Annotated in this window: 54 protein-coding genes (2 of these 54 cut by a window edge); 30 read left to right on the top strand and 24 right to left on the bottom strand. The window is 70.4% G+C overall.

Annotated elements, in window-relative coordinates:
- The 3 genes from ABGA98_RS35245 to ABGA98_RS35255 all read right to left on the bottom strand — a co-directional run.
- A protein-coding gene (locus tag ABGA98_RS35245) for a potassium transporter TrkG (RefSeq protein WP_347622756.1) crosses the window boundary here: on the bottom strand, nt 1-35 show its 5' portion. It extends 1,267 nt beyond the left edge of the window; 35 of the gene's 1,302 nt are visible here — the first part of the coding sequence; it begins with the start codon at nt 33-35; the stop codon falls past the left edge of the window.
- A 349-nt stretch (nt 36-384) separates the two neighbouring features.
- Nucleotides 385-1,524, bottom strand: coding sequence for an FAD-dependent monooxygenase (locus tag ABGA98_RS35250; RefSeq protein WP_347622757.1), 1,140 nt, complete (start codon nt 1,522-1,524; stop codon nt 385-387).
- A 16-nt stretch (nt 1,525-1,540) separates the two neighbouring features.
- A complete protein-coding gene (locus ABGA98_RS35255; protein ID WP_347622758.1) occupies nt 1,541-2,545 on the bottom strand; it encodes an NAD-dependent epimerase/dehydratase family protein in 1,005 nt (334 codons plus the stop codon).
- 419 nt (nt 2,546-2,964) lie between these two features.
- Here ABGA98_RS35255 and ABGA98_RS35260 point away from each other — a divergent pair, with 419 nt between their 5' ends.
- Entirely contained in the window at nt 2,965-3,423 is a 459-nt protein-coding gene (locus tag ABGA98_RS35260; protein WP_347622759.1) for a helix-turn-helix domain-containing protein, read from the top strand.
- A 75-nt stretch (nt 3,424-3,498) separates the two neighbouring features.
- Here ABGA98_RS35260 and ABGA98_RS35265 read toward each other — a convergent pair whose 3' ends face one another.
- Nucleotides 3,499-5,157: an ABC transporter ATP-binding protein gene (locus ABGA98_RS35265; RefSeq protein WP_347622760.1), complete on the bottom strand. Its 1,659-nt coding sequence runs from the start codon at nt 5,155-5,157 to the stop codon at nt 3,499-3,501.
- Nucleotides 5,154-6,782 (bottom strand): ABC transporter ATP-binding protein, encoded by a 1,629-nt coding sequence (locus tag ABGA98_RS35270; RefSeq protein WP_347622761.1) that lies wholly within the window; start codon nt 6,780-6,782, stop codon nt 5,154-5,156. The genes ABGA98_RS35265 and ABGA98_RS35270 overlap by 4 nt, the downstream gene beginning before the upstream one ends.
- Nucleotides 6,783-6,896: 114 nt before the next feature.
- On the opposite strand from ABGA98_RS35270, the gene ABGA98_RS35275 reads away from it, so the two are divergent.
- Genes ABGA98_RS35275 through ABGA98_RS35290 form a run of 4 tightly spaced genes read left to right on the top strand, consistent with a single transcriptional unit; the run spans nt 6,897 to nt 10,709 of the window.
- A complete protein-coding gene (locus tag ABGA98_RS35275) occupies nt 6,897-7,931 on the top strand; it encodes an ABC transporter substrate-binding protein (protein WP_347622762.1) in 1,035 nt (344 codons plus the stop codon).
- The gene (locus tag ABGA98_RS35280) at nt 7,928-8,941 is read left to right on the top strand and encodes an iron ABC transporter permease (RefSeq protein WP_347622763.1); all 1,014 of its coding nucleotides are present in this window, start codon (nt 7,928-7,930) and stop codon (nt 8,939-8,941) included. The genes ABGA98_RS35275 and ABGA98_RS35280 overlap by 4 nt, the downstream gene beginning before the upstream one ends.
- Nucleotides 8,938-9,939, top strand: a complete 1,002-nt coding sequence (locus tag ABGA98_RS35285) for an iron chelate uptake ABC transporter family permease subunit (RefSeq protein WP_347622764.1) — start codon at nt 8,938-8,940, stop codon at nt 9,937-9,939. The genes ABGA98_RS35280 and ABGA98_RS35285 overlap by 4 nt, the downstream gene beginning before the upstream one ends.
- Nucleotides 9,936-10,709, top strand: a complete 774-nt coding sequence (locus tag ABGA98_RS35290; RefSeq protein ID WP_347622765.1) for an ABC transporter ATP-binding protein — start codon at nt 9,936-9,938, stop codon at nt 10,707-10,709. Before ABGA98_RS35285 ends, ABGA98_RS35290 begins: the two co-directional genes overlap by 4 nt.
- A 189-nt stretch (nt 10,710-10,898) precedes the next feature.
- Here the strand turns inward: ABGA98_RS35290 and ABGA98_RS35295 are convergent, their stop codons facing one another.
- Both ABGA98_RS35295 and ABGA98_RS35300 read right to left on the bottom strand, forming a co-directional pair.
- The gene (locus ABGA98_RS35295) at nt 10,899-11,183 is read right to left on the bottom strand and encodes a DUF1540 domain-containing protein (RefSeq protein WP_347622766.1); all 285 of its coding nucleotides are present in this window, start codon (nt 11,181-11,183) and stop codon (nt 10,899-10,901) included.
- Nucleotides 11,184-11,571: 388 nt separating this feature from the next.
- Nucleotides 11,572-12,489 carry an SDR family NAD(P)-dependent oxidoreductase gene (locus ABGA98_RS35300; RefSeq protein ID WP_347622767.1) on the bottom strand — a complete coding sequence of 306 codons (918 nt, stop codon included), beginning with the start codon at nt 12,487-12,489 and terminating at the stop codon, nt 11,572-11,574.
- A gap of 147 nt (nt 12,490-12,636) precedes the next feature.
- Here ABGA98_RS35300 and ABGA98_RS35305 point away from each other — a divergent pair, with 147 nt between their 5' ends.
- The 6 genes from ABGA98_RS35305 to ABGA98_RS35330 all read left to right on the top strand — a co-directional run bounded on the left by ABGA98_RS35305 (nt 12,637) and on the right by ABGA98_RS35330 (nt 18,434).
- Nucleotides 12,637-14,292 carry a CocE/NonD family hydrolase gene (locus ABGA98_RS35305; protein ID WP_347622768.1) on the top strand — a complete coding sequence of 552 codons (1,656 nt, stop codon included), beginning with the start codon at nt 12,637-12,639 and terminating at the stop codon, nt 14,290-14,292.
- Nucleotides 14,293-14,424: 132 nt separating this feature from the next.
- Entirely contained in the window at nt 14,425-14,856 is a 432-nt protein-coding gene (locus ABGA98_RS35310; RefSeq protein WP_347622769.1) for a hypothetical protein, read from the top strand.
- Between the two features lie 23 nt (nt 14,857-14,879).
- A complete protein-coding gene (locus ABGA98_RS35315; protein ID WP_347622883.1) occupies nt 14,880-15,083 on the top strand; it encodes a helix-turn-helix transcriptional regulator in 204 nt (67 codons plus the stop codon).
- Nucleotides 15,080-16,033, top strand: a complete 954-nt coding sequence (locus ABGA98_RS35320; RefSeq protein WP_347622770.1) for an NAD(P)-dependent alcohol dehydrogenase — start codon at nt 15,080-15,082, stop codon at nt 16,031-16,033. The genes ABGA98_RS35315 and ABGA98_RS35320 overlap by 4 nt, the downstream gene beginning before the upstream one ends.
- A 469-nt stretch (nt 16,034-16,502) precedes the next feature.
- Nucleotides 16,503-17,453, top strand: a complete 951-nt coding sequence (locus tag ABGA98_RS35325) for a ribose-phosphate pyrophosphokinase (protein ID WP_347622771.1) — start codon at nt 16,503-16,505, stop codon at nt 17,451-17,453.
- A 186-nt stretch (nt 17,454-17,639) separates the two neighbouring features.
- Nucleotides 17,640-18,434, top strand: a complete 795-nt coding sequence (locus tag ABGA98_RS35330) for a universal stress protein (protein ID WP_347622772.1) — start codon at nt 17,640-17,642, stop codon at nt 18,432-18,434.
- 21 nt (nt 18,435-18,455) lie between these two features.
- Here the strand turns inward: ABGA98_RS35330 and ABGA98_RS35335 are convergent, their stop codons facing one another.
- Both ABGA98_RS35335 and fbp read right to left on the bottom strand, forming a co-directional pair.
- Complete coding sequence (locus ABGA98_RS35335) at nt 18,456-19,325, bottom strand: universal stress protein (protein WP_347622773.1); 870 nt, start codon at nt 19,323-19,325, stop codon at nt 18,456-18,458.
- A gap of 137 nt (nt 19,326-19,462) precedes the next feature.
- Nucleotides 19,463-20,590 (bottom strand): fructose-1,6-bisphosphate aldolase/phosphatase, encoded by a 1,128-nt coding sequence (gene fbp / locus ABGA98_RS35340; RefSeq protein ID WP_347622774.1) that lies wholly within the window; start codon nt 20,588-20,590, stop codon nt 19,463-19,465.
- Nucleotides 20,591-20,861: 271 nt separating this feature from the next.
- Between fbp and ABGA98_RS35345 the strand changes: the two genes are divergently transcribed.
- The 5 genes from ABGA98_RS35345 (at nt 20,862) to ABGA98_RS35365 (ending at nt 25,464) form a co-directional block, all read left to right on the top strand.
- On the top strand, nt 20,862-21,563 hold the full coding sequence (locus ABGA98_RS35345) for a CBS domain-containing protein (protein WP_347622775.1): 702 nt from the start codon (nt 20,862-20,864) through the stop codon (nt 21,561-21,563).
- A gap of 238 nt (nt 21,564-21,801) precedes the next feature.
- Nucleotides 21,802-22,827: a pyruvate dehydrogenase (acetyl-transferring) E1 component subunit alpha gene (gene pdhA, locus ABGA98_RS35350; RefSeq protein WP_347622776.1), complete on the top strand. Its 1,026-nt coding sequence runs from the start codon at nt 21,802-21,804 to the stop codon at nt 22,825-22,827.
- Nucleotides 22,824-23,801: a pyruvate dehydrogenase complex E1 component subunit beta gene (locus tag ABGA98_RS35355; RefSeq protein WP_347622777.1), complete on the top strand. Its 978-nt coding sequence runs from the start codon at nt 22,824-22,826 to the stop codon at nt 23,799-23,801. Before pdhA ends, ABGA98_RS35355 begins: the two co-directional genes overlap by 4 nt.
- Nucleotides 23,798-25,216, top strand: coding sequence for a dihydrolipoamide acetyltransferase family protein (locus ABGA98_RS35360; protein ID WP_347622778.1), 1,419 nt, complete (start codon nt 23,798-23,800; stop codon nt 25,214-25,216). Before ABGA98_RS35355 ends, ABGA98_RS35360 begins: the two co-directional genes overlap by 4 nt.
- Nucleotides 25,213-25,464, top strand: coding sequence for a hypothetical protein (locus tag ABGA98_RS35365; RefSeq protein WP_347622779.1), 252 nt, complete (start codon nt 25,213-25,215; stop codon nt 25,462-25,464). Before ABGA98_RS35360 ends, ABGA98_RS35365 begins: the two co-directional genes overlap by 4 nt.
- 8 nt (nt 25,465-25,472) lie before the next feature.
- Here the strand turns inward: ABGA98_RS35365 and acsA are convergent, their stop codons facing one another.
- Together acsA and ABGA98_RS35375 are read right to left on the bottom strand one after the other, a co-directional pair.
- Nucleotides 25,473-27,413, bottom strand: a complete 1,941-nt coding sequence (gene acsA, locus ABGA98_RS35370) for an acetate--CoA ligase (protein WP_347622780.1) — start codon at nt 27,411-27,413, stop codon at nt 25,473-25,475.
- Nucleotides 27,337-27,549, bottom strand: a complete 213-nt coding sequence (locus ABGA98_RS35375) for a DUF1918 domain-containing protein (RefSeq protein ID WP_347622781.1) — start codon at nt 27,547-27,549, stop codon at nt 27,337-27,339. The genes acsA and ABGA98_RS35375 overlap by 77 nt, the downstream gene beginning before the upstream one ends.
- A 360-nt stretch (nt 27,550-27,909) precedes the next feature.
- Here ABGA98_RS35375 and ABGA98_RS35380 point away from each other — a divergent pair, with 360 nt between their 5' ends.
- Nucleotides 27,910-28,344 (top strand): CBS domain-containing protein, encoded by a 435-nt coding sequence (locus tag ABGA98_RS35380; RefSeq protein ID WP_347622782.1) that lies wholly within the window; start codon nt 27,910-27,912, stop codon nt 28,342-28,344.
- A 146-nt stretch (nt 28,345-28,490) separates the two neighbouring features.
- On the opposite strand, the gene ABGA98_RS35385 is transcribed toward ABGA98_RS35380, so the two are convergent.
- Both ABGA98_RS35385 and ABGA98_RS35390 read right to left on the bottom strand, forming a co-directional pair.
- Nucleotides 28,491-29,696 carry an FAD-dependent oxidoreductase gene (locus tag ABGA98_RS35385; protein ID WP_347622783.1) on the bottom strand — a complete coding sequence of 402 codons (1,206 nt, stop codon included), beginning with the start codon at nt 29,694-29,696 and terminating at the stop codon, nt 28,491-28,493.
- A 50-nt stretch (nt 29,697-29,746) separates the two neighbouring features.
- Nucleotides 29,747-30,598 carry an SDR family NAD(P)-dependent oxidoreductase gene (locus ABGA98_RS35390; protein WP_347622784.1) on the bottom strand — a complete coding sequence of 284 codons (852 nt, stop codon included), beginning with the start codon at nt 30,596-30,598 and terminating at the stop codon, nt 29,747-29,749.
- Nucleotides 30,599-30,842: 244 nt separating this feature from the next.
- On the opposite strand from ABGA98_RS35390, the gene ABGA98_RS35395 reads away from it, so the two are divergent.
- Both ABGA98_RS35395 and ABGA98_RS35400 read left to right on the top strand, forming a co-directional pair.
- A complete protein-coding gene (locus ABGA98_RS35395) occupies nt 30,843-31,784 on the top strand; it encodes an RNA polymerase sigma-70 factor (RefSeq protein ID WP_347622785.1) in 942 nt (313 codons plus the stop codon).
- 155 nt (nt 31,785-31,939) lie between these two features.
- Nucleotides 31,940-32,767, top strand: coding sequence for a hypothetical protein (locus tag ABGA98_RS35400; RefSeq protein ID WP_347622786.1), 828 nt, complete (start codon nt 31,940-31,942; stop codon nt 32,765-32,767).
- A gap of 89 nt (nt 32,768-32,856) precedes the next feature.
- On the opposite strand, the gene ABGA98_RS35405 is transcribed toward ABGA98_RS35400, so the two are convergent.
- Nucleotides 32,857-34,092, bottom strand: a complete 1,236-nt coding sequence (locus tag ABGA98_RS35405) for an epoxide hydrolase (RefSeq protein ID WP_347622787.1) — start codon at nt 34,090-34,092, stop codon at nt 32,857-32,859.
- A gap of 119 nt (nt 34,093-34,211) precedes the next feature.
- A complete protein-coding gene (locus tag ABGA98_RS35410; protein ID WP_347622788.1) occupies nt 34,212-34,805 on the bottom strand; it encodes a DUF1707 domain-containing protein in 594 nt (197 codons plus the stop codon).
- 254 nt (nt 34,806-35,059) lie between these two features.
- On the opposite strand from ABGA98_RS35410, the gene ABGA98_RS35415 reads away from it, so the two are divergent.
- The 4 genes from ABGA98_RS35415 (at nt 35,060) to ABGA98_RS35430 (ending at nt 38,133) form a co-directional block, all read left to right on the top strand.
- On the top strand, nt 35,060-35,488 hold the full coding sequence (locus ABGA98_RS35415; RefSeq protein WP_347622789.1) for an Rrf2 family transcriptional regulator: 429 nt from the start codon (nt 35,060-35,062) through the stop codon (nt 35,486-35,488).
- Nucleotides 35,489-35,569: 81 nt separating this feature from the next.
- Nucleotides 35,570-36,307, top strand: a complete 738-nt coding sequence (locus tag ABGA98_RS35420; RefSeq protein WP_347622790.1) for an NIPSNAP family protein — start codon at nt 35,570-35,572, stop codon at nt 36,305-36,307.
- Nucleotides 36,308-36,403: 96 nt separating this feature from the next.
- Nucleotides 36,404-37,264 (top strand): alpha/beta hydrolase, encoded by an 861-nt coding sequence (locus ABGA98_RS35425; protein ID WP_347622791.1) that lies wholly within the window; start codon nt 36,404-36,406, stop codon nt 37,262-37,264.
- Complete coding sequence (locus ABGA98_RS35430) at nt 37,264-38,133, top strand: MerR family transcriptional regulator (protein ID WP_347622792.1); 870 nt, start codon at nt 37,264-37,266, stop codon at nt 38,131-38,133. The genes ABGA98_RS35425 and ABGA98_RS35430 overlap by 1 nt, the downstream gene beginning before the upstream one ends.
- 38 nt (nt 38,134-38,171) lie before the next feature.
- Here the strand turns inward: ABGA98_RS35430 and ABGA98_RS35435 are convergent, their stop codons facing one another.
- The 4 genes from ABGA98_RS35435 to ABGA98_RS35450 are packed head-to-tail and all read right to left on the bottom strand — an operon-like array spanning nt 38,172 to nt 43,822.
- Nucleotides 38,172-40,757: a glycoside hydrolase family 78 protein gene (locus ABGA98_RS35435; protein WP_347622793.1), complete on the bottom strand. Its 2,586-nt coding sequence runs from the start codon at nt 40,755-40,757 to the stop codon at nt 38,172-38,174.
- 1 nt (nt 40,758) lies between these two features.
- Complete coding sequence (locus tag ABGA98_RS35440) at nt 40,759-41,586, bottom strand: carbohydrate ABC transporter permease (protein WP_347622794.1); 828 nt, start codon at nt 41,584-41,586, stop codon at nt 40,759-40,761.
- The gene (locus ABGA98_RS35445) at nt 41,583-42,521 is read right to left on the bottom strand and encodes a sugar ABC transporter permease (RefSeq protein ID WP_347622795.1); all 939 of its coding nucleotides are present in this window, start codon (nt 42,519-42,521) and stop codon (nt 41,583-41,585) included. Before ABGA98_RS35445 ends, ABGA98_RS35440 begins: the two co-directional genes overlap by 4 nt.
- Nucleotides 42,515-43,822: an extracellular solute-binding protein gene (locus ABGA98_RS35450; RefSeq protein WP_347622796.1), complete on the bottom strand. Its 1,308-nt coding sequence runs from the start codon at nt 43,820-43,822 to the stop codon at nt 42,515-42,517. Before ABGA98_RS35450 ends, ABGA98_RS35445 begins: the two co-directional genes overlap by 7 nt.
- A 232-nt stretch (nt 43,823-44,054) precedes the next feature.
- Between ABGA98_RS35450 and ABGA98_RS35455 the strand changes: the two genes are divergently transcribed.
- The 3 genes from ABGA98_RS35455 (at nt 44,055) to ABGA98_RS35465 (ending at nt 47,670) form a co-directional block, all read left to right on the top strand.
- Nucleotides 44,055-45,095 carry a LacI family DNA-binding transcriptional regulator gene (locus ABGA98_RS35455; RefSeq protein ID WP_347622797.1) on the top strand — a complete coding sequence of 347 codons (1,041 nt, stop codon included), beginning with the start codon at nt 44,055-44,057 and terminating at the stop codon, nt 45,093-45,095.
- A 190-nt stretch (nt 45,096-45,285) separates the two neighbouring features.
- Nucleotides 45,286-46,710 carry a rifampin monooxygenase gene (rox, locus tag ABGA98_RS35460; RefSeq protein ID WP_347622798.1) on the top strand — a complete coding sequence of 475 codons (1,425 nt, stop codon included), beginning with the start codon at nt 45,286-45,288 and terminating at the stop codon, nt 46,708-46,710.
- Between the two features lie 453 nt (nt 46,711-47,163).
- Nucleotides 47,164-47,670, top strand: a complete 507-nt coding sequence (locus ABGA98_RS35465) for a universal stress protein (protein ID WP_347622799.1) — start codon at nt 47,164-47,166, stop codon at nt 47,668-47,670.
- Between the two features lie 40 nt (nt 47,671-47,710).
- Here the strand turns inward: ABGA98_RS35465 and ABGA98_RS35470 are convergent, their stop codons facing one another.
- Together ABGA98_RS35470 and ABGA98_RS35475 are read right to left on the bottom strand one after the other, a co-directional pair.
- Entirely contained in the window at nt 47,711-48,085 is a 375-nt protein-coding gene (locus ABGA98_RS35470; RefSeq protein ID WP_347622800.1) for a DUF6223 family protein, read from the bottom strand.
- Between the two features lie 169 nt (nt 48,086-48,254).
- Nucleotides 48,255-48,656 (bottom strand): DUF6223 family protein, encoded by a 402-nt coding sequence (locus ABGA98_RS35475; protein ID WP_347622801.1) that lies wholly within the window; start codon nt 48,654-48,656, stop codon nt 48,255-48,257.
- Nucleotides 48,657-48,930: 274 nt separating this feature from the next.
- Between ABGA98_RS35475 and ABGA98_RS35480 the strand changes: the two genes are divergently transcribed.
- Together ABGA98_RS35480 and ABGA98_RS35485 are read left to right on the top strand one after the other, a co-directional pair.
- Entirely contained in the window at nt 48,931-50,181 is a 1,251-nt protein-coding gene (locus ABGA98_RS35480) for a sensor histidine kinase (RefSeq protein WP_347622802.1), read from the top strand.
- Between the two features lie 35 nt (nt 50,182-50,216).
- Nucleotides 50,217-50,876 carry a response regulator transcription factor gene (locus ABGA98_RS35485; RefSeq protein WP_347622884.1) on the top strand — a complete coding sequence of 220 codons (660 nt, stop codon included), beginning with the start codon at nt 50,217-50,219 and terminating at the stop codon, nt 50,874-50,876.
- 86 nt (nt 50,877-50,962) lie between these two features.
- Here the strand turns inward: ABGA98_RS35485 and ABGA98_RS35490 are convergent, their stop codons facing one another.
- Genes ABGA98_RS35490 through ABGA98_RS35500 form a run of 3 tightly spaced genes read right to left on the bottom strand, consistent with a single transcriptional unit; the run spans nt 50,963 to nt 53,622 of the window.
- Nucleotides 50,963-51,445 carry a hypothetical protein gene (locus ABGA98_RS35490; RefSeq protein ID WP_347622803.1) on the bottom strand — a complete coding sequence of 161 codons (483 nt, stop codon included), beginning with the start codon at nt 51,443-51,445 and terminating at the stop codon, nt 50,963-50,965.
- Nucleotides 51,442-52,941, bottom strand: coding sequence for a HAMP domain-containing sensor histidine kinase (locus ABGA98_RS35495; RefSeq protein ID WP_347622804.1), 1,500 nt, complete (start codon nt 52,939-52,941; stop codon nt 51,442-51,444). The genes ABGA98_RS35490 and ABGA98_RS35495 overlap by 4 nt, the downstream gene beginning before the upstream one ends.
- Nucleotides 52,942-52,947: 6 nt before the next feature.
- The gene (locus ABGA98_RS35500; protein WP_347622805.1) at nt 52,948-53,622 is read right to left on the bottom strand and encodes a response regulator transcription factor; all 675 of its coding nucleotides are present in this window, start codon (nt 53,620-53,622) and stop codon (nt 52,948-52,950) included.
- Between the two features lie 190 nt (nt 53,623-53,812).
- Here ABGA98_RS35500 and vanY-N point away from each other — a divergent pair, with 190 nt between their 5' ends.
- Together vanY-N and ABGA98_RS35510 are read left to right on the top strand one after the other, a co-directional pair.
- On the top strand, nt 53,813-54,358 hold the full coding sequence (vanY-N, locus tag ABGA98_RS35505) for a D,D-peptidase/D,D-carboxypeptidase VanY-N (protein ID WP_347622806.1): 546 nt from the start codon (nt 53,813-53,815) through the stop codon (nt 54,356-54,358).
- A 96-nt stretch (nt 54,359-54,454) separates the two neighbouring features.
- Nucleotides 54,455-54,999, top strand: partial view of an AAA family ATPase gene (locus tag ABGA98_RS35510; RefSeq protein WP_347622807.1) — the beginning only. The gene runs 1,489 nt beyond the window's last position; only the first 545 of its 2,034 coding nucleotides appear in the window; the start codon lies at nt 54,455-54,457; its stop codon lies beyond the right edge, outside the window.

Below are 54,999 nucleotides of genomic sequence, written 5' to 3' on the forward strand. Positions count from 1 at the left end.
GCCAGCACCGCCAGCCCGAAACCGGCGGTGATCACCACGGCAGGGTGCCTGCCTCGACCGGGCAGGGCCGAGCGCCGCCGTATCATGCGGCCTCGTGCTCTCCCCGGTCGCTGCCGGTCTCTCTGTTGCTCATGAGTGCCTCCGTACGGCCACGTGATGAAATGCCGCCGACCAGGCTTCCCGGCACACCGCGCCACACCGTAGCGCAGGCAGCGACCTGCCCGCACGGGGAGAAGGTCAGCGCGCCAGGCTCGTCCACCCCGCCAGAACCGACGTCGCATCCACGGACCAGCGGCAACCGCCGGGCATCACGCGGGGCCGGGCCGAGCCGGCTCTGAGAGCAACGCCCGACCGACCCCGGCCAGGTCGCCGGCCGGCTCAGCCCTAGGTGAAGCGGCGGATTATGTAGCGGCGAACCGGGGGCAGGGAGGCCAGCCGCAGAGGTAGCAAGCTCAACCACAGCAGGAGGGGGCTGGTGGGAGCGTAGACGCCTTTGACGCGGCGGCCGAGTTTCTGCTTGCGCTCGGCTTCGGGTCGGATGGCCGCCTCCCACGCGGCCAGCGCGGCGGGGACGTCGCCGGGGTGGGCGGCCAGTTCTGTCCCGAGGCGGTCGGCGCCGCCGACGGCCAGGGACGAGCCGTACCCGGCGAAGAGGGTGACGCACCAGGCGGCGTCGCCGAGCAGCACCACCCGGCCTTTGCTCCAGGACGCTGCGACGACCTGGCTGATGGTGTCGAAGTAGACCGACTCGGCCCGCTGAAGTCCGGCCAGGGCTTCGGGGATGATCCAGCCGAGGTCGCCATAGACGCGCTGCAGTTCGGTGGTCACGTCCTCGCCCGGGCGGGCGTGGCTTGTGCGGTAGCCGAAGAACGCGACGTTGCGCCCGTCGGGGATGCTGATGACCGCGACGGTGCGGCCGCCGGATGACAGGGTGCCGGTCGCGCCGGTGGCGATGGTGGCAGGGCGCTTGTCGAGCATGTAGACGGCGACCTTGTGCTCCAGGTCGAGCAGGAAGTCCTCTTCCGGGCCGAACAGCAGGGCGCGGGTGGCCGAATGCAGGCCGTCGGCGCCGATCAGCAGATCGCCCTCCTGCGTGGTGCCGTCGGTCAAGGTCACGCGTACGGTGTGCGCGTCCTGGTCGACGGAGGTGAGGGTGGCGCCGAAGCGGATCTCGGTGTGGTCGCGCACCTTCTCGTACAGGACGGCTTCGAGGTCGCCGCGCAGGATGGTGATCGAGCGAGGGCCGGTGGTGGCGGCGATGGTGGCGCGGTCGAGGGAGAAGCGGCGTTCACCGTTCGGCTTGTGGTAGACGAGTTCGTCGGTGATGAAGCCCTTTTTGAGCAGGTCGGGCAGGATGCCCATACGTTCGGCGGCGTCGTAGCCGATGCCGCCGAAGGCGACGGCGTAGCCGCCGCCGCGCCGTTCTGGGGCGCGTTCCACGATGAGGGTCTCCCAGCCGATCTGGTGCAGACGCAGGGCAGTGGCCAGGCCGGCGATGCCGGCTCCGATGATGATGGCGCGCATGACAGGGTGTGCTTCCTTAGTGCGAGAGGTGGTCGAGTAGCCGCTGTTCGGCGGCGGCGTCCAGCCAGGTGTCCGGGGAGGGGGCGTCCGCGCGGGGTGCCGGGTCGCCTTCGGCCTGCAGCCACGTCCACGTGTCGGCGAGGGTCTCGCGCAGCGGGCGGGTGGTGAGGCCTTCGGCCAGGGCGGCGCTGACGTCGGCGTCGTGCATGCCGCTTGGCGCGCTGCCGTCGGGCAGCCGCAGCCCGAACTCCATGCCGAGCGGCAGGCCGTACCGCAGGAGCAGCTCCGGCTCGGCCCACACCAGTTCGGTGTCGCAACCGGTGACCTCAAGGGCCGTGGTGAGCAGGTCGCCGAGGGTGATCGCCCCCGGTGGGCCGGTCGTCGTGAAGGCTCCGCTCAGGCCGCGTTCGGCCGAGCGCAGCAGCCAGGTGGCCAGGTCCCGGACGTCGATGTATTGCAGGGGTGTCTGCGCGGGGGCGGGTGCCAGGACGCGCCCGCCCTTTTCCAGGCGGCGCAGCCACCACGGGATGCGGCCGACGTCCTCGTACGGGCCGAGAATCATCCCGGCTCTGGCCAGCAACGCCGCCTCGGGGAAGTACTCAAGGACGGCGAGTTCCCCGCCGCGCTTGGCCGCGGCGTAATCCGCGTCGTCGGTGCTCCCGGGGTCGCCGTCGACCAGGGGCGCCCGCTCGTCGGCGCCCGCGGGCCAGGGCCAGCGGTGCACGCCACGGCTGGAGACGTAGCCGTAGTGCCCGACCCTGCCGGACAGCAGGCGGGCGGTGTCGCGCACCACGCGGGGAGCCCAGGCCCAGGTGTCGATGACCGCGTCCCACTCCTGGCCGTCCAGCGCCCGCCGGACCGCCTCGGGGTCGGTGCGGTCGGCGATCAGCGGCCGCACGCCGGGCGCGGGGGCGCGGCTGAGACCGCGGTTGAGCGTGCTCACATCGTCGCCGCGCTCCAGTGCGCTTTCTACGACGGCGCGGCCCACGTGGTGGGTGCCGCCGAGGACAAGCAGTTTCATGACACTCCTGGGGTGAGGGGCAGCCAAAGGGCTGACGGGTGATAGTGGTCGTGGAAAATCTCGTGCTCGGACGCGCGCAGGCCCGTCCCGGTCGCGAGCGGCTCGCCGGTGCCGGGGTTCGGCCCGCCGGGGAGTTGGGCGCGGCCAGCAGCCGCACACACCATCGGCGGCCGGGATCTCCACATCTCGCCGCACGCGCACCTGGTGACGCAGGGCGGGCGCACGCCGTACAAACGGCTGAGCAGGGTCATAGCCGGTCAACTCCCTGTCGACGTGGAACTGGATGTCACATCGCCGACCAGGCTTCCCGGCACACCATCGAACCTCCCGCGAGAGGCCGATGCTCCAATATACCGAATTTTCAGAAATTTCTGAAGCGTCGGGGCGTTCGATATCCTTGCTTGCGCAAGGAGGCATACGTGAACGACAGGCATGAGCAGTGGCAGGCGGCTGAACGGCTGGCCCTGACCCTGATCGAAGGCGGGCTGCAACGCATGTCCGCGCGCACTCTGGCGGTCTTCCTGTTCACCGACCAGGAGGGTGTCACTGCCGGCGAGATCGCCGACCGGTTGGAGGCCAGCGCGGGCTCGGTCTCCGGCGCGATCAAATCCCTGCTGACGGTCGGCCTGATCGAACGCCTGCCCGCGCCGGGGAGCCGCCGCGAGCACTACCGGCTCCGCGACGACGCCTGGGCAACCCTGTTCTCCAGCCAGAACACCGTCATCCAGGCCGTGCTCCATGCCGCAGCCGCCGGGATCGCCGCCACCGAAACCGGCGATCCCGCCCATCAGCGACTGACCCAGATGCGCGCCTTCTACGCATTCTTGCTCGACGAACTCCCCGCCCTGCTGAACCGCTGGCACCAGCAGAACACCTGACCCAGCCTCACCTGGGCGCGGGACACCGGCTCGATGATGATCGTGCCCGCGACGATCCTGGCCCCCGCGGCCGCCTCACATCTGGCCTGCGAACAGGTGGGACAACCGCTCGCCGAGCTCGTCGTAGGAACCCTCGGCGGCGACGCGTCCCTCTTCCAGCAGCACGATGTGGTCGGCTTGGCGGATGGTGGACAGGCGGTGGGCGATGACGAGCGTGGCCCGTCCGGCTGCGGCTTGCCGGAGCGATTCGAGGAGGCGGGCCTCGTTGTCGGGGTCGAGGTTGGCCACCGCCTCGTCCAGCACGAGCACCGGCGCGCCCGTGGCGAGCGCCCGGGCGACGGCCACCCTGGCGCGCTGGCCACCGGAGAGGGTGGCGCCTCGCTCGCCGACCGGCAGCTCCGGATCGATGGTGAGCTGGGCGGTGCGCAGGGCGCCCGCCGCTTCGGCGTCGGGGGCGCCGAGCCGGACGTTCTCCTCGATCGTGCCCGTGAACAGGCGCACGTCCTGCGGCACCACCGTGACGTGCCGGTGCAGTCCGGCGATGCGCGGCAGCGGCACGCCGCCGACCAGGATGCGTCCGCCGTCCGGGTCCCAGTAGCGCAGCAGGAGCGACACGCAGGTGGACTTGCCCGCTCCCGAGGCTCCGGCCAGGGCGACCGTCTTGCCGTACGGGATGCGGAAGGACACGCCGCGCAGCACGTCGGGGCCGTCGGGCGTGTACCGGAAGCGCACGTCCTCGAAGACCACGTCCGGCCGGTCAGCCACCTGGAGGGGCTCGCGCGGCGGGGACACGTTGGCGGGCGCGGTGACCAGCGTGTGCACGCGGCCGGCCGCGGCGCTCAGCGTGCCGTACTCCTTGAGCAGCAGCGCCACCTGCGCCGCCGGGCCGAGCGCGCCGGCGGCCAGCACCATGGCCACCGGGGCGTCGGCCGGGCTCCGCATCGCCGTGGCGACCAGGAGCAGCGTCCCGGCCGCCGCGACGGCGAGGAGCAGGTCGGTGAGGGCCGCCTCCAACCCGCCGCGCGCCGCGTTGGCCGCCTGGGCGCGGGCCAGCCGGCGGGTCTTGCGCGCCAGCAACTCTCTGCGGCGTCGCAGCGCCCGGAAGGCGGTGAGCTCGGGCAGGCCCTGGACGGTGTCGATGACGTCGGAGGTCAGTTCGGCGGTGGCGGCCCGCAGCTCGTCGCCTTGCCGGCGTGAGGCCTTGCGGAACCACAGCGGCACGGCCACGACGCACGCGGCCAGCGGAAGCGACACCGTCAGCAGCAGCGGATCGATCATCGCCGCGGCGACGCTGCCGGCCACCAGCACCGTGCCGGCCGTGATGAGCTGTGCCAGGGTGTGTGCGAACAGCCATTCCAGGATCTCGATGTCCGAGAGCACGGCCGCTGACAGGTCGCCACTGCGGCGGCCGAGCAGGCGGGCCGGGGCGATCCTGGCGATCGCGTCGTACACCTGGCCTCTGAGCCTGGCCAGCACCAGGTACGCCAGGTCGTGCGCGACGTAGGTCTCCCACCAGGTGGCCAGCGCGGCGACGGCGACCAGCCCGCCGAGCACGGCACCGGCCAGGTCGGGTGGCGCGCTCTGCCCGCTGATCGCCCGGCCGACGAGCCACGCGCCGGTCACGCTCGCACCGAGTACCGCGAGTTGCCCGAGCAGGTTCGACACAAGGGTGGAGACGAAGGCGCGGCGGTGCGCGCCGACGGCGCCCGCGAGCCAGCGGATCGACAGGTTCATGTCACGGTCTCCAGAAGAGTGCCGTTCTCCAGGGTCACCACGTGGTCGGCCTGGCGGATGGTGTCGGGCCGGTGGGCGATCATCAGGCAGGTACGGCCGCGCCGCACCTCGGACAGGGCCTGCTCGGTGCGGGCGTCCACGTGCGAGGTGGCCTCGTCGAGCACCAGGACGGGGGCGTCGGCCAGCAACGCCCGCGCGATGGCAAGGCGCTGGCGCTGCCCGCCCGACAGTGTCGCCCCGCGCTCTCCCAGCGGAGTGTCATAGCCGTCGGGCAACGCGGCGATGAAGTCGTGGGCGGCGGCCAGCCGGGCGGCGGCGACCAGGTCCTCGTCGGCGGCGTCCGGTCTGGCCAGGCGCAGGTTCTCGGCGACGGTGCCGTGGAAGAGGTAGGTGTCCTGCGCCACGACGGCGACGCCGCCGCGCAGGGCGTCGAGCGTGAGGTCGCGCGCGTCGATCCCGCCGATGCTGATCCTCCCCTCGTGGGGGTCGTGGTGACGTTGCAGGAGGGCGGCGAGCGTGCTCTTGCCCGCGCCGGACGGGCCGGCCAGGGCGACGGTGCGGCCCGCCTCGACGGTGAAGGAGACGTCGCGGACGGCGGGCTGCCGGGAGCCCGGGTAGGTGAAGGTGACGTGCTCGAACGTGATGGCGGGCGCGTCGGGGAAGTCGCGCCGCGTTCCCCGGTCCTCGACGGCCGGGGACGCCGCCAGCAGAGCCTCGATGCCGTCGACCGCCGTGATCCCGAGATATCCGGCGTGCCAGGCGTCGGAGAGGCCCTTGACCGGGCGGAAGCACTCCACGGCGATCAGCAGGACCGCGAACACCTCCCATGCGCTGTCCGCGGTCGTGGCGGCGAGGATGGCCGTGGCCGTGCCCGCCTGCACGAAGAACGTGCTGATCCCGGTCTCCACCAGCGAAACCCTGAGCTGGCGCATGGTGGTCAGGTAGAGGTCGTGGGCCCGTCCGGCAAGCCGCGCGCCCAGCGTGCCGACGGCGCCGAACGCGCGCAGCGTCGCCATGCCCTGCATCGCCTCCAGGTAATCGGAGGCGAGTGCGGCGAATGCGGCCCACCGGCCGCGCCCCCGCCGCAGCAGCGTGGCGTCCCAGAACCGGGGAATGATCAGGACCCCGGCCACGGCCACGGCCAGGACCGCCGCCGCCGGCGCGTTCACCGTGAACAGCCAGCCGACCAGCGCCACCGGCACGCAGAAGGTGACGACGACCTGCGGCAGGTAACGGCTGAAGTACGGGTCGAGCCCCTCCACACCCTCGACCAGCGTGGTCTGCACGTTGCCGGTGCGCGTGCCGGTCAGGTGAGCGGGCCCGAGCCGGCTCAGGTGGACGATCAGACGGTCGCGCAACCCGGCCCTGATCAGCCCGCCCGCCCACACGGTCACGGCCTGCCTGGCCCACAGGAGCGCCGCCCGTGCCGCGATCACGGCCAGGGCCCAGGCCAGCAGGCGGACCGCGGTCATGGCATCACCGCGCACCAGGGCCGCCAGGGCCGTGGCGAGCAGGACGGCCTGGGCGATGTACGCGGCGCTGACGGCCAGGCCCAGCCCCACGCAGGCCGCGATGGGCCCGCTCACGCTGCCGGCCAGGTGCAGCAGCCGGCGATGGACGATCACTTGTTGTCCTTCCGATCCGTTCGAGGCATGGGTTGCCCTTGATGCGAACCGAGCGTAAATGATAACTATTTTCACTGTCTAGGATTGATAATGGTTTTCACAACTGGAGGTCCCATGCGCCGCGGCGCTTTCTTCCTCGGCGGGCAGCGCTTCTGGCCGGCGATGAGGCGGTCCCTGCTCGCCGTCGTTCCGCTCGCCCTGGTGGCGTCCTGTGTCCAGAGCGACTCCCGCACCGGTACCGCCGCTCCGGCGAGCCCGCGAACCGCCACAGCGTCCGCCACAGCGTCCGCCACGATGACGGCCGCTCCGGTCAGCGCGGCCCTGACCGTCACCGATCCGCACGGCAAGACGTTCACGCTGAAGAAGAAGCCCGAGCGCGTGGTGTGCCTGACCGGCCTGTGTGACGACGCTCTCGTCGAGCTGGGCCTGGCACCGGTGGCCACCACGACGCCCAAGCTGCTCGCGCGCCCCGACTACCTGGGCGCGAAGGGCGCCGAGGTCCCGGTCATCCCCGGCAGCTTCGGCGGCGAGGACGTGGCCAAGATCGCTGAGGCGAAGCCGGACCTGGTGATCGGGCTGGCCGGGGTGCACGACCAGCTCAGGACCGCCGTGGAGAAGTTCGCGCCGCTGTGGGTGGTCCAGGTGAAGTCGTACGACGACTCGATCGGCTACCTGCGCGCGCTCGCCCAGCTCACCGACCGGGGGCAGCAGCAGGCGGCAGCCGAGACCCGCTTCCGCGCCAAGCTCGCCGACGGGCTCGCCAAGGCCAGAGCCGCAGGGCTGGACAAGAAGCCGGTCCTGGCCATGTACGGCGGCACCTCGGTCGGGGTGAACACCACCGAGGACGTGCTGGGCCACTTCATGTCGCAGTTCTTCGCCTACCCCTGGCCCAGCAAGGGCGGCGGCTTCGAGACCGCGCAGGCTTACAACATCGAGGAGATCCTGGCCAAGGCGCCCCAGGTCATCTTCATCCAGTCCTTCGGCACCTCAGTCAGCGAGCACTACAAGGACAACCCGGTGTGGAAGCGCGTGCCCGCCGTGGCGGCGGGCAAGGTGCACGAGGTGCCGACCGAGCTGTGGGCGTCGGGCCGCGGCACCAGGGCGTTCGGCATCATCCTGGACGAAGCGCTGGCCAAGGCCGCCGGATGAGCACTGTGCTCGACGGGCGCCCGGCGGACACCGCCGGGCGCCGCTTCACGCTCGCGCCATGGGCGGCCGGACTCGGCCTGGCCGCCGTGGCGCTGGCCGGCTTGTGCCTGGGCACGCCCTCCGTGTCCCCTCAGGACCTCCTGTCGATCGCACCGGACTCGATCGCGCACGTCGTGGTCTGGGAGCTGCGCGTCCCGCGCGTGCTGATCGGCCTGCTCGGCGGCGCGGCCATCGGCACGGCCGGACTGCTTCTCCAGGAGTCGCTCAGGAACCCGCTCGCCGTCCCGGAGATGCTCGGCGTCTCGACCGGCGCCGCGCTGGCCGTGAGCGTGTGCGTGGTGTGGACGCTGCCAGTCCCGCCCTCGCTCTACCCGCTCGCCGGCCTGCTGGGCGCCGCGCTCGGCGGGTTGGCCACGCTGGCCGCGGCCAGGTCCGGGCGCGGCGCCGGCGGCGTCCTGCTGATCGGCGCCGCCGTCTCGACCGGCATCCAGGCGCTGCTGCTGGCCGTGATGGCCACCGCCGATCGCCTCCAGTACGACATGCTCTTCCGTTACCTCGTCGGCAGCCTGTCCGGCCTGATGTGGGAGCAGGCCGCCAGGACGCTGCCGTGGTTCGCCGTCGCGATCCCGCTCGTCGTACTCTGCGTCCCCGCGCTCGCCCTGCTGCGGCTCGGCGACGACGCGGCGGCCTCCCTCGGCAGCCGGGTGAACCGGGCCCGGCTGGGGGTGCTGGCGGTGGCGACCTTGCTGATCGGCGCCGTCACGGGCCCCTGCGGCCCCATCGCATGGGTGGGGTTCCTGGCGCCGGTGGTGGCCAGGCGGCTGCGCCCGCACGCGGGAGTCCGGGGTTGGCTGCCGTGGTCGGCCGCGCTGGGCGCGCTGGTCACCTTGACGGCCGACGTGGCCGCGCGGCTGGCGTTCGCCCCGGTGGAGACCCCTCTGGGCGCGTGGACGGCGCTGGCCGGCGTCCTGACAGGGGCCGTCCTGCTGCGAAAGCGGGCCTCCGCATGACGCTCACGACAAGGCCGGCGCCCGGCGTGCGAACGGCCGGGTTCGGCCGGGCAGCCACGGCGGCGGCGCTGCTCGCGGCGGTCGCGGCACTGCACCTGCTCGTCGCCGGGCGACCGGTCGACGCGGTCGCGGGCCTGCTCGACGGCGCAGTCGACGGCCACGCCGAGAGGATCGTGTGGGAGCTCGGCGTACCGAGACTGCTCACCGCGCTGCTCACCGGCGCGGCGCTGGGCGTGTCCGGGTACGTGCTCCAGGCGACGCTGCGCAACTCGCTGGCCGCGCCCGAGTTCTCCGGCGTGAACCCCGGCGCGGTGCTCGGCATCCTCGGCGGGCTCACCCTCGGCCTGTTCCCCGCCGACTCCGCCGCCGGAGCGCTGCTCGCCGCGCTCGCCGGGGGCGCGCTTGGCGGCGGGGTCACCTGGCTGCTCTCGGCAGGCCGCGACCCGGCCAACCTGGTGGTCCACGGCCTGCTCGGCAGCGCGCTGCTAGCAGGGCTGACCACGATGCTGCTGGCCTACCAGCCCAGCAGGTTCGGCAACGCGCTGCGCTGGTTGATCGGCTCGGTGGAAGGGCGGGTCTGGGAGCACCTGGCCTTCGCCTCCTGGTGGATCGCCGGCGGCATCGCCCTGGCGTGGGCCTGCTCCGGGCTGGTGGCCGTGCTGGCGCCCAGCGACGACCACGCCGCCTCGCTCGGCCTGCACCCCGCCCTCGGCCGGGCCATCGCGCTGACCGTGGCGATCGCGCTGACCGCCGGCGCAGCCAGCCTGGCGGGGGCCATCGCCTTCGTCGGCCTGGTCGCCCCGCACGTCGCCCGCAGGCTGGGCGGCCGCGTCCTGACCGCCGCCGTCGTCGGGGCCCTCGCGCTCGCCGGCGCGGACTGCCTCGCCCAGCTCGCCGGGCATCACCTCAACGGCACGCACCGGCTCGGCGTCCCGACCGGCGTGATCACCGCACTGGCCGGCTCCGCCGTCCTGATCAGACTGGGAAGATCTCAATGAGTGTCATCGTCCAGGACCTGCACTTCTCGTACGCCACCCGCCCCGTCCTGGCCGGGATCGACCTGACCGTCGAGCAGGGCGAGTTCGTCGCCCTGGTCGGCGTGAACGGGTGCGGCAAGAGCACGCTGCTGCGCCTCGTCGCGGGCCTGCTCAAGCCGTCATCCGGCCGGATCCTGCTCGGTGAGACGGAGCTGGTGTCCCTGTCGCGCCGGCAGGTGGCCCAGCGGCTGGCGGTCCTGCACCAGACCCTGCCGCCGGTCCCCGCGCTCACCGTCCGCGAGCTTGTGCGGCAGGGCCGCTACCCGCACCGGGGTCCGCTGGGGCTGCTGTGGGAGTCGGACTCCATGGACGAGGCGCTGGAACTGGCCGGAGTCGCCCACCTCGCCGACCGCGTCCTCGACACGCTGTCCGGCGGCGAGCGCCAGCGCGTCCGGCTCGCGCTCGCCGTGGCGCAGAACACCGGCATCCTGCTCCTCGACGAGCCGACCGCCCACCTGGACATCCGCCACCAGTTGGAGGTTCTCGAACTCGTGCGCGCCCTGCGCGAGGCCCGCAGCCTCACCGTCGTGACCGTCCTGCACGAACTCGACCACGCAGCCCGCTTCGCCGAGCGCATCGTCGCACTCCACGAAGGGCGGGTCTGGGCCGACGGCAAGCCGACGGACGTGATCACACCGCAGCTCTTGGCCGACGTGTTCGGCGTGGCCGGGCGAGTGGTCGTGGACGACCTGCACGGGACCCCCCGCTGCCTTCTGGACGCGGCCCTCTGACTCAGGGCCGCGCGTGCTCGCATGAAGGCAGCAGGGCTCGACGGGCTCACGCGCCCGCCGGGCCCCGCGGTCCCGGTCATCTCATCCGGGCGTGATCAGCCCGCGCTGGTCGGCGCGGAGTCATTGCGCAGCCGGAAGGGGGCGCCCTTCCGTCGACGACCTGCCGCCGCGCCCGACCTGAGTTGCTGCTCAGGCGGGCGCGTAGGTGAGGCAGTCCGCCGCGTTCTCCACGTAACCGACTCTGATGCCCGGAGCATGGCATTCAAACTGGGTGTTGTGCCGACAGTCGGACATCTTGCATGCGCCGACATGGCCTACACCTGTGGGATCGCCTCCCTTGGCCGGAGCGCTGAAGAAGGTGTCGCAGTGGGCATGACGGGCGTCACCCACGGTGATGGCCAGTGCGTGACAGTTGCGGTCGGTGTTGTAGGCGCACGCTTCCACTTCGCACGCGTTGACAACAGGCATCTCCATCGGAATCCCCCAAGACATGACGTGAGGCCAGGCCGGTGAGCAGGCCCTAGGGACCACTCAGACATGCTGCCCCGGCTTCCAGACACTCACTCTGTGTCGTCATGAAGAGGGTGAAATCTTGGCCCTCGCGATGGTCGCGCCGCTCCGGCAGCTCGGGGGATCTACGTCAGCAAGCAGGTAGATGCCCTACAGCGGAACGAAAATGTACGCTCAGGAAGCGATCTTGGTCTGGGTGGAAGCGTTGGCGTCCACGGGAGTGGTGTACGGGCTGCCGAGTACGGTGACCATGTTCGGAGTCTGCCACTTCGGTGGGCGGTGCCAGGCGTCCTACCCCTCTCCGGCGTGCATGCCGGCGCGAGCGCCCGTCTTCCTGCCGGGCGGGACGGGATCACCAGGCCCACCGCAGGTCCCCTGTCGCCTTCTGCGTCTCGGCCCACAGCCGGTCACGCGCGTGCGCGTCGTAGGCGAACGCGGGCGCCTCGACCGGCCGCAGATGCTCATCCACATAGATCCCGCGCACCGCGGCTCTGCCCTGCGCCAGGGGGTCGGCGTGCTCCTGCCAGGTCCCGGAGCGGACGGCCAGGCGGGCATAGGTCTCGCCCAGGCGCTCCGCCGGCACGGAAAACCTGCTCTTGACCCCGTACGCCGTGCGCAGCAGCCCAGGCATCGCCGCGACCCGATCAGCGTCAAGTCGTACGGCGGGTACGCGAACGCAGGCGACGTCCAGCCTGCCCCCGGTGCGCAGGGCCAGAGCGAAGGAGACCATGATCTGGGCCAGCTTCGCGTGATAGTACGCCTTGGTCGGGCTGTACCACGCGGGATCGTCGAGTTGGTCGAAGCGGATCCTGATGCGGGGCATCGAGATGAGCCCCTTGCTCGCGACATTGATCAGCCGTGGCCGGGCCGCGGCTGAGAGCAGCGGGCTGAGCCGGGCGGTGAGCTGGAAGGGGCCGAGGTGATTGGTCGCCCAGAACAGCTCGTGTCCGGATGCGGTGCAGGCGGGACGGCGCAGGGACTGGTCGAAGACGGCGGCGTTGTTGATGAGCACGTCGAGGTGCCCGAACTCCTGGGAGATCCGGTCGGCCGCCGTGTCGATCGACTCCGGCGCCGACAGGTCGGCCACGACGAGCGTGGCGGGATGCCGGGCTCGCGCGTTGATCGCGTCCAGCGCGGCACGGCCCCGGTCGGGGTTTCTGCACAGCGCGAGCACCTTGTGGCCGGCGGCTGCGAGTTGTTCGGCTGCGCGCAGGCCGATCCCGGAGTTGGCGCCGGTGATGGCAACGGTGAGTGGCATGGGGTGGGACATGACCGCCATCCTATTTGTTCGGAATGTTCCGAACAAATAGGATGGCGACACGTTTCCCAGGCTGCTCGGCCAGTGGGACAACGAGAAAGCCTCCCGGCCCCCGGCCGATCACTGACAGTTTCCGCGAACACTCCTGGGGATGCGCTGATGAGCCTTGCCACCCGCCTCCTGGCCCTGATCATGGGCCTACCGCCGGCCACGTCCACCGACGTCGCGGTCGACAAGGGTCTGCGCGTTGCGATGCGCGACGGCGTGGAACTGGCCGCGGACCGCTACTACCCGCGAGGTGACCCCCGGGCGATGCTCGTGCTCATCCGCACGCCGTACGGCCGAAGCCGCGCCGTCCAGGGCTGGGGCACGATCGCACGCGCGATCGCCGAGCGCGGCTACCAGGTGGTGGTGCAGAGCACCCGGGGGACGTTCGACTCGGGAGGAGATTTCGAGCCGGGCGTCGCCGAGGCGGCAGACGGGCTGGCCACGGTCGAATGGCTGCGGCAGCAGCCGTGGTTCCCCGGCGCCTTCGCCACCTACGGTCAGAGCTACGTCGGTTACGTGCAGTGGGCGCTGGCCCGCTCCCGCATCCCGGAGTGGAAAGCGGCCGTCATCGGCGTCGCCCCGTCGGACTGGGCAAGCGGCTGGACACATCCCAACGGGGCCTTCTCCATCGGCAACGCCCTGTACTGGATCTACGCCATCGCTCCGGTCACCAGGACGCGCACGTCGGCGTCGGAGTCACTCCGGGCCCTCATCCGCCCGAGGCCACTGCGCACGGCCGAAAACCACCTGCCGATGGGCACATCCGACCGGATCGCCCTGGGCGAGCACGTGAACTACTACCAGCGGTGGGTGGCCAGCGACGGGCACGACGGCTACACCAGGGAGGTCGACTTCCGCGACTGTGCGGACAACCTGCCCCCGACGCATCTGTCCACGGGCTGGTACGACTTCTTCGTCAACACGACGCTCACCGACTACGTGGCGCTCCGTCGCGCCGGCCGGCCGGTCCGTCTGCTGGTCGGTCCAGGCGGCCACTCCTCAGGACAGAACGGGGCGGCGTCACGGGAGCAGTTCCCCTGGCTCGCGGCCCACGGGCGGGGATCCGGCGTCCCGCTCCCCGACACGCCGGTGCGCGTGTACATCATGGGCGCCGGCCACTGGGCCGATCTGGCTGACTGGCCACCGCCGGACTCCCTGCCCACCCCCTGGCACCTCCGCCAGGGCGGCTACCTCACCCCCGACCCGGACGACTCCGCCGCTTCCGAACCCTCCCGCTACCGATACGATCCCACCGACCCCACACCCAACGTGGGCGGCGCTTTCCCCCATCTCCCCTGGCGGTGCGGGCCGAAGGACAACCGCGCGCTCGAAGCCCGCCCCGACGTTCTCACCTTCACCACCGAGGTCCTGGACCGTGATCTGACGATCATCGGGTGGGTTGAGGCCGATCTCTTCGTCCGCTCCAGCCTGGAGCACACCGACTTCTTCGCCCGGCTGTGCGATGTCGCCCCTGACGGCCGCTCGACCAACATCTGCGACGGGCTCCTTCGCCTGCGCCCCGGCTCTCCCAGGCCCACCGCCGACGGCGTCCGCCGCCTGAGGATCAGCCTGATGGGCACCGCCTACCGCTTCGCCCGCGGCCACCGGATCAGGCTGCAGGTATCCAGCGGCGCACACCCGCGATTCACCCGGAACCTGGGCACCGGCGAGCCAGAGGCCACCGCGACCATCACGCGAGCGGCGGATCAGGAAGTCCTCCACGACCGCGACCACCCTTCGTCGATCGTGCTACCGCTGATCGGCTGATGTTCGGCCGCGCCCGCGTGGCGCCGCGCCGTCCGCTCCGCGACGCCGCCGACCGTGTAAAAAAACTTTGACATGGTGTCCGGTGCGCTTTACCTTGAGAGATGTCAGCTTTGTTTTACATGAGGAGCGGGCATGGCCTTCGAGGAAAAACGCGCCTGGGTGATGATCGTGGTCACCGTCGGCGCGTACACGATCTATGTGACGACCGTCCTGGGCCGGGCCGGTGGCGGCCCGCTCGCCGACGTCGCCTACGCGGGAGCTCTGCTGTGGACCATCGGCGGCGCCATCGTCGCCGCGATCGTGGCCAACATCGCGATGGCCATCGCGGGCGGCCAGGGCGCCGACCGCACTGACGAGCGCGATCGTGAGATCAACCACGTCAGCGAGCGCATCGGGCAGTCGATCGTCGTCATCGGCGCCCTCGCCGCACTGGTCATGGCCATCGCCGAACTGCGCCACTTCTGGATCGCCAACGCCGTCTATCTGGCGTTCGTGCTGTCCGCGGGGCTCAGCTCGGTTGCCAAGATCATGGCGTACCGCAAGGGCGGCTTCCAGACGTGGTGAAGCCGACGCAGGTCACCAACACGATCCGGGCCCTGCGGTTCGCGCACGGCGAGATGACCCAGGCCGAGCTGGCCGACCGGGTCGGCGTCACCCGCCAGACCATCATCGCGATCGAACAGGGTCGCTACTCCCCCTCGCTGGAGATGGCGTTCCGCATCGCCCGGGTGTTCCGGGTCGGGCTCGACGACGTCTTCCAGTACCCCGACACCGAAGGAGATTCCTCATGAGGGCGATCGTCCAGGACGAGTACGGCCCGCCGCACACGCTGAGCCTCGGCGAGGTCCCGACCCCGACGCCCGGCGCCGACGATGTGCTGGTCCGGGTGCACGCGGCCGGCGTCGACTACGGCGTGTGGCACGTCATGACCGGGTTGCCGCTCATCGGCCGCCTCGGCTTCGGCCTGCGCCGGCCCCGCAACCGCGTGCCGGGCATGGACGTGGCCGGCGTCGTGGAGTCCGTCGGCGCCAACGTGACCGCGTTACGCCCCGGCGACGAGGTGTACGGCGCGGCGACCGGCACGTACGCGCAGTTCGCGCTCGCCCGCCCGGGCAAGCTCGCCCGCAAGCCCGCCAACCTGAGCTTCACCGAAGCGGCGGCCGTACCCGCGTCGGGGGTGACCGCGTTGCGGGCCGTCGGCCAGGTCACCGCCGGCGCGAAGGTGCTGGTCATCGGCGCCGGCGGCGGAGTGGGCAGCTTCGCGACGCAACTCGCGGTCGCCGGCGGCGCCCGCGTCACCGGCGTGTGCAGCACGGCCAAGGCCGACCTCGTCCGGTCGCTGGGCGCCCAGGCCGTCATCGACTACACGCGCGAGCCGCTCACCGGAACGTACGATCTGATCATCGACATCGCGGGGCTCCGGCCGCTGGCTCTGCTGCGCGGGCTGCTCGCCGAGCGCGGCCGGCTCGCCCTCATCGGCGGCGAGGGTGGCGGTCGGTGGTTCGGCGGGCTCGGCCGGCTGCTCGCCGCCCGGCTGATCACTCCGTTCACGCGCCAGCGCCTGGACGCGCCGATCACGCTGACCCGCACCGCCGACCTGGACACGCTGCGCGACCTCATCGAGGCCGGGTCCGTACGGCCGGCCGTCGGACGCACGTACTCCCTGGCGGAGGCCTCCACCGCGGTGGGCGACCTGGCGGCGGGCAACGCGCCGGGGAAGCTCGTCATCGCGGTCGACTGACCCCGGGACGCCGGGATCGAGAGCCTGCGGTGTGGCCGGATACCACCGAGGCGACCAAGAAACGCGCCGGATGGCGATGCGAGTGTGAGGGGGCGCGGGCAGCGGCAGGCGATTCTCGCTCAGAGGGCTCAACCACGGATTTGATCTACCCAATATCCGGCAAAAGGCGACAAACGAGCGCTTTCTCCCAGGGCGTGGACGCATCTTTCGGGCCGAGGTCCAGGAGAGCACCCGCAAAACGTGGTGTCCAAAACTCCCGCAGGGGGAGGTAGGCGGTGTGTTCGACGGCCGCCGGGACCCGGATTGCTCCTCGGCGTGCGCATGAGAGACCGTCACCGTCGAGGCGGGCGCGGACGTCCAGCGGGTGCTGGACACGATGGAGAACATCGGATCCACCGGTCGGTGGGTGACCGGTGCAGCTGCTCTCATAACCGGCCTGACGTCCCGCTGCAGGCGGAGGTGAACAACGATGACTCTCCAGATCGTGGCGGGAACGGCCAACCGTGCCCTGGCCGGTTCTGCCGCCGGCGTGCTGGGCATCGAGCCGGCCACGACGGTGGTGGAGCGGTTTCCCGACGGTGAGCTCCGCCCTGTCGTGGAGGGACTGCGGGGCGCCGACGTCTACCTGATCCAGCCCACGAGTCCGCCGGTCAACGAGCACGTGATGGAGCTGCTGTTGCTGGTCGACGCCTGCCGCCGAGCAGGTGCCGAGCGGATCACCGCGGTCATACCGTACTTCGGGTATGCCCGCCAGGACCGTCGTGGCCGGGCCGGGCAGGCCATCGGGGTCCGCGTCGTCGCCAACGCGCTCGCTGCTGCCGGCACGTGGCGCCTGATCGTCGTGGATCCGCACACGTCTGCGCTGGAGGCCATCTGCGCTGTTCAGGTCGAGATGCTAACGGCTGTGCCGTTCCTTGCCCGCCAACTCGGTGCGGGTCCGATCGGCGAGCAGGCGCGGGAGGGCACCGTGGTGGTGGCGCCTGATCTCGGCGCGGTCAAACTGGCCGAGCACTACGGCCGGTTGTTGTCACGGCCTGTGGCGGTGATCCGCAAGACCCGGCTGAGCGGGACGAGCGTGATCGCCGAGGAACTGGTGGGAGACGTCCGTGATCGTCCGGTGATTGTCGTTGACGACATGATCAGTACCGGCGGCACGATCGCGGCCGCGGCGGAGGCCGTGGCCGACCATGGCGCCGCACCGGAGATCGTCGTGGTGGCGACGCATGGGTTGTTCGTGGAGCCGGCCGTGGAGCGACTCAGTCGCACCACGATCCAACGGGTCCTGGTCACCGACACCGTCGAGCAGCCGACCGCCCCGGGGATGCCGCACAGCGTGTGCTCGGTGGCTCCGCTGCTGGCCGATGCCATCGGGCGCCTGCACCGTGACGAGTCGCTGGACGATCTGCTGGCCCGGACCTGACGGTCCTGCGCCGGCCCGCGCGCTCACGCCGAGAAGAGAAGACGACATCTGGAGGAAAGATGCCACACACACGCGTGCAGAGCATCGATCACACCGTCCAGACCACCCATCGGTGGCCGGCCGACCTCGCACTCCCGAGATCGTCATGAGAGATCATGTGACGACCCACCGGATGGGGGTCCGGCTATGAAACGCATCATCGTGGGATTCGACGGCTCGCACGGGGCCGCCACGGCGCTCGGCTGGGCGGTGGCTGAGGCTCGCCTGCACCACGCCGAACTCCTGCCGTGGACGGTCCTGCCGGAGCAGGCGACCGCCGGCGCCGGCACGGTGGCCGATGCCATGCGGCGGGCCGTCGAGGACATCATCCTGGGCTTCCCCGCCGAGTTGCGCTTCGTCCGGGGCGATCCCGCGGCCGAGCTCACCGCCGCCTGCGCCGACGCCGATCTGCTGGTCGTCGGATCGCGGGGCCGCACCCAGCTCACCGCTCTGCTGCTGGGATCGGTCAGCAGGGCGTGCCTGCACCAGGCCCCCTGCCCGGTGGCCGTCGTCCCTGACCTGCCGCACCCTTCGCGCCCGCACGACCGGGTGATCGTCGCGCTGGACGGGTCGGCGCACGCCCGCCACGCCCTGCGCCTGGCGGCCGAAGAGGCCACGCTGCGCGGTGCCGAGCTGCACGCCGTCCACGCCGTGTATTGGGACCCTCTGGGCGTCGAAGTGCTGGCTCCCGACGCCGGCGACCTTGTGGCCTGGGGAGAGCGTCTGCTGGCCGGTGACCTGGCCGAGGCCGGCGTCAAGGCCCGGCCTGTCGTGGTCCACGGACACCCCGCCGAGGTGCTCACACGGCTGGGAGCCGAGGCCGACCTGCTCGTGCTCGGTTCACGCGGCCACAACCGGTTGGCGGGCATGCTGCTGGGATCCACCAGCGACTACTGCGCTCAGCACGCCCCCTGCCCCATCATGATCACCCGTCTCCCGTGACGTGACCGACCCGCGCCCGAGTCATGCGGGAGCGGCGGCCTCCTGGGCGCGGACCACCGCGACATTGCAGCGAGCGTGGTGCAGAACGCCCCGGCTGACCGAGCCCAGGACGATGGAACCGATCGCGCTCCTGCCATGCGAGCCCACGACCAGCAGATCAGCCCGGTCGCCTGCGGCGGTGAGTGTCTCGACAGGGTGGGCGCACCGTACGTCCGCGGTCACCCGGACCTGTGGACATCGCTCCCGCCACGGGGCGAGTTGTTCCTCGGCGACCTGCTGATGGACCTCTCGCAACGCTTCGAAGTCGCAGGAGAAGCCAGTGGTCAGGCCGAACGGCAGCGACCAGGCGTACACCGCCCGCAAGGTACTGCCGCGCAGCCCGGCTTGCCGGAAGGCGTAGGCCATGGCGGGCTCGCACGCAGGGGAGCCATCGAGGCCGACGACGATCTCACCATGCACTGTCGTGGTTTCCGCCTTGACCACGACCACCGGGCCCGGCACCTGACCCGCGACGTTCATGCTGACAGAGCCGAGCACGGCCCCGGCGAAGCCGCCCCGTCCTCTGCTACCGACCACCAGTTCGGTCGCATCGCCGGCCTGATCGCGAAGGGCGGCCGCCGGCGTTCCGGTCAGCAGCTTGGTGCTCACCTCGACGGTAGGCTGGCGTTCACGCACGATCTCCTCGGCTTCGGCCAGGGTTTTTCGCGCGTTCGTCATCTGTGACTCTTCCCACTCGGGTCCGCCGACCTGCGGGACCTGGTAGGGCCAGGTTTCCACCACGCAGACGATACGCAAAGGCGCATGCATCCGAAGGGCGTCGTCGGCCGCCCATGCCGCGGCATGGAATCCGGCCTCCGAGCCGTCGACACCCACGACGATCACATCAGACATCGCGTATCACCTCCTTTCCTCCATTCCCGCAGCAGATGGCCTGGCAGTGCCAGAAATCCCAAAAAGTGGACATGAGCTGGTGGGAACCCGGATGCTTCCGGTCGGCGACCGCGAGGGCGGCGCGCGAGGCGTTCCCCTCAGCTTGGGCTCGCCCCCGTCGTGGCGAGCTCGGTGGTGATCGGGGTCCAGCGGCTGGCGAGCTTCTTGGTGAGGATGGCCATGGTGGTGTATTCCAGGTCCTCCAGCGGGAGCCGGTGCGGTTCGAACGGGCCGTGGCGGCGGAAGTAGTCCATGGCCTCGTTGGCCTGCTGGCGTGCCCGGTCGAAGGCGGGATCGGCGAACAGGTCACGAGGGCCGATGAGCTTGCCGTCATGGATCTGGAAGCCCAGAGCCACCACGCGCGGCGGCCCGTCGAACCGGGACGGGTGGGCGTGACCGGTGGACACGGGCATGAGCGGCGCGTGGTGCGAGCCGCGCATGCAGCCGGCGACCCCGTAGGCGAAGGTGAAGGGCTCCAGCACCTCGCCGACCGCGGGTAGCCCGGACTGGGCGCGGACGATCATCACCGGGTCGTCCTTGCCGACGTACTTGCCGGCGATGAGTGACAGGCGCTGGGTGCTGGTGGCGGCCGCGGTCTCCCCCAGCGTCCTGGAACGGACGCTGTGAATGACGTAGCGAGCCGGAGCACCGATGTACATCAGCATGTTGTACAGGTCGGCCGGGCAGTCGAAGTCGATCCGCTTCTCCTCGAACAGGTCATAGACCTCGAAGGTGAAGCCGGCGTGCATCTTCTGGTCGATGACCAGGCCCGCGGTGTTGAAGGGGTCGGCGAACATCTTGTACAGCGGCAGGTTCCACGCGCCCGGTTCGGTCTTGTCGGCCAGGAAACAGATCACCGGCTCCGATGGCCGCTCCTCGAACTCGAGTTCCGCGTAGCCGGGACCCATGCCACGCAGGTTGCCGGAAAAGGCGTCCGACAGCAGGTCCTGACCGGCGCCGTACAGGCCGAGGCTCTTCGCGATGTGGGTGGTCGCCTGGAAGGTGTCCCAGGCGAAGGAATGGATCAGGTCCGCGTCCGGCCCATAGGTGTGGGTCATGATGAGCGAGATGTCATCACCGCAGCTGTCCACGTGCCCATCGATGAGCAGTCCCGATTGGATGGCTCGGGTCACCTCGCGGCGGGCCTCGGCCATCATGTCCGGATGTACGGCGGTGTGACCGACGAAACCCCCGGTGTCGGCCTTGATGATACTGAGAGTGACCATGGTGATCGCCTCCTCCTCCTTCTTTCTTCAGTCTTGAAATGGACGCTTTGTCCTAATAGGGGATTTAGTCCTTCGGAGTGGAGGACTTCCGTAATCGGGATGCCGGGACGGACCGCTCTTCACCTACCTGTCGGGGGGCGCATGTCGCAGGTAGCCGGACGTCGCACTGACGAACGACGGCGCACGTGAGGACTTCGGGCCCTACCGACCTGGTCCTGTCCATGTGTGGGATGGAGTTGCAAGCAATCGCGGATGTGAGGAGATGGGACACATGCGCGTCAAGGTAAGCGACGTCATGACCAGGGCGGTCGCGTCGGTCAACGGAAGCACGCCGTTCAAGGACGTCGCCGGGATCCTCATCGCCCATGCGGTGAGCGCGGTGCCCGTGGTGGACGCCGAGAATCATGTCATCGGTGTCGTGTCCGAGGCGGATCTCCTTCGCAAGGAAGAGTTCCGGGAGCAGTTCTACCGCGAGGGGTACCGGCCACCGCTGCGCGCTCGGCTGCGTGACCGCATGAGCCGTGAGGGGCGCAAGGCCGGCGAGAAGGCACTCGGCGACACCGCGGCCGGGCTCATGACGGCGCCGGCGGTCACGATCGCGGCTGCCGCCACGACTGTCGAGGCGGCACGTCTTATGGAGGAGCGGGGAGTCAAGAGGCTGCCGGTCGTCGATGAGGACGACACGCTGCTGGGCATCGTGAGCCGGCACGACCTGCTCAAGGTTTTTGTCCGGCAGGACGGGGACATCGCCCAAGAGGTGCGCGAGGACGTCCTCGACGGCGGCCTGTGGGTGGACACCGACGACATCCGCATCAGGGTCGACAGGGGCGTCGTGACGCTCAGCGGGTCCGTGGACCGCCGTAGCGACGCGGAGATCGCCGCGCGGATGATCCAGCGGGTCAACGGCGTGGTCGATGTGATCGACAAGCTGGAGTGGAAGGAAAACGACACGATCAGGCGGGGTGGACGATAGCGCTTCACGGACGTCGTCCATGGTCGGGAGTCGTGCCAACTGACGGCGCCGATTCACCCCGGCGCCACGGGGAAGGGTTCAACGGGAGGAGACCAGCGCGTAGTCGCAGGTCAGATCCCATAGACCCGACGTGGAGTGGGAGATGCGGTCCTCACCACCGAGCCGTCCCCGCCGTTTCCGATGGAGGGCGCACGCCCGCGGTGAGGTCTCTACGCAGGCATGTAGGTGAGGAAGGCTCATGACACGCAGAGACAGAGCGCGGACCACCCTGCATCGCGAGTTGCTGCACCAGATGCTGCGCATCCGCCGGTTCGAAGAGCGCTGCGTCGAGCTGTACAGCAGCGAGAAGATCCGCGGGTTCATGCACCTGTACATCGGGGAGGAGGCTGTGGCGGCCGGGGTGTGCCAGGCGCTCGCCCCGGGGGACGCGGTCGTGTCGACCTACCGGGAGCACGGCCACGCGCTCGTCCGCGGGGTGCCGGCCACGGCGATCATGGCCGAGATGTACGGCAAGGCCGCCGGCTGCAGCCGGGGCCGAGGTGGTTCCATGCACATCTTCGATGCCGCCCGAGGTTTCTACGGCGGCAATGCGATCGTCGGCGGCGGCCTTCCACTCGCGGTCGGGCTCGCCCTCGCCGACACGTTCTTGGGGCGCAACCGGGTGACCGCGTGCTTCTTCGGCGACGGCGCCGTGGCCGAAGGCGAGTTCCACGAGTGCGTCAACCTCGCCGCGCTCTGGCGGCTGCCCGTGCTGTTCGTCTGCGAGAACAACCTGTACGCGATGGGCACCGCGCTGGCGAAATCTCATGCGGAGACCGATCTGGCGCTCCGGGCGGCAGGCTATGACGTCGCGGCGTGGCCGGTGGACGGCATGGACGTCCTGGCTGTCGCCGATGCGGCGGGCAGGGCCACCGAGTCGATCCGGGCCGGGGCCGGGCCGCACTTCCTGGAACTGCGCACCTACCGGTTCCGCGCGCACTCGATGTACGACCCCGAGCGCTATCGCGACAAGGCCGAAGTCGAGCAGTGGAAGCAACGCGACCCGATCGACGCCCTCATCACGCGGATGAAGGCAGCACGAGAGTTCACCGGCGACGATCTCGCCGTGCTGGAGAAGGACGTGGCCGAAGAGATCGATCAAGCGGTCGCCTTCGCCGAGCAGGCGCCGCTCGAACCGGTGGAGGATCTCACCACGTTCGTCTACAGCCCGAGGCCGCCGGCGAGCGGCCTGATGCCCGCCAGGCCGGGGAAGGCGGCGTCGTGACTGAGGCCACGACCACGTATCGCGAGGCCATGAGGGAGGCGATCCGCGAGGCGATGCGCCACGACGAGCGCGTCTTCCTCATGGGAGAGGACGTCGGAGCCTACGGCGGCTGCTTCGCGGTCAGCCTGGGCCTGCTGGAGGAGTTCGGCCCGGAACGCATCCGCGACACCCCGCTGTCGGAGGCGGCGTTCGTGGGCGCCGGGATCGGGGCGGCGATGGGCGGCATGCGCCCGATCGTGGAGATCATGACGGTCAACTTCAGCCTGCTGGCCCTTGACCAGATTCTCAACAACGCCGCGACGCTCCTGCACATGTCCGGGGGCCAGCTCAGTGTTCCGCTGGTGATCCGGATGACCACCGGGGCCGGCAGGCAGCTCGCCGCCCAGCATTCGCACAGCCTGGAAGGCTGGTACGCGCACATCCCCGGGCTGAGGATCCTGGCGCCCGCGACGCTGGAGGACGCCCGCGGCATGCTCTGGCCGGCTCTGCAGGACCCCGACCCCGTCCTGATCTTCGAGCACGGCTCGCTGTACAACGTGTCGGGGGTCCTGCGTCCCGGCCCTGTCGACATCGTCCGCGCCGCGCAACGGCGCTCTGGCGAGCACGTCACGTTGATCGGTTATGGCGGCACCGTGGCGAAGGTGCTGTCGGCCGCCGACGAACTGGCCGCCGACGACATCGAGGCGGACGTGATCGACCTGCGTGTTCTGCGCCCTCTCGACGACGCCACGCTCATGGAGTCGGTCAGCCGGACGCACCGGGTCGTCATCGTGGACGAAGGCTGGCGCTCGGGCAGCCTGTCGGCCGAGATCGGAACGCGCATCGTCGAGCAGGCCTTCTACGAGCTGGACGCGCCGATCGCGCGGGTGTGCACCGCCGAGGTTCCCATCCCCTATGCCCGTCACCTGGAAGAAGCCGCCATTCCCCAGGTGCCCGCGATCGTCACGGCGGCGCGAGGGGTGCTCGCCTCATGACGGGCGAACCATCGGAGTTCCGGATGCCCTCGCTCGGCGCCGACATGGAGTCCGGTACCGTCACCGAGTGGCTGGTCCAGCCCGGAGACCAGGTCCGCAAAGGCGACATCATCGCGGTCATCGACACCGACAAGGCCCTGATCGAGGTCGAGTCGTTCCACACCGGGATGGTGGACAGCCTGCTGGTGGGCGCCGGCGAGCGCGTCCCGGTCGGCACGCCTCTCGCCCGGATCACCGGCGCCGAGGCCGCGGCGGGGCCCCGCGCCCCGGCTCGACAACCGCCGCCCGCCCGGGCCGAGCCGCGGGCACCGGCTCCGGAAGGCCCACCCGCGCTGGCGGGGAAAGAGCGGCCGCGACCAGAACCGGCGCCGGCCACCGGAGCACCGAAGCCCGGCCCCGCGCCCCCGCCCCCCGTCACCTCACCCATCGTGCGGCACCTCGCCGAGCAGCGCGGGCTGGACCTGGCGGCGGTGCACGGCACCGGCCCGGGCGGGCGGGTGACCCGCGCGGACGTCGAGCACGCCGAACGCCGGGTGAAGGCCTCACCGCTGGCCCGAAAGCTGGCCAGGGAACTCGGCTTGAACCTCACCGAAGTCCACGGCACAGGACTCGCGGGGGCGATCCGTGCCGCTGACGTCCGGGCAACCGCGGCACGCGGGGCCGCGCCGCAGGAGGCCGTAGGGCCAAGCACGGCCCAGCCGGCGGCACCCACGCGCGAGCCCGCCGCGGGAGAGCCCGACGTGGAACTCCGCCGAGATGCGATGCGCCGGGCGATCGCGCGGGCGATGGCCAAGTCGAAACGGGAGATCCCGCACTACTACCTGAGCACGACCGTCGACCTGAACGCCGCGCTCACGTGGCTGCGCGAGCGCAACAGGGATCTGCCGGTTTCTCAGCGGATGCTCCCCGTCGCGCTGCTCCTCAAAGCAGCCGCCCGAGCCGCCAGGCAGGTCCCGGAGCTCAACGGCTTCTGGATCGACGACGCCTTCGTGCCGGGCGACGGAGTACACGTGGGGGTGGCGATCTCGCTCAAGGGCGGCGGCCTGATCGCGCCCGCCCTGCACGACGTCGCCGAACGCGACCTCGGCGACGTCATGGCCGCTCTGCGGGACCTGGTCGCCCGGTCGCGCGCCGGGCGGCTGCGGGGAGCGGAGATGACCGAGGCGACCGTGACCGTCACCGATCTGGGAGACCTGGGGGTGGAGTCGGTCAACGGCGTGATCTACCCGCCGCAAGTGGCACTCGTCGGCTTCGGCAAGATCCTCGAACGTCCCTGGGCTGTCGATGGCCTGCTCGGTGTCCGGCCCGTGGTCACCGTCACGCTCGCCGCCGATCATCGCGCCACCGACGGCTTCACCGGTGCCCGGTTCCTCACCGCCGTCGAACGGCTGCTCAACCGTCCGGAGGAACTGTGACGCCGCAGCAGGCACGAGAGCTGGTCGAGCGCGCGCTGGTCCAGGTCGCGCCGGATGCCGACCTGGCGGCGCTACCGCCGGACGCCGACTTCCGTGACATCCTCGAACTGGACTCGCTGGACTTCCTCGGTTTCGTGGAGACGTTGAGCGACATCAGCGGCTACCGCATCGAGGAAGACGACTACCCCGCCTTCTCCAGCGTGGTCGGCGGGGCCCGGTTCCTGGCCGCTCACGCCGGGACGGAATGAGCATGCGCTCACGGGACAGGGCGTTCCAAGGTCGAGGTATCGCCCTCGGGCATGCCCAGCTCGCGAGCTTTGAGCAGGCGGCGCATGACCTTGCCACTACGGGTGTGCGGCAGATTCTGGTCGAAAGCGATCTCCTTGGGGGCGACCGCGCCCAAACGGCGACGGGCGAAAGCGATCAGCTCCAGCCGGAGCGCATCGGCCGGCTCGTAGCCGGCATTGAGGGCCACGAAGGCCTTCACCAGCTCGCCCGCCACCGGGTCGGGCTTGCCTATCACACCCGCCTCGGCGACCGCGGGATGTTCCATCAGCGCCGACTCGACCTCGAACGGCCCGATGAGGTGGCCGGCAGACTTGATCACATCGTCTGCCCGTGCGACGAACCAGAAATATCCATCCTCATCCTTGCGGGCGATGTCGCCTGACAGGTACCAGCCTCCGGCGAACGCTTCGGCGTATCGCTCCGGATGCCCCAGATAGCCGCGGAACATCGAGGGCCAGCCAGGCCGCAGGGCGAGTTCCCCTTCGACCTCAGGGTCCGCGATCACCCGTACGTGGCCGTTGACGACGCGAGCGCGGCCGTCCTCGCCGCGTTCGAGCAACGCCGCTTCGATTCCGGGTACGGGTCGCCCCATGGAGCCTGGTTTGATGTCCATCGCCGCATAGTTGCTGATCATGATGGCGCCGGTCTCGGTCTGCCACCAGTTGTCGTGGACCGGCTGGCCGAGCGCCCGCGCGCCCCAGACCGTCACCTCGGGGTTGAGCGGCTCCCCCACGCTGGCGATGAACCGCAGCCTGGACAGGTCGTATTCGCGGGGCAGAGCATCGCCATGGCGCATGAGCATCCGCAACGCCGTCGGCGAGGTGTACCACACGGTCACGTGCTGGTCCTGCAGCGTGCGATACCAGCGCCGCGCGTCGAACTCGCCTGCGTCGACCACCAGGGTGAGCCCGAAGGTGAGGGGCGCGATGACGCCGTACGACATCCCGGTGACCCAGCCGGGGTCGGCAGTGCACCAGAAGACGTCCGACGGACGCAGGTCAAGGGCGTACATCGCGGTCATACGGTGGGCCACCAGGGCGTCGTGCACGTGAATCGCGCCCTTCGGCGTTCCGGTGGTGCCGCTGGTGAAGTGGAGCAGCGCCATGTCCTCGGGGTCTGTGGGCGGGATCTCGAACTGGCCGCTCGCCTCTGCCATGAGCGCGCTCAGGAGCAGGGTGCCTTCAGGGGCGGGGCCATCACCCGTGACCAGCACCTGCTTCAGGCCAGGCAGCGACTCGCGAATGACGGCGATCTTCCGCGTGTACAGCTCCGGGGTGGTCACGAGCACCCGCCCCTCCCCAAGGTGTAGCCGCTCACCGATCGGCTCGGGGCCGAAGGCGGAGAACAGCGGAGAGAGCACGCTGAGGTTCTTCAGCGTCCCCAAAACCGTGACATACAGCTCAGGCACCCGGCCGAGCAGCGTGAACACCCGGTCCCCTTTTCCGACCTCCAAACCCCGCAGCACGTTGGCGAAGCGGTTCGTCGCGTCATGCAGATCCCGGTAGGTCAGTTCGGTCACCCGGCCGTCCCTGCCGATGCACCGCAGCGCCACGTGGTCACACCGGGGCCCATCGAGGTGACGGTCAACGGCCTCGTATGCCATGTTCAGCACGTAGCCGCCGGGCGGGCCGTGGAAGAACGCTTCCCGAGCCGCGTGCCAGGAGAACTGACGATATTCAGCCTCATAGTCGATCAGGTTGGGCGTGACGGCCTGACCCCCGATCTTACGGATGGAATCCCACGTCATCACAGGCTCCGTCTCGACCGCGTCGGGTGATCCGCCCTCGTCGTAACCGTGGCCCGAAAGAGCCTGGGCCTTTCGTGCTAATCGGTCATGGTCTTTGCGACCCGCTTTCGAGGTGCTCGACGTGGGCGTCCGGGCCCGGATAGACGAGCGTCTCGTGCTCATGCTCGTTCTCGATCCAGCGGACGACGTAGGGCGGCGTTCCGTCGCTGTGATGCAGGGCGACGATGATGCCGACGCGGCGTGGCTCGCCTTGGTGGGCGCCTTGAACCACGAGCCGGTCTCCGACTGCTGCTCTCATCGCTGTTCCTTTCCGGTTCAGGGCCCGCTGGTCCCGGCTGGCACGTTCGGTCGTCATCGGGGTCGAGCGGTCGGCGAGTCGTTGGTGAGGACGGTCATGGTGATACCCCTGATCAAACCGTCCTTTTAGCCCTTATTCATGACACTTCTTCCCATCTAGAGCATCTGTGCGCCTGTGCCCGGAATTACTACCTGCTGCTCGGACCGGTCGCCCAGGCGGTGCCCTGCGGAGCTTGACGCCCCCGCTGGGCCGGCTGAGGGAGGATCTTTACGCACTTCGGCAGAGAAACCCTCAACACTTCGGCGAGCAAGGGGGTACGAGCAGGAGAGAGCGCTTCACGCCGCGTTCGGGAGGCGAGCGATGGACATGAAGGAAACCGGGAGAAGAGCCCGGGACGTGATGCATGAGGGAGTCCAGTGCATCGGCGAACACGAGAGTCTGCGCATCGCCTCGCAGATGATGTGCGATCTCGGTGTCGGTGCACTGCCCATCTGCGGGGACGACGACCGGCTCAAGGGGATCATCACAGACCGGGACATCGTGGTCCTGTGCTGTGCCCATGGCAAGGACATCGACCAGACCACCGCGGGGGAACTGGCTCGTGGACTGGTGTGGGTGGACGCCGATGCCGATCTGGAGGAGGCGTTGTTCAAGATGGAGCAGCACCACATCAAGCGCCTGCCGGTTCTCGAGGGCCACCGCCTTGCCGGCATCATCAGCGAGGCCGATCTCGCCAAAGAACTCCCGGACAGCAAGCTCGCCGAGTTCGTTCACCGCGTCTACGCCCTCGACTGACACCCCTCGCCTCCACTGGCGGGAGGGGTGTCAGGCCCATCGCCCGCCGGCTGTGCGCGCAGGAACAACGCAAGCGCCGGCCACGGCACCGCCAGCGGACGCTCCAGGAACAGCCCTTGGTACCGGACGGTCCCGATCGTGAGGGCCTAGGCGGTTACGCGACCCACTTTGACGGACGCCTCCGGTACGGCGGTCAGGCGGTTCCTGCGCCTGGGCAGGCCGAAGGTCGGGTGCGAGGTGGCCCACAGCGCCATCGTGAGGATGCCCGACTTGATCCGCGCGGCCTTCATGCCGCCCTTGTACGTCGGCTTCGCCTGCCCTTCGTCGTCGATCGTCTGCAGGATTCCGTCCCGCCGCCCGAGGCTGATGTGGTTGTAGGTGTAGATCAGCTTGGTGTGGGGGATCTTGCGGCCGGTCAGGCGCCCCACGATCGCCTCGATGGCCTGCCGGCTGGTGTAGCCGGCCGATGCGCAGGACATCGGCAGCGGCCGGCCGTTGTCGCCGATGGCGTGGACACTGTCGCCGATGGCGTAGACGTTCGGGTGCGAGACCGACCGCATGGTGCGATCGACGACGATCTGACCGTTCTCGGTGACCTCCAGCCCGCCGTCGGCGGCGATGGCGTTGACCGCGAACCCGGCCGTCCACACGGTCGCGTCGGAGGCCAGGGCGGTGCCGTCGGCGCACAGCACCCGCGTCGCTTCTACGGCTTCGACGCTGGTGTGCTCCATGATGGTGACGCCCAGCCGGTCGCAGGCCCGGCGCAGGTGACTGCGGGCTCCGGCGGAGAGCCGGGCGCCCAGCTGCCTGCGGGCGATGAGCGCCACCGACAGGTCCGGCCGGGACTCGGCGATCTCGGTGGCGGTCTCGATGCCGGTCAACCCGTCGCCGACGACCACCACGCTCCCGCCTTCACCCCGCCTGCCCAGGCTGTCCAGGCGCTCGCGCAGGCGCAGCGCCGAAGGCCGGGCGGCCATGTCGAAGGCGTGCTCGGCCACGCCGGGGACCCTTTCGACGTCACCATGGCTGCCGAGCGCGTAGACAAGTGTGTCGTAGCCGAGTTCGCCGCCACCGTCGGCGTCAGCCACAGCGACGACCTGGCGCCCGGGGTCGACGGCGGTGACACGGGCCAGGCGCAGCCGTATCCCCGTGCCCGCGAAGACGTCCGCGAGCTTCGGAGCCTCGATCTCCTGACCGGCCACCAATTGGGGCATCCGCATTCGCTGGACGAAGTCCGGCACAGCGTTGACCACGGTGATCTTGGTGTCCGCCGGGGACAGGCGGCGGGCCAGGATCCCGGCCGCGTAGGCCCCGGCGTAGCCGGCGCCGAGGACGACGATGCGATGCTTCATGTGTTGCTCCTGTCGGTTCGCTTGCTTGTGGTGAGATTGCTCGGCCCTGGTCACTGATCTTTTTGATCGCGGTTGCCGTGGGCCTGCGCCGAGAGGTCCTGCCAGTCGGCCCAGGTCTTGAGCCGGTCGGCGTAGACCTGCTGGAGCATCGGGTAGAAGCCCTGCCCGAACAGCACCCGCAGCGGCGGCTGGTCGGAGTCGACGATCGTGAGGAGTGCCTGTGCCGCGGCGGCCGGGTCGCCGGCGGGCTGCTTGCCCGCGAACGCGGCGAGCCGCTGGCGGAGGCCGTCGTAGATCGGGTCGGTCTCGGCCAGGTGGCCGTTGGCGAGGGGGTCCGGGTTCTTGCCGTCCCTGGTGGCGAAGCCGCCGGGCTCGACCACGGTCACCTTGATGCCGAACTCGGCGACCTCCTGGGCGAGGGATTCGTTCAGCGCTTCCAGAGCCCACTTGGAGGCGCTGTAGGCGCCGCTGAGCGGCATCGCCATGAGCCCGGCGGCCGAGGACAGCTGGATGATGTGCCCCGAGCCCTGCTCGCGCAGGTAGGGCAGTGCGGCCTGGACCACCCACAGCGCGCCGAACAGGTTGGTCTCCAGCTGGTCGCGCAGGTGCTGCTCGGTCAGCTCCTCGACCGCGCCGACCTGGGCGTAGCCGGCGTTGTTCACGATGACGTCGAGACGGCCGAAGTGCTCGGCGGCTCGCTTCACGGACTCGAAGACGGCGGCCTTGTCCGTCACGTCCAGCTCCAGCGGGAGCACCGCCTTGCCGTGGGCGGCGACCAGCTCGTCCAGGCTTGCGGTGTTGCGGGCGGCCGCGGCCACCTTGTCACCGCGCGACAGCGCGGCCTCGACGAACTTACGGCCGAGGCCTCGGGACGAACCGGTCACGAACCAGACCTTGCTCATGATGTCTTTCCGATCTTTCTGAGGTGGCGGTTTGCGCGGTCACCACGCAACTGGGCCAAGGTGATCGCCCAGGGAGTTGCGTGCCGCGCGCCGCATCCTGACGACCATGCGGCGTTCGCCCCCCGACCTTTGTGACAGTGCGGTCACGTGACGTGTGTCACCGATCGCAGGTGTCACACAGCGGCAAGCGCCGGCGCCTTGTGCATAGAGCAGGAATCGCGGGTGAGCAGGCGAGGAGCCAGGTATGGACGAGCGCAGGGATGCGGTGACGGGCGCGGCCGAGCCGGTGGCTGGTGGTGGCCGGATGGGTCCGGCGACCGAGGTGTTCCTGGCCCACCGCAATCTGCTGTTCACCGTCGCCTACGAGATGCTCGGCTCGGCGGCCGACGCCGAGGACGCGTTGCAGGAGACCTGGTTGCGGTGGGTCAGGGTCGACCTTGGGCAGGTGTCCGACCAGCGCGCCTACCTGGTGCGGGTCGTCACCCGGCGCTCGCTGGACCGGCTGCGCACCATGAGGCGCCTGAAGGAGGACTACGTCGGCTCCTGGTTGCCTGAGCCGCTGCTCACCGCGCCGGACGTCGCCGAGGACGTCGAACTCGCCGAGAGCGTGTCGATGGCGCTGATGCTTGTCATGGAGACGCTGTCGCCGACCGAGCGGGCCGTCTTCGTGCTGCGCGAGGTCTTCGGCATCGGCTACGAGGAGATCGCGGCCGCCGTCGGCAAGACGCCGGTGACCGTACGCCAGATCGCGCACCGGGCCCGCCGGCACGTCGATGCCCGGCGGCCTCGCGAGGTGGTCTCCCCGAACCAGACCCGGGCGGCTCTGGAGTCGTTCCAGCGCGCGTTGGAAACCAGGGACCTGCAGGGCCTGCTCGACGTGCTCGCCCCTGAGGTCGTTCTGGTGAGCGACGGCGGCGGCGTCAAGCAGGCCGCGCCGCAGCCGATCACCGGCGCCGACAAGGTGGCCCGAATGATCGTCAGCGGCCTCGGCAAGGCCCGGATCGCGCTCACCAGCGAGCCCACCGTGGTCAACGGCAACCCGGCACTCCTCCTGCGCGTGGACGACGAGATCGACGGCGTCATCGCGGTCCGGGTCGAGGACGCCCGCATCACCGGCCTCTACTACGTCCGCAACCCGCAGAAGCTGACCCGCATCGCATCCGAGACCCCACTCACCCTGCGATGAGCATCAACGACGAGCCAGCCCGCGACCTCGAAGCGGCCCGGACCAGACGGGCGGTGCGTCTTGATGTGCCAGCCCATGGACTATGAAGTCCGCCTTCACACGGCGAGTGCGATGATCGCGGCAAACCTTCCAGGCCGCTGGCGCGTCACTGGTGTATGAAGAGATCGCGGCTGACCGTCATCGCGGTGCTCGCGTCGTTGTGCGCCTGCGGCCAGTCTGGTGCTGATCCGGCACCCACCGTAGCCGGGACCGAGACGATCGTGTTGCCGCGGGCCGATCAGCCCAAAGCGCATCGGCCCACCTTGGAGCGACTCAAACGAGAGGCGGCGTCGTCGGGCCGGCCCCTGGAGGAGGTCATCAAGCGGTACGCGGCCCGGGTGGCTGCTACCTCGTCGCCCAAGCCGACGGACTTCGACGGTTACGACCCCGCGGTGACCGACCCGGACGTGGCGATCGACGGCATTCCCTACGCCGAACTGGTCGACCTGGCGGCCATCGCCAGATCGGAGGGCATCTCCTACGAGGAGGCCATCGACCGCTTCGGCTCACAGTCGTCCAACAGCCGGATGATCGACAAACTGAACGCGGAGTTCCCTGACGAGATCTCCGGCGTCAGATACGTCGACGACCACCGAGGGCTGCGCGTCGGTTTCAAAGGCCCCATCCCGACTCGCGCGATCGAGTTGGCCAGGACCCTCCCCATGGAGGTCACCCTGATCGGCGGCAAGGGATTCTCGGCCTCGGAGCTCCGGCGGGCCCAGGACACGGTCGTCTCCTGGCTCCGATCCCGTCCTGAGGTGGCCACGACGATGGCGCACCCAGATGACGATACCGGCCAGGTCAAGGTCACGGTTCAGCCGAAGGTGATGCCGGACGATGCCGAGGAGTTCAAGCGTGGGCTGCAGCTCCCGCTGCTGGACAATCCGCACATCACCGTCGAAGTCACGCTCTCCGCCGAATCGATCGTCGTTCGGCCGCAGTGAGGACCGCCTCGGCAACCAGCCCGCTGGACTGTAGGCGCAGAATCGGCATCTTCGTCCTGGCCCGCGGGGACGTCGGCGGCGGCGGTCGTTCAGGGCCTGCGGTCGTGGAAAGTGCGGCGCAGGTCGTTCACCCAGGCGTCGGGGTTCTCCCAGGGAATGAAGTGGCCGCCGTGGTCGTGGGCGTTGACGTTGACGTGGTTGAACCAGTCGCCCTGCGGGCCGGCCTTGAACGCCTGGACACGCTCGGCGGCGGTGTGGATGCCGGGCGGGTTCTCGTACGTGACGAAGGTGAGGCCGACCGGGGCCTGCACGACCGGGGTGCGGTCGTGGGCGGGGGCCCAGGGGTAGCGGTTGGCGTTGGCGTAGTAGCGCATCGACGTGGCGATGGAGTTGTTCACCCAGTAGATCGTGGCGTGGGTGAGCAGGTCGTCCTTGGTGAAGACGGATTCGACGTCGCCGCCGTTGTCGCTCCAGGCGTTCCAGCGCTCCAGCAGCCAGGCGAGCAGTCCGGCGGGTGAGTCGCTCAGCCCGTGGGCCAGGGTGGCGCCGTCGAGCATGTGCACGGCGAGATGGCACGCCGAGCGGTGGTCCAGCTCGATGATCCGGGCGCGGATATCGGCGGGCTGGTCGTCGGTGAGTGGCCGATTCCGGGCGAAGTCCCAGGCACGGGGGCCGGTGAAGAAGTCGAGCGGCAGCCCGGAGCCGATGTGGATGCCGTACAGCTCGTCGGCGTACTTGTGGCCGAGCTGGCTGGAGACGATCCCGCCGATGTCGCAGCCTCCGGCGGCGTACTTCTCGTACCCGAGGGTCTCGGTCATCAGGGTGTGCCAGAGGTCGGAGACCTTCCAGAAGTTGACGTCCGGAAAGCCGGTGAGCGGGCCGGGGAAACCGAAGCCGGGCAGAGACGGCACGATGACGTCGAAGGCGTCGGCGGGGTCACCGCCGTACGCGGCCGGGTCGGCGAGCGGGTCGATCACCTTCGACCAGTGCCAGAACGTCCACGGCCAGCCGTGGGTGAGGATCAACGGGATCGGACGGGGGCCGCGGCCCGGCCTGCGCATGAAGTGCACGGGAACACCGTCGACGCCGACCTCGTAGTGCTCGTAGACGTTGATGGCGGCCTCGGCCGTGCGCCAGTCGTAGCCGTCCCGCCAGTAGGCGACCAGCTCACGGAGATAGGCGTCGGGGACGCCGTAGGACCAGTCCGCGTTCCCCTCGTCCAGCGGCGGACGGGTCGATGTGAGGCGGGCGCGCAGGTCGTCGAGGACCTCGTCGGGCACGTGGATCGGAACGGGCTTCAAGGGGAAGGCGTGCGAGGTGCTCATCGCGTGGTTCCTTACTGGGGTGTGCCGTCGGACTGCTGGGCGCCGGCCGGTGTCCTGGTCTGCTTCGCGACGTGGTCGGCCACCTCGTCCGAAACTCCGCTCCCCCGCGCCCGGGTTGCTCAACGCTCCTGTTTGCGCCGCTGTACGCGGCGTTCCCAGCTGTTCGGGTGGCGGATGACCACGCCGGCGGCGCCGCCGTCGCCGGTGAGCCGGATCCGCGGCGTTCCGGGCAGGCGCTCGGATGTGGTCTTGTCCTTGAAGCCGCCGAGGCCCTGGTCCATCTCCGAGGTGTCCGCCACCCATCCGTCGGGGATGATGATCGTGACACCGCCCATCTGCCCGTGCGCCTCTATCGCGATCTCCGGCAGCCGGCATTCGGTCTGGGTGAAGTCGAGCTTGACGTTGCCCATGCCGCCGTACACGGTGATCTGCGCAGGTACCCGCCAGCGCCCCGTACGCGCCGCGCCGTTCATGCCTCCCTTGAGGACGAGCGGCTCCGCCGGAACCTCCTGCGGCAGATCCGCGGTGAGAGGCGCGAGGTCGGCGTACGTCTTGGCGTTGAGTGCCCGATCCAGCCGGGCTTCCAGCTCACTGAAGTCGATGCGCCCTTCGGCGGCAGCCGTGTTCAACCGTTCCACCACCGCTTCTCGCTCGTCATGTGAGACGCGCAGCTGATGAGGGCGGAAGGGAGCCGGCTGCTGGTTCTCGCCCATGGGTGTTCGCTTTCGGATAGGGGTGATGTCCCGGGGATCCCTGAGGAGGTCACCACCATACACCCCCATAATGCTGGTCATGAGGGGCGCTCGGTGATCATGACCTGGCCTGCGGACCGGCCGTGACGGTCTACGGTGGGCACCTCGCGCACCGCCGGAACCGACCGGGATCCGGATGAACGAGCACACGATCGCCCCGAGGGCTTGACCGCGAGCATGGATGTAACGAAAGCTATTACACCAAGGAGGTGGCGATGGGGGCCAACAGCCGATTGACCGTCGCGACGCACGCGCTGACGTGGCTGGCGTTGGCGCATCGCCGTGGCCATGAGGTTCTCACCTCGGACCAGATCGCCGCCAGCGTCAACACCAACCCCGTGATCATCCGGCGCAGCCTGGGTGACCTGCGGCGGGCCGGCCTGGTGGAGGTGCTCCACGGTGCCGGCGCGGGCTGGCGTCTCGCCCGCGCGCCGGAGGAGATCACCCTGCTCGAGGTGCTTGACGCCGTCGACGTGGAGCAGCCGTTCGGCCTGCACCGCACCGAGCCCAATCTGGAGTGCCCCGTCGGCCGTGGCATCCGGCCCGCCCTGAGCAAGGTCTACGGCCGGGCCGAGCGGGCCATGCGCCAGGAGCTGGCCGACACGTCGATCGCCGACGTGCTGCGCGAGACGCTGGTGGGCTAGCCGATCCATGCGATCGCCAGGCGGTCGCCACACCCCTGGTTGTAACACAAGTTGTTCCAGTCATTCAGGAGGAGAACGTAGATGGAGACCCCACGGTGTCCCATTGTCGAGCTGCGCCAGTACACGCTGCACCCCGGCCGGCGGGACGTACTGATCGATCTGTTCGACCGGGACTTCGTCGAGCCCCAAGAGGCGGCAGGCATGACCGTCCTGGGGCAGTTCCGCGACTTGGAGGTCCCTGACCGGTTCGTCTGGCTCCGCGGCTTCGAGGACATGCCGCGTCGCGCCGAGGCACTGGAGAGCTTCTACTCCGGGCCGATCTGGCGGGCACGCAGAGACGAGGCGAACGCGACGATGATCGACTCCGACGACGTCCTGTTACTGCGGCCGGCCTCGCCGGCGGGCGGCTTCCCGGCGCCGATGGGGAGCAGGCCGGCCCCCGGCGAGCCGGCTGCGGCGCCGTCATCACTCGTCGTCGCCACGATCTGGTACGGCCGCGCCCCGTTCGACGCCGCGTTCGTCGAGTTCTTCGAGCGGTGCGTGCGACCCGTACTGGCCGAAACCGGCGGCGAGCCGCTGGCGTACCTGCGGTCGGAACACTCCCCGAACACCTTCCCCGCCCTGCCGGTGCGGACGAATGAGGAGGTCTTCGTGTGGTTCGCGCGGTTCACCGGCCAGAGCCACTTCCACGATCACCTTGATCGCTTGCAGCGTTCAGCGCGCTGGCACGAGGACGTGCTGCCACCCCTCGGGCAACGGCTGGCCAGGCCCTCGCAACGGCTGCGGCTGGCGCCCACCGAACGGTCACTGCTGCGTTGAGTTCCTCCCAGAGGCCGGAGGTTCTCCCGTCGCGCGCCGCTTGACCATGACGCAGGGTCAGGCTCTCAACATGGTGGCATCACCACGGAAACCCGTGTGATCGAGGCCGCCGGACCGCGCACGGCGTACGGCGAGCACGACGTGATGGAGAGAGGAGATAAGACGATGCGGCACTTCACGATCGAGCACGACAGCGTCACGATCCCGGTGTCCCGGGACGGTCAGGGGCGAACACTGGTCCTGTGCCCCGGGCTAAACTCGACGCAGGCGGACCTGAGCGAGCTGGCCGGGCTGCTGCGGCGCGACCACGACGTGGTGACCTTCGACCTGCGGGGCCATGGCCTTGCCTCGGCCGCCGACCGCTACTCCTTCGAGGACTTCCTCAGCGATCTCGTCGCGGTGATGGCGGAGCTGGGGAACATGGGCCTGCCTGCGGCGCCCGTGCTGGTGGGCTACTCGTTGGGCGCCGATGTGGCCGTGCACTATGCGTCCGAGCATCCTGACACCATCGCCGGGCTCGTGCTCATCGACGGGGCGAACCCGGTGCCCGAACCGTTCATCACGGAGGCCGTCCTGCCGGAGTTCCGTGCCATGTGGGAGGATCTGGCGATGCGGCAGGAGGCCGAGCGGGGCACTGCGCGTCAGGTGCTGCTCACCGCCCAGGAGATTCTCGACCTGAACCTCGAGATCGAGGTGGTCCGGTCCGAGATCCTCGACCGGTACAGCAAGATCGACCGGCCCATCAGCATGATCATGTCCACCTCGATGGCCGGCGACGGCGAAGGGCAGGCGTCCCGGTTCAACCAGAACTGGCGTGCTGGCGTCGAGCGGCTTGTCCGCGAGCAGCCGCACATCGCCACCACCTGGCTCGACGCCGGCCACGGGCTGGTCTTCACCCATGCCCGGGACATCGCCGAGATCATCCGCAGAGCACCAGGACCGGGAAAACGGGGCTGATGCTGACCATCGGTGAGCTGGCGTCGTACGCCGGAGTGACGGTGCGCGCGGTGCGGCACTACCACGCCAAGGGCCTGCTGCCGGAGCCCGGGCGGGACCGCTCCGGCTACCGCAGATACGACGCCGGCGCCGTGGTCGAGCTGATCAGAATCCGGACCCTCGCCGAGGCAGGGGTTCCGCTGGCGCGGGTACGGGAGCTGCTGCGGGCCGGCGAGGAAGAGTTCGCCGCGGCGATCGCGGACATCGACAGGCGGCTGCGGACGGAGATCCGGGAAAAACAGCGGCACCGCGAGCGCATCGCCCGGCTCGCCGCCGGGGACAGCCTGGCGCTGCCCTCGGAGGTGGTCGAGTATCTCGACCGGCTGCGGGCGCTCGGAGTCGACGAGCGGATCGTCCAAGCTGAGCGTGACGGTTGGATCCCGCTGGCCGCACTCTCACCCGCGCGAGTTCCGGAGTGGATGGCGCGCAAGCGGGAGCAGATCGATGACCCGCTGGTCGTCGGCTTCTACCTCACCCTGAGCGAGGCTCTCGACCGGACCGATGACGACCCGCGGCTGGCCGAGCTGGCCGACGAGCTGGCCGCCTACATCACGCGCATGGCCGACGAGCGGGGCGAGGACTATGTCGATGACACCGATATCGATTCACCGCTCGTCACGCTGATGGACACGCTGGCGTTCGCTACGGTGCCGCCGGCTCGTCGGCTGATCGAGCTGCTGAAGAAGCGCGGCTGGACGGGCTGGACCAAGCTCGAGCGCGTGCGCGCCCCGGTCGAGAACGCACCGCGCCGCCGCCGACCCGGCGACGCCGTGTCCGGCGTCGCCGGGTCGCTGCCTTGCCCGGAACGGCGGCCACCTCATCGGCCCTGAACGGGAATCCCGGGTGTGACGTGCATGTCGTACGGGTGTCAGGGCGTCCCCTCAGAGGGGTCCGGCCAGGTGCAGTGGAAGACGTGTCGTCCGGGGCCGGCCTCGGCAACGGGCTCTCCGGGCAGGTCGACGATGGCAACCGTGCTCTGCGGGACGCGCACGGCGACGGTCAGCCGCTCCCCGTCGCGCCGCCAGCTCACCTCCGCCTCGCCGTAGGGGGTGTGATGGGCGGCGCGGGCATGGGTGAGGCCGCCACCGGGACGCGGGCGGACGGAGATGCGGCGGTAGCCGGGCTCGGCCGGGGCGAGACCGGCCACGGTGCGGTGCATCCAGTCCGCGACCGCGCCGAGCGCGTAGTGGTTGAAGGAGGTCATCTCGCCCGGGTTGACGGAGCCGTCGGGCAGCATGCTGTCCCACCGCTCCCAGATCGTGGTGGCGCCCATCGTCACCGGATACAACCAGGACGGGCGGTTGCGCTGGGTCAGGAGCCGGTAGGCGGTGTCGTAGGCGCCGACCGAGCACAGGGCGTCGCAGATGAGCGGGGTGCCGACGAAGCCGGTGCCGATGCGGTGCTCGTCGCCGGCGACGAGCTCGACGAGGCGGCGTCCGGCGCGTTCGCGCTGTTCGGGCCCATCGAACAGGTCCACGGTCAGGGCGAGCGCGTAGGCGGTCTGGGTGTCGCAGGCCAGCCGGCCGGACGGGGTGACGAACTCGTGCCGGAAGGCCGTCCGCACCTGCCCGGCCAGCCCGGCGTAGCGGGCGGCGTCGGCGTCATGGCCGAGCAGCGCCGCCGTGTCCGCCACGACCTGAGCCGACCAGGCGTGGTAGGCGGTGGCGACGAGCGCCTGGTCGGTACGGGCCTTGCCGGGATCGTCCGAGGGCGCTGCCGGGTCGAGCCAGTCGCCGAACTGGAAGCCCTCGTCCCACAGGTGGCCCCTGGTGAGGGACGCGACCTGGTCCACCCACGCGGTCATGCTCGGGTACTGGCGCCGCAGCAGGCCGAGGTCACCGGTGCGCTCATAGAGCGTCCACGGGAGGAGCACGGCGGCGTCGCCCCAGGCGGCCGCCGGGGAGAGGCCGGACATCAGCGGCACCCACGGCACGTAGTGCGGCACCGTGCCCACCTCGGCCTGCTCGGCTGCCAGGTCGGCCAGCCACGATGACAGCGGCCCCGCACAGTCGTACAGGAAGGCCGCGGCGGGGGCGAAGACCTGGATGTCGCCGGTCCAGCCGAGCCGCTCGTCGCGCTGCGGGCAGTCGGTGGGCAGGTCGACGTAGTTGCCGCGCATGCTCCAGACCACGTTGTCGTGCAGCCGGTTCAGCAGCGGGTCGGAACACTCGAACGCGCCGGCGGGCCGCATGTCGGTGTGGCAGACCACGGCCACCACGTCAGCCGGGTCGAACGCCCCGGGCCAGCCGTCGATCTGCGCGTAGCGGAAGCCGTGCGTGGTGAAGCGGGGCTCGAAGGTCTCCGGCTCGGCGTCGCCGCGCAGCGTGTAGCGGTCCTCGGCGGCGGCCGCGCGCAGCGGGCGCACGGCGAGGGCGCCGTTCTCCAGGACCTCGGCGTGGCGCAGGGTGACGGTGTGCCCCGCCGGGCCCTGCACGCGGATGCGCAGGCGGCCGACGAGGTTCTGGCCGAAGTCCAGGAGGGTCTCGCCGTTCGGCCCGGTCAGCACCTCGGTGGGGGACAACGTCTGGGTACGGCGCACGGGCGGGCCCGTGGGGGCGACCAGCAGCGCCGGATCGTGGGAGAGGGCGTCGGCGGGCAGCCAGGAGGAGTCGTCGAAGCCCGGCTCGGACCAGCCCGCGGGGTGCAGGCGCGCGTCGTGCTTCTCGCCGTCGTACAGGCCGGCCTCGGTGACCGGGCCGCGGGCGCAGCGCCAGGTGCCGTCGGTGACGATCACGTCGGTGGTGCCATCGATGTAGGCGATCTCGAGCTGCGCGATGAGGGCGGTGCGCTCGCCGTACAGGTCGCTCTTGCCGCCGCCGAAGCCGATGCGGCCCCGGTACCAGCCGTCGGCGAGGGTGGCGCCGATGGCGTTGGCGCCCTCGCGCAGCAGGCCGGTGACGTCGTGGGTGCGGTAGCGCAGGCGGTGGCGGTAGCTGGTCCAGCCGGGGGCGAGCACGTCGTCGCCGACCACCCGGCCGTTGATCTCGGCCTCGTAGATGCCGTGGGCCGTGATGTAGAGGCGGGCCCGCTCGATCGGCGCGCGCAGGGCGAAGCCGCGGCGCAGCAGCAGCGCGGGGCCGTCGGGCGCGCCGAGCAGTTCCAGCGGTGGCGCGGCGGCCGTGGCGAGCCAGTCAGCGGGGTCCAGCAGGCCGGTTTCCACGTACGACCATGCGCTCCAGTCGCTGGCCGAGCCGTCGGCGCCGTGCACCCGCACCCGTGCGGCGCGCCGCTCCCGTGAGCCCAGCGGCGCGCCGGGCCACGGCACGAGCGCGGACGCGTCCGACTCGATCCGGCCGGTGGACAGGCCGTCGCCGAGTTCGATCTCGTACGCCTGCTGGATCCATCCCGGGAGGTCCGTGGTGACGGTCCAGGACAGGCGCGGTTCGGGTTCGCCGATGCCGAGGGGGTCGCGGTGGTGTTCGAAGGCGACTGCGGAAACGGACAGAGAGGTCATGTCATCCCTTGATGGCGCCGGCGGTCATGCCGGCGACGATTTTGCGGTTGAAGAAGACGAACAACACCAGCGGGGGGATCGTGATGAGCACGATGTCCATGAACAGCAGGTTCCACTGGGTGTTGTACTGGCTCTGGAAGTTGTAGAGGGTGACCTGCACGGTGGCGTTCTCGTCGCCGGGGAGCAGGTAGAGCGGGTTGACGAAGTCGTTGAAGATGGTGACCGAGCTGACCAGGATGACCGTGACGGTCACCGGCCGCAGCAGCGGGAAGATCACCCGGAAGAACAGCCGGAATCCGCTGCAGCCGTCGATCTGGGCGGCCTCGTCCAGCTCGCGCGGGATGGCCGCGATGAACGCGCGGAACAACAACATCGCGAACGACAGGTTGAAGGCCACTTCCGCGAGGATCATCCCGGGCAGGGTCTTGAACAGGCCGAGCGCCTGCAGCAGCCAGATCGTCGGCACCACAGCGGGCGGGATGATCAGACCCGTCAGTACGAGGAAGTCGGCCAGCTTGGCGACCCTGCCCGGGCGGCGCTGCAGGACGAACGAGGCCATGGCGGCGAAGACGACGAGCAGGGCGACCGAGGCGACGGTGATGGCGGTGCTGTTGACGTAGGCGCGCAGCAGCACGTAGTCGCGCGCCTCGATCACGGCCATGAGGTTCTCGACGACCGGCCAGCTGGTGGGCCAGGAGAAGTCCAGGTCGATGGCCTGTTCCGGGGCCTTGACGGCGGTCAGCAGCATGAGCGCGAACGGGACCAGGAAGATCACGGTGGCCAGGACCAGCGCGACGGCCTCGCCGCTGAGCCTTCTCGGTGTTGTCATGCGGTGACCTGCCTCTTGCCGAGGACGTAGTTGAGCGGCACGGCGATGGCCGCGACGACGAGGAAGAGGATCACGTTGCCGGCGGTCGACAGGCCGAAGAAGCCGGCCTGGTACTGCTTGTAGATGATCGAGGCGATGGTGTCGCTGGTGAAGCCGGGACCGCCGCGGGTCATCGTCCAGATGAGATCGAACGAGCGCAGCCCGCCGATGAACGACAGGATGATCACCGAGTAGGTGGCCGGCCAGGACAGCGGCAGCGTGACGTGCCGGAAGCGGTGCCAGGCGCCGCCGCCATCCACCGCGACCGCCTGGTAGTACTCGCGCGGGATGGACATGATGCCGGCGATGTAGATGACGGTGGCCAGGCCGACGCCCTTCCACACGTCCACCAGCGCGACCGACAGCAGCGCGGTGGTGGCCTCGCCGAGCCAGTCGCGGCCGTCGATCCCGACCAGTGCGAGGGCCTGGTTGACCAGGCCGGTCTGCGGTTTGAGCAGCATGGCGAAGGTGATGCCGACCGCGACGGTCGAGACCAGCGTCGGGAAGAACACCACCGAGCGCAGGAATCCGCGCACCCGCAGCCTGCCGGTGAGCAGGACGCCGAGCAGCAGTCCGAACACGACCTTGAGGCCGCTGGTGACGACGGCGTAGATGATCGTGTTCTGGAAGCCGATGCGCAGGTTCTGCTCGGCCAGGAAGTCGCGGAAGTTCTGCAGGCCGACGAACTCGCTGTCGAACAACGTCCAGCGGGTGAGCGCGAAATAGAAGGCCATCGCCGTCGGCACCAGGAAGATGACCAGGAACACGGCGGCGGCGGGCAGGTAGAGCGCGTACGGGTAGGCCGCGTCGCGCCGGCGGCGGGAGGCGCGGGTGCGCGCGTGCCCGGGAGCCGGGCCGGGCCCCGTGCGGGGCCCGGTGTCCTGCTTGGTCACCACCCTGCCAACCCCAGTTGCTTGGCCTGCTTCTCGACGTCCTTGTCGTACTGGGCGGCCCCTTCGGCGGCCGGGGTCAGGCCGGAGCCGACGGCGACCGTGATCTGCTCCAGCGACGGGCCCTTCACCGGCGAGACGAACTCCAGTGCCGGTGCCGTGGCGCCCTCGTCCACGTAGGCCTGCAGGTCCTTGGCCGCCTGGATGGCGTCGTCGGGCAGCTCGGCCCCGGTGATCCGGTACGGCCCGGCCGGTGGCACGGCTTTGGTGACCGCGTCGGCGGCGGCCGGCGAGGCGACGAAGGCCAGGAATTTCTTGGCCGCCTCCAGTTTCTCGGTGGTCTTGGCGATGTAGATGCCGGCCGGCTCCCAGATCGTGGCGCCGTTCTTGGCGGCGTCGGTGCCGGGGATGCCGAAGAAGCCGATGTCGGTCGCCGCCTGCGGCATGGTGGCGACGAAGGGCGGGAGCTGGGCGCTCAGCATCGGGTAGTGCGCGCCCTTGCCCTCGGCCAGCAGCTTCATGCCCTGGTCGGCGGTGGCCGAGCCGTAGCCCTCCTGCAGGTACCCCTTGGCGTGCACTTCGGCCAGGTGGTCGAACCCGGCCCTGGCGGCGGGAGTGGTGGCGAACTTGGCCTGGTTGGCCGTGTAGTCCTGGGCGAAGGTCGGCGCCGCCGCCTGCACGTTGTAGTAGTCGCCCAGCACGAACAGCTGCGAGGTCCAGGTGTCCTTGTACGTGCCGATCACCGGCGCGATGCCGGCTGCTTTGATCTTGTCGTTGTTGGCCGTGAAGTCGGCCCAGGTCTTGGGCACCTCCAGCTTGAGCTGCTCGTAGACCTTGCGGTTGTAGAGGATGCCGCCGCCCATGGCGGTGCCGCCGGGGACGCCGTAGACCTTGCCGTCCTGGCTCACCACGGGCAGGAAGTCCTTGGCCACGTTGGCCAGCACCGGGTCGCCGGTGAGGTCGACCATGGTCTGTGCGGGGTTGAGCGCCTGCAGCAGCGACCCGGAGTTGTACCAGAACACATCCGCCATGTCGCCCGTCGAGAGCCGGGTCTTGACGATGTTGTCGCCCTCGCTGCCTCCCGGCCGGGTCTCGGTCTCGATCTTGATGGTGGGATTGGCCTGCATGAACGTGTCCGCGAGCGCTTTGGCGGTGTCCACGGTGGCCGCGCTGTTGTCGATGAGGAACTCTAAGGTGACCGGGCCGGTGGCGGCGGTTCGGGGATCGGAGCCGGAGCCGCACGAGGTCAGAGCCGCCATCGCGAGAACGGCCAGGGCCGCTCCCGACACGCGGTGCGAGGTCTTCACAACGCCCCTCCGGGTTCGTTGAAACGATTTAAGCGTCCCCGATGCGAGTTAACGTAGGCGTTACCTGGCAGGCCGTCAAGAGTGTCCTTGGGGAACGGTCCCCTATCGTGACCGTTGTTGGAATGGGCTCGATAACGCTTGAGATCGATAAGTTGGGTAACGTTATCCATTCTGTCCGACGGGTCCGCCACCCTTACAATCGGGCGACGTCGAGTGGGCGGAAAGGTGGCTCATGGGCACACGAGACCGGCAGCGCAGGGTGACCATCACCGATGTGGCCGAGCACGCCCAGGTCTCCACCACAGCGGTGTCGAAAGTGCTGCGCAACGCCTACGGCGTCAGCGAGGCCATGCGGACCAAGGTGCAGGCCGCCATCGACGAGCTGGGCTACCGCCCCCACAACGCGGCCCGGGCCATGCGCGGGCGCACCTTCACCATCGGCGTGCTCCTGCCCCACATCCGCAACCCCTTCTTCGCCGACATCCTCGACGGCCTGACAGATGAGATCTCCCCCAGCGGCTACCAAGCGATCATGGTCCAGAGCGGCGGGCACGACCCCGCGGCAGAGCGCCGGGCCAGCGACGCGCTGGTCGACCGGCAGGTGGACGGCATTCTCTGGGTCGCCCCGGTCTGCGCCAGAGGACAACTGGAGAGACTCGCGAAGGACATCCCCCTCGTCGTGCTCGGCCGCCACGACCGCTCGGCGCTGTACGACTGCGTGCTCGACGACGACGAGGTCGGCGCCGAGCTCGTGGTCGAGCACCTCATCGCGCTCGGCCATCGCCGCATCGCGCACATCACGCAGAAGGACACCGTCGGGGGCCGCGCCATCGCCCTGCTGCACACGATCAGGGCCGCGACCTACGAGCGGGTGATGACCGAGCACGGCCTGGCCGACCACATCGCCGTCGCCGCCACCGCCTACACCGAGGAAGGCGGCTACGACGGCGCGCGCGAGCTGCTGGCCCGCGACCCCCGCCCCACCGCCATCTTCGCCGGCGCCGACCAGGCCGCCTTCGGCGCCCTCGCGGCCGTCCACGAGGCGGGCCTGAGCGTGCCCGGCGACATCTCGGTGGCGGGCTACGACAACGCACGCCTGACCGGCCTCGCGCACGTCGCGCTGACCAGCGTCGACCAGGACGGCGCCATCATGGGCCAGACCGCCGGCCGGCTGCTGCTCGAACGCATCGCCGGCCGTACCGCCGCGGTCCGCTTCTCCGTCACCCCGGCCCTCGTGGCCCGCCGTTCCACCGCATCCCCGGGCGAACGGTAGCCGGGAAAAGGGTTGGACGGAGTGGTGCTCGGGCTTGTAGCTTGCCGTCGACCGTGACACCGCCCCAGGAGGTGAGACCCATGAACGCTGTATCGATGTGGGTGCTCCCCCTTCCCGTCACGGCCGGGCGATCGAGGTAGGTGTCGCCGGGAGCGCCTCGCCAACAAGGCACTCCCGAAAGGCAACACCTATGTTCGACGTGATCATTGCCGGGTGCGGGCCGACCGGCGCGACGCTGGCTGCCGAACTGCGGCTGCACGACGTGCGGGTACTCGTTCTGGAGAAGGAGACCGAGCCCAAGTCGTTCGTCCGCATCGTCGGTCTGCATATGCGCAGTCTGGAGCTGATGGCGATGCGCGGACTGCTGGATCGTATGCTCCAGCACGGAAGGCGGCGTCCGGCCGGCGGATTCTTCACCGGCATCGCCAAACCCGCGCCCAAGGGTCTGGATTCCGCGCACACCTATCTGCTGGGCATCCCGCAGCCGGTCATCGAGCGCCTGCTCGAAGAACATGCGATCGAACGGGGCGCGCAGGTCCGGCGCGGTTGCGCGGTGGCCGGTTTCGAGCAGGACGGCGAGGGTGTGACCGTCGAGCTGGCCGACGGGGAACAGCTGCGTTCGCGCTATCTCGTCGGCTGTGACGGCGGGCGCAGCACGGTGCGCAAACTGCTCGGCGTCGGCTTCCCCGGCGAGCCCTCGCGGACCGAGACGCTCATGGGCGAGATGGAAGTGGGTGTGCCGCAGGAGGAGATCGCCGCCCGGGTGAGCGAGATCCGCGAGACCCGTCAGCCATTCTGGCTCCGGCCGTTCGGCGGAGGGGTCTACAGCGTCGTCGTCCCCGCCGCGGGAGTCGGCGACCGCGCGGAACCGCCCACCCTCGAGGATTTCCGGCAACAGCTGCGCGCCATCGCCGGAACCGATTTCGGCGTGCACTCCCCGCGCTGGTTGTCCCGCTTCGGGGATGCCACCCGGCTGGCCGAACATTATCGGGTCGGCCGGGTGCTGCTGGCCGGCGACGCGGCACACATCCATCCGCCCATCGGCGGGCAGGGCCTCAACCTGGGCGTTCAGGACGCGTTCAACCTCGGCTGGAAGCTGGCCGCACAGATCCGTGGCTGGGCGCCGGCAACACTGCTGGACACCTACCAGGCCGAACGCCAACCGGTCGCCGAGGACGTGCTGGACAACACCCGCGCCCAGATGGAACTGCTGTCCACCGAACCGGGCGCGCAGGCCGTGCGCAGGCTGCTCACCGAACTGATGGACTTCAACGAGGTCAACCGCCATCTGATCGAGAAGATCACCGCGATCGGCATCCGCTACGACTTCGGCGAAGGCCCCGACCTGCTCGGCCGCCGCCTGCGCGACATCGACGTGAAACAGGGCCACCTCTACGATCTGCTGCATCGCGGCCGCGGCCTGCTGCTGGACCGCACCGAACGCCTGGCCGTCGGCGGCTGGTCAGACCGGGTCGATCACCTCGCGGATCCCACGGCGGCACTGGATGTTCCGTGCGTCCTGCTACGCCCCGACGGCCACGTCGCCTGGATCGGCGACGATCAGCAGGGCCTGGACGACCACCTCTCCCACTGGTTCGGCAAGCCCGCCCGCTGACCGTCGGAAGATGCGGTGAGTCGTATCCCGCCTCAGCGGCTCACCGCGGTCTCCCGCTGCACGTGCGACAACTTCTCGGGGTTGCGCACGTGGTAGGCGCCGGTGACGTAGCCGTTCTCCACGCGCACCGCCACCACGCCGTCGATCTCCCCGTCGACCCGTACGAGCAGCCCAGGGCCGCCGTGAGCCGACGCGATATAATGCCAGGTGAAGCCCGGTGTGCCGGGCGCGGCGGTGGGGCCCGCCGCCTCCGCCTACGAGCGGGGACAACCACGGAGTGCGTCTTCGTCAACGGTCCCTACCAGTGGTGTTCCGCTCAGGTGCTGGTAGGAGGCGGCCATGAAACTCCACGGCCCCGCAACGCGATTGCCGATCTTGCTGTGCGAGCACGATCCGCGCCTTCCTGGCCCAGCCCGACGAGTTCATGTCCGAAGGGTGAGGGAGAGCAGTGTGATGAACCACCGTGGTGAGCATCCGACGCCGGCAGCACCCGGGCAGGGAGCGGGAGATCAGGCGCTGTGGCTGGTGGTGGGATACGACCGGCATCCGGCCGCGCGGTGCGCGCTGGCGACCGCCGCCGACCTGGCCGTCCGGCTGGGGGCGCGGCTGCTGGTGGTGCATGTCGTCGATCTGGACGACTACCCCATCGATCCCGACGCCGATGACTGGGACGCCTACGCCGAGCAGGTGGTGGCCCGCGAGCGCGCCCAGGTCGAGGCCCTGCTCGCCGGTCACCCGCTCCCGTGGAGCTGGCAGGTCGACCATGGGGATCCGGCGCAGCAGCTTGTGGATCTGGCCGCCCGCCACCAGGCCCTGATGATCGTCGTCGGCGCGGCCCGGCATGAGTGGGGCACCCACCTTCTGACCGGCTCGGTGGCCAAGCACCTCGTCCGCCACGCCGGCCAGCCGGTGCTGCTGGTCCCCGAACAGCCCTCCGGGCGACGCCCTGCGATCGAGTGATGGGTGCGTTGCGGCGGCCGCAGCTCGGGCCCGGGCCCGGTCAGGCGGTGCGGCGGGAGCGGGCCAGAGCGAGCCCGCCGAGGGCCATGGCGATCAGCCCGACCACCAGGTCCACCCAGCCCCCGACTATTCCGTAACCGGTGCCGGGGCCGCCGTCGGCGGCGGCCACGACCAGCGCGCCGATGACCACGCTGGCCAGCCCTGCCCCCAGGGCCACGATGGCCCCCCTTCTCCCGCCGTTGCCGACACGGCGGGCGGAGCGGGCCAGAGCCAGCCCGCCGATGACGGCGCCGGCCAGCCCCACCAGCGCGGCCACCGCGGACCAGAGACGCCCGGAGGTCAAGGTGTAGGCATCGACGGGCGGGGCCAGAACGTGCGCGGATGCGGCGGTGGCCATCAAGTGATGCAGGGACATGAGGATCCTTTCGGTCGGATGACGGGTGCGTGCGGCGCGGGCAGCGCGCTGGATCGCCTGTGCCGGCCGGGATGCCGGTGACGAGCGCGAGCGCCCGGGAACCGCCGTGCGATGATCGGGGTTGTGTGCTGTTGTCAGGGTCTCGATCGCGGGCTTGTCCTGGCTGCGGTCAGCCGCTCAGCTCGGTCTGGCGGGAGCGGGCCAGGGCCAGGCCGCCGAGGGCCGCACCGGCCAGCCCCAGCACCAGGGCCACGGCCGCCCCGAACACTCCGTTGCCGGTGCCGAGACCACCGTCGGCGACGGCCAGTTTCACCGCGCCGTTGAGCCCGCCGATCAGCCCCGCCCCCAGGGCCACGATGGCCCCCCTTCTCCCGCCGTTGCCGATACGGCGGGCGGAGCGGAACGCCAGCCAGCCGATGATCACGCTGCCCAGCGCCACCAGTGCGGCCACGCTGGCCCAGATTCGCTCAGGGGTCCCGAGGAACGTATCGACACCCTGGCTCGCGCATTCTGCCTGCGTCGTACAGACGGGCGAGGCCGCCTCCGTGGCAAACACCACCAGGACGGACATTGAGCATCCTTTCGGTCGGATGACGGGCGCCCGCAGCGCGTGGGTCGCGGCGACCCGGCCTATGCCGGCCGATGCTTTGGCGACGAGCGCGGGCGCCCGGGAGGGTTTCACTGACTCGATCGTCGCGCCGTCGAGGCAGGCACGGCCTCCGCCGGCGGATGGCTGCCTCTACGCAGTTCCGCGTAGACGACTCGTGCCCCGGTACGTCCGTCGTCGTAGGCGGCCGCGCCGATGGGCGGAGTGTTCTCGCGGGCGGCAACCGTAGGATCGAGGCATGAAAGACCGCGCCGTGTCATTGCGCCTGCCGGTGCCGGCGCAGGAGGTGCTGCTCGCGCTGTTCATCACCGTGATGCAGGTGCAGGGCACGATCGTCCGCAATGCCGGCGAGGTGGTGCAGCGTCCCCTGACCGACCTCGGAAATCTGGGATACGCCCTGCTGGTCGCCAGTGGTGTGGTCGTCGCCGTCCGCCGCCGGTGGCCGGTGCCGGTGTTCGTCGTCGCCGCGTCGGCCAGCTTGGTGTACTTCGGTCTCGACTTCCCGGACGGGCCCGGCTGGCTCGGGCTCTTCGTCGCCCTCTACACCGTGACCGCCTACGGTGACGGGCGCCGGTCGCTGGTGATCGCCGGCGTGGGCACCTCGGTGCTCGCCGCCGGCTGGCTGGTCGCCGCCGCCGACCTCGAGCCACGCGCCGCCATCGGCTGGGTGTACTTCCGGATCGGCGCGTCGGTCATGAGCGCGGCCCTCGGCGAGTCCGTCCGGTCCCGGCAGGTCATCGCGGCCGAAGCTCAGCGGCGCGCCGAGCTGGCTGAGCGGACTCGTGAGGAGGAGGCGCGGGCGCGTGTGGACGCCGAACGGCTCCGGATCGCGCGCGAGGTCCACGACACCGTCGCTCACGCCATAGCGATCATCAACGTGCAGTCCGGTGTCACCGCGCATGTGCTCGACAAGCGGCCGGAAGTGGCGCGCGAGGCGCTGCGGGCCATCGAGCAGACCAGTTCCCGGGCGCTGCGGGAGATGCGGGCCATCCTCGGGGTGCTCCGCGACGACGACGATGACGACGGGCGGGGGCCGTACCCCCGGCTGGGGCAGATCGACGAACTGGCCGCCAAGGCACGCCAGGCGGGGCTCGACATCAAACTCGAGGAGGCCTCGCCCGCGACGCCGTTGCCCAGCGCGGTGGGAAGTGCCGCCTACCGCATCGTTCAGGAATCGATCACCAACGTGATCCGCCACGTCGGCCCGACCCGCGTGACGGTGGAGCTGAAGGCCGGGATCGAGGAGTTGGAGATCCGCGTGACCGATGAGGGCCGCCGTGCCGCCCGAGATCATGACGTGGCGGATCCGCGCCTGCCGGCCCGGCATCCGGGCAGCGCGGGCCGCTCGGCCAAGCCCGGCCGCGGGATCGCCGGCATGCGCGAGCGCTGCAGGCTGCTGGGCGGAGAGCTCGACGCCGGGCCGCTTGCGGGCGGCGGGTTCGAGGTCAGGGCACGGCTGCCCCTCGCGCCGACCGGGTCGCGCCTGTGAACGCGGCGACCGCTTCACCGTCAGCCGGCGCCCCGATCAGGGTGCTGCTCGCCGACGACGAGGCTCTCGTGCGGTCCGGGTTCAAGGTCCTGCTCGACCTCGAGGACGGCATCGAGGTGGTGGGGGAGGCCACCAACGGCGCCGAAGCCGTCGAACGGGCCCGTGCCGGCCGCCCCGACGTCGTCCTCATGGACATCCGCATGCCGCGACTGGACGGGATTCAGGCCACCGCCCAGATCGTCCGGACGCGCGGGTTGGAGCAGGTGCGGGTCCTCATCCTCACCACCTACGACACCGACGAGTACGTCTTCGACGCCTTGCAGGCCGGCGCCAGCGGCTTCCTGCTCAAGGACGCCGGGCCGGCCGAGCTCCTGCATGCCGTCCGGGTGATCGCCGCCGGGGACGCGCTGCTCGCGCCGCGGATCACCCGACGCCTCATCGGCCAGTTCACCGCAAGGCGAACAGCCGCCCGGGCTGCGGAGGACCGGCTCGCGGAGCTGACCGAGCGCGAGCGCGAGGTGCTGGCCCTGGTGGGGCAGGGCCTGAGCAACCAGGAGATCGGTGCCCAGTTGTTTCTCAGCCCGGCCACCGCGCGCACCCATGTCAGCCGCGCGATGACGAAACTGGGTGCGCGCGACCGTGCGCAACTGGTCGTCATCGCTTACCAGACAGGGCTGGTCAGCCCGGCGACGTAGGGCGCGGCCGGGCCGGGCTCAGGGCAGCGACCGGGCTGCCTTCCTCCGCGTGTACGGGCCCCGCGCAGCCCGGGAGGACACCGTCGTCACCCCGGGCACTCCCGGGGGCCGGTGCTCTGCCCCGCACCGAGGACGGTGACCCGGGCGGGGTTCTCCGGCACCAGGGGGGCGGCCGTGCACACGATCTGGTCGACGGCCAGTGCCGACAGTTCGCCGGCCGGGGTGGACAGGGTCACCACCAGGTGGCCCGGCTTGGCGGCCACCGAGAACGGGGCGGCTTCGCGCGGGATGTCGGTGGTGATCCCGCGCGCCTGTTCGCTCGGCGTGGGTCCCTCCGCCAGCAGCATGAGCGCGTTCGTTCGGGCTGGTCCACGAGCGGATCGCCGCGTCACCGTGCTGAGCCGGCCGTCCTTCACCAGGTAGAGGGTGATCTTCCAGGTCGGCGCGACGGGTCCGCTCGGCGGGGCGCCGACGGGGATGGCGTCGCTGGGTTGCACGCCGCAGCCGGCCACGGCGACGAACGGCACGAGGCCCGCGGCGAGCACCAGGCGGGCGAGCCAGGCCTTCACTCGGGGCCTCCATCCGGATCGGGTGCCCGGCGTGGCAGGCGGAGCGTGAAGACGGCGCCGCCGTCCGGGGCGTTGGTGACGGCGAGGTCGCCCCGGTGCAGGCGCGCGTTCTCGAGCGCGATGGCCAGGCCGAGGCCGCTGCCCTCGGACCTGGCCCTGGCCGCGCTGGCCTTGTAGAAGCGGTCGAACACGTGCGGCAGCACCGCTTCGTCCAGCCCCGGTCCGTGGTCGCGGACCTCGACGACGATCCAGTCCTGGTCGGCGCGGAGCCGTACCGACACCGGTGGCTCGCCGTGGCGCAGGGCGTTGCCGACCAGGTTCGCGAGGATGACGTCCACCCGGCGCGGGTCCAGCCGGGCCGTCACCGCGGGGACGAGTTCGGTGTGCACCCGCTCCGGCCAGCCCCGGGTCCGCAGGGTCGCGCGCACCAGCTCGGCCACGTCGACCTCGTTCAGTGCGAGGGCCGCGACGCCGGAGTCGAACCTGCTGATCTCGATGAGGTCGTTCACCAGCCCGGTGAGGGCGAGCGTCTCCTGGCTGACCAGCCTGGCGGCCCTGCCGGCGGGCTCGGGCAGCCCGTCCGCCTCCTCGTCGAGGACGTCGGCGACCGCGGCGAGCGCGGCCAGCGGGGTGCGCAGCTCGTGCGACACGTCGGCCACGAACCGGCGGGCGTCGGCCTCCATCTCGCGCAGCTGCTCGACGTGCCGTTCCAGTTCCGCGGCGGTGTTGTTGAACGTGCGCGCCACGTCGGCCAGCTCGTCGGCGCCGCGGGCCTCGACCCTGGCCCGCAGCTCGCCCTCGCCCAGCAGCCGTGCCGCCCTACCGAGCTCGCGCACCGGCCGCAGCACGCCACGGGTGGCCAGCAACGCCAGGACGACCGCGAACGCCAGGGCCGCCCCGCCGGTGAGCCAGGCGCGTGCGGCGAGCTCGTTGATGCTGCGCTGTTCGGGAAGCAGGCTGTGCAGGACGTAGACCTCCATGCCGGACATCCGCGCCGTCCCGTCCGGCCCGGCGATCAGCAGCGGCGCGCCGATGAGAAGGTAGGGCGCGCCCTGCCACAGCATCACGCGTTGCCACGCGACATTGCCGCCGGCCACCTCGCGCCGCAGGGACAGTGGAAGCATCCCGGGATCCACGACCGGCGGGTCACCACCCTGCCTGTGGAGCCCCGGCGAGCCCCCCGGCGGGTCGGCCGGCGCCGGGTCGCCTGTGGAGTACGCCCCACGGTAGATGGCCATCGCGCGGACGTTTCCTTCGATCATCTTGTTGGCGATACCGCGGAGCTCGTCCGGGCCGGGCTCCGCACTCCGCAACGGGAAGAGCTCCTTCAGCCGGCTCTTCGTCGCCTGCACCGCGGCGTCCTGGGCTCGCTGGAGGATGGCGTTGCGAGCGCCGACGTACATGCCGCCGGCCACCGCCGCCGCGGTGACCACACACAGCAGCGCGAACGCGAACAGCAGCCGGGCACGCAGCCCCAGGCTCGGCCGTGGTGCCACCGGCGGTTACACCGGCCCGAAGCGGTACCCGAACCCGCGCACGGTCTGCACGTAGACGGGCGTGGCCGAGTCGTCCTCGATCTTCGCGCGCAGCCGCTGCACGCACGCGTCCACGAGCCGCGAGTCGCCGAAGTAGTCGTGTTCCCACACCGACTCCAGCAGGTGCTGGCGGCTGTGCACCCGGCCCGGCGTGCCGGAGAGCTCCAGCAGCAGGCGCAGCTCGGTCGGGGCGAGGCCGACCGGCACGCCGCGGTGGGTGACCACCAGCCCGGCCCGATCGATGGTCAGGTCCCCGTGCCGCTCCAGCTCCGCCTGGTCCCGGCCGATCCGCCGCAGCACCGCGCGGATGCGGGCCTCGAGCACTCTGGGCTGCACCGGCTTGACCACGTAGTCGTCGGCGCCCGCCTCCAGCCCGGCCACCACGTCCATGTCGTCGCCGCGCGCGGTCACCATGATGATCGGCACGTCCCCGGCGGCCCGCATGCGCCGGCAGACCTCGAACCCGTCGATGCCGGGCAACATCAGGTCGAGCACGACGACGTCGGGCAGGTCCATGCGCAGCCGGTCCAGCCCCTGCTCGCCGGACTCCACCGCGCGCACGCGGTGCCCGTGCCGGGTCAGGGCCAGCTCAAGGCCCTCCCGCACGGCCGGGTCGTCCTCGATCAACAACACTCGCGACACGCCGCCGAGTTTCACCGCACGCTCCGTAGCTCGCCCGCCGGTCAACCCCATCCACTGTCGGCCGGTCGTGTCCCCGCCTCGTCAGCGCCGTGTCATGGTCGTGTCACGGTCTCGACGGCGGTGGCCGCCGTCGAGAAACGATGACATGCGGCGGACAACGCACGCATATTCGGCGCCAATCGTAGTCGCCATGAACGAACCACGCACCATCCCACCTCGGCCCCGCGACCGGCTGTTCGCCGTGGTCACGCTGGTGCTCGCCGTTCTGCTGCTGCCCGCGGCGTTCGTCCGCCGTCCCGGCCGCGCTCGCGAACTGGCGTGCACCTGGGCGTTACGGATGCGCTTTCCGGCCGAGGACCTCACCGGGCTCACCGACGGCGCCCTGGCGGCGTTCACCGCGGCCCGTACCGAGGCGCTCTGGCGTCACGGCCAGCTGCTCGGCCTCACCTCGGGCTACCGCGATCCCCTCGTCCAGCAACGGATGTTCGACGAGGAGGTACGCCGCTCCGGCTCCCCGGCCTCGGCACGCATGCTCGTGCTGCCGGCCGCGGAATCCAGCCACGTCAAGGGCGTCGCGCTGGACGTGCGCCCCCACGAAGGCGCCCGCTGGCTGGAGGAACACGGCGCCCGCTACGACCTCTACCGCATCTACGACAACGAGTGGTGGCACTTCGAGTACCGCCCGGACCGCGGCGGCACGCCACCACCCCGCCGGCCCCACCCCGGCCTGGGCTGACGGGGACCAGCCGCAGCCCACCAGGGGTTGCGGTGCGGGGACGTTGACGGATTCGTGCCCGGGAACCGGCGGGCGTTGGGAGAAGGGTCAAGGGACATGTCATCGGGATCGCTGGGGTTGCGCCTGCAAGCCGCGCGGGAGACGGCGTTCGTGGGGCGGGATGAGGAGCTCGCGGTGTTCAACGCGGCGTTGTACGGCGGCGGCTGCAGCGTTCTCTACGTGCACGGTCCCGGCGGCGTCGGGAAGTCGGCCCTGTTGCGGCGCTTCGCCGGCGAGGCCGCGGCGGCGGGGCGGCCGGTGTCCACGGTCGACGGGCTCATGCTGCAGCAGGCGGGCTCGGAAGCCGAGCCGGTGCCTCGTGATGCGGACGCGGTGCTGCTGGTCGACGACGTCGAACGCGTGCGGGGCTGGGAGGAGTGGCTGCGCGAGCGGTTCCTGCCGCGCGTGCCCGTGGGGGCGCTGGTGGTGATCGCGGGGCGGTGTCCGCCGGACATGCGCTGGCAGGCCGATCCGGGATGGGCGGGGGCGCTGGAGGTGCTGCCGCTGCGCGGCCTGCGGGCCGGGGACGCGCAGGCCCTGCTGGACTCCCGCGGGGTGCCGGCCGGGTCGCGCGAGCCGCTGCTGGCCTTCGCCGGTGGTCA

The sequence above is a fragment of the Nonomuraea sp. B1E8 genome (assembly GCF_039871515.1).
GTDB lineage: Bacteria > Actinomycetota > Actinomycetes > Streptosporangiales > Streptosporangiaceae > Nonomuraea.

What these genes read in the sequence shown, in the direction of transcription:
- ABGA98_RS35420 (WP_347622790.1), top strand. Translation starts at nt 35,570, where the DNA reads ATGGAGACCCCACGGTGTCCCATTGTCGAGCTGCGCCAGTACACGCTG.
- ABGA98_RS35290 (WP_347622765.1), top strand. Translation starts at nt 9,936, where the DNA reads ATGAGTGTCATCGTCCAGGACCTGCACTTCTCGTACGCCACCCGCCCC.
- ABGA98_RS35435 (WP_347622793.1), bottom strand. Translation starts at nt 40,757, where the DNA reads ATGACCTCTCTGTCCGTTTCCGCAGTCGCCTTCGAACACCACCGCGAC.
- ABGA98_RS35280 (WP_347622763.1), top strand. Translation starts at nt 7,928, where the DNA reads ATGAGCACTGTGCTCGACGGGCGCCCGGCGGACACCGCCGGGCGCCGC.
- ABGA98_RS35360 (WP_347622778.1), top strand. Translation starts at nt 23,798, where the DNA reads ATGACGGGCGAACCATCGGAGTTCCGGATGCCCTCGCTCGGCGCCGAC.
- ABGA98_RS35385 (WP_347622783.1), bottom strand. Translation starts at nt 29,696, where the DNA reads ATGAAGCATCGCATCGTCGTCCTCGGCGCCGGCTACGCCGGGGCCTAC.
- ABGA98_RS35475 (WP_347622801.1), bottom strand. Translation starts at nt 48,656, where the DNA reads ATGTCCGTCCTGGTGGTGTTTGCCACGGAGGCGGCCTCGCCCGTCTGT.
- ABGA98_RS35265 (WP_347622760.1), bottom strand. Translation starts at nt 5,157, where the DNA reads ATGAACCTGTCGATCCGCTGGCTCGCGGGCGCCGTCGGCGCGCACCGC.
- ABGA98_RS35390 (WP_347622784.1), bottom strand. Translation starts at nt 30,598, where the DNA reads ATGAGCAAGGTCTGGTTCGTGACCGGTTCGTCCCGAGGCCTCGGCCGT.
- ABGA98_RS35470 (WP_347622800.1), bottom strand. Translation starts at nt 48,085, where the DNA reads ATGTCCCTGCATCACTTGATGGCCACCGCCGCATCCGCGCACGTTCTG.
- ABGA98_RS35295 (WP_347622766.1), bottom strand. Translation starts at nt 11,183, where the DNA reads ATGGAGATGCCTGTTGTCAACGCGTGCGAAGTGGAAGCGTGCGCCTAC.
- ABGA98_RS35305 (WP_347622768.1), top strand. Translation starts at nt 12,637, where the DNA reads ATGAGCCTTGCCACCCGCCTCCTGGCCCTGATCATGGGCCTACCGCCG.
- ABGA98_RS35330 (WP_347622772.1), top strand. Translation starts at nt 17,640, where the DNA reads ATGAAACGCATCATCGTGGGATTCGACGGCTCGCACGGGGCCGCCACG.
- ABGA98_RS35345 (WP_347622775.1), top strand. Translation starts at nt 20,862, where the DNA reads ATGCGCGTCAAGGTAAGCGACGTCATGACCAGGGCGGTCGCGTCGGTC.
- ABGA98_RS35400 (WP_347622786.1), top strand. Translation starts at nt 31,940, where the DNA reads ATGAAGAGATCGCGGCTGACCGTCATCGCGGTGCTCGCGTCGTTGTGC.
- ABGA98_RS35275 (WP_347622762.1), top strand. Translation starts at nt 6,897, where the DNA reads ATGCGCCGCGGCGCTTTCTTCCTCGGCGGGCAGCGCTTCTGGCCGGCG.
- ABGA98_RS35465 (WP_347622799.1), top strand. Translation starts at nt 47,164, where the DNA reads ATGAACCACCGTGGTGAGCATCCGACGCCGGCAGCACCCGGGCAGGGA.
- ABGA98_RS35285 (WP_347622764.1), top strand. Translation starts at nt 8,938, where the DNA reads ATGACGCTCACGACAAGGCCGGCGCCCGGCGTGCGAACGGCCGGGTTC.
- ABGA98_RS35455 (WP_347622797.1), top strand. Translation starts at nt 44,055, where the DNA reads ATGGGCACACGAGACCGGCAGCGCAGGGTGACCATCACCGATGTGGCC.
- vanY-N (WP_347622806.1), top strand. Translation starts at nt 53,813, where the DNA reads ATGAACGAACCACGCACCATCCCACCTCGGCCCCGCGACCGGCTGTTC.
- ABGA98_RS35440 (WP_347622794.1), bottom strand. Translation starts at nt 41,586, where the DNA reads ATGACAACACCGAGAAGGCTCAGCGGCGAGGCCGTCGCGCTGGTCCTG.
- ABGA98_RS35335 (WP_347622773.1), bottom strand. Translation starts at nt 19,325, where the DNA reads ATGTCTGATGTGATCGTCGTGGGTGTCGACGGCTCGGAGGCCGGATTC.
- ABGA98_RS35415 (WP_347622789.1), top strand. Translation starts at nt 35,060, where the DNA reads ATGGGGGCCAACAGCCGATTGACCGTCGCGACGCACGCGCTGACGTGG.
- pdhA (WP_347622776.1), top strand. Translation starts at nt 21,802, where the DNA reads ATGACACGCAGAGACAGAGCGCGGACCACCCTGCATCGCGAGTTGCTG.
- ABGA98_RS35320 (WP_347622770.1), top strand. Translation starts at nt 15,080, where the DNA reads ATGAGGGCGATCGTCCAGGACGAGTACGGCCCGCCGCACACGCTGAGC.
- ABGA98_RS35395 (WP_347622785.1), top strand. Translation starts at nt 30,843, where the DNA reads ATGGACGAGCGCAGGGATGCGGTGACGGGCGCGGCCGAGCCGGTGGCT.
- ABGA98_RS35300 (WP_347622767.1), bottom strand. Translation starts at nt 12,489, where the DNA reads ATGTCCCACCCCATGCCACTCACCGTTGCCATCACCGGCGCCAACTCC.
- ABGA98_RS35325 (WP_347622771.1), top strand. Translation starts at nt 16,503, where the DNA reads ATGACTCTCCAGATCGTGGCGGGAACGGCCAACCGTGCCCTGGCCGGT.
- ABGA98_RS35430 (WP_347622792.1), top strand. Translation starts at nt 37,264, where the DNA reads ATGCTGACCATCGGTGAGCTGGCGTCGTACGCCGGAGTGACGGTGCGC.
- ABGA98_RS35410 (WP_347622788.1), bottom strand. Translation starts at nt 34,805, where the DNA reads ATGGGCGAGAACCAGCAGCCGGCTCCCTTCCGCCCTCATCAGCTGCGC.
- fbp (WP_347622774.1), bottom strand. Translation starts at nt 20,590, where the DNA reads ATGGTCACTCTCAGTATCATCAAGGCCGACACCGGGGGTTTCGTCGGT.
- rox (WP_347622798.1), top strand. Translation starts at nt 45,286, where the DNA reads ATGTTCGACGTGATCATTGCCGGGTGCGGGCCGACCGGCGCGACGCTG.
- acsA (WP_347622780.1), bottom strand. Translation starts at nt 27,413, where the DNA reads ATGAGCACGAGACGCTCGTCTATCCGGGCCCGGACGCCCACGTCGAGC.
- ABGA98_RS35405 (WP_347622787.1), bottom strand. Translation starts at nt 34,092, where the DNA reads ATGAGCACCTCGCACGCCTTCCCCTTGAAGCCCGTTCCGATCCACGTG.
- ABGA98_RS35375 (WP_347622781.1), bottom strand. Translation starts at nt 27,549, where the DNA reads ATGAGAGCAGCAGTCGGAGACCGGCTCGTGGTTCAAGGCGCCCACCAA.
- ABGA98_RS35380 (WP_347622782.1), top strand. Translation starts at nt 27,910, where the DNA reads ATGGACATGAAGGAAACCGGGAGAAGAGCCCGGGACGTGATGCATGAG.
- ABGA98_RS35250 (WP_347622757.1), bottom strand. Translation starts at nt 1,524, where the DNA reads ATGCGCGCCATCATCATCGGAGCCGGCATCGCCGGCCTGGCCACTGCC.
- ABGA98_RS35480 (WP_347622802.1), top strand. Translation starts at nt 48,931, where the DNA reads ATGAAAGACCGCGCCGTGTCATTGCGCCTGCCGGTGCCGGCGCAGGAG.
- ABGA98_RS35310 (WP_347622769.1), top strand. Translation starts at nt 14,425, where the DNA reads ATGGCCTTCGAGGAAAAACGCGCCTGGGTGATGATCGTGGTCACCGTC.
- ABGA98_RS35255 (WP_347622758.1), bottom strand. Translation starts at nt 2,545, where the DNA reads ATGAAACTGCTTGTCCTCGGCGGCACCCACCACGTGGGCCGCGCCGTC.